This window comes from Paenibacillus rhizovicinus (assembly GCF_010365285.1).
Classification (GTDB): Bacteria; Bacillota; Bacilli; order Paenibacillales; family Paenibacillaceae; genus Paenibacillus_Z; species Paenibacillus_Z rhizovicinus.
Genome location: NZ_CP048286.1, coordinates 576,716 through 634,386, shown reverse-complemented (window position 1 = coordinate 634,386; position 57,671 = coordinate 576,716). Strand labels below are relative to the sequence as shown.

At 53.6% G+C, this 57,671-nt stretch carries 51 protein-coding genes (1 of these 51 cut by a window edge); 39 read left to right on the top strand and 12 right to left on the bottom strand.

Translation table 11 applies throughout. The features are described from left to right. Nucleotides 1-109 precede the first annotated feature (109 nt). A complete protein-coding gene (locus GZH47_RS02880; protein ID WP_162638447.1) occupies nt 110-2,029 on the top strand; it encodes a sensor histidine kinase in 1,920 nt (639 codons plus the stop codon). Between the two features lie 63 nt (nt 2,030-2,092). Here the strand turns inward: GZH47_RS02880 and GZH47_RS02875 are convergent, their stop codons facing one another. The 3 genes from GZH47_RS02875 to GZH47_RS02865 form a co-directional block, all read right to left on the bottom strand. Further along, complete coding sequence (locus GZH47_RS02875; protein ID WP_162638446.1) at nt 2,093-2,338, bottom strand: NHLP leader peptide family RiPP precursor; 246 nt, start codon at nt 2,336-2,338, stop codon at nt 2,093-2,095. A 640-nt stretch (nt 2,339-2,978) separates the two neighbouring features. Then, a complete protein-coding gene (locus GZH47_RS02870; protein ID WP_162638445.1) occupies nt 2,979-3,236 on the bottom strand; it encodes an NHLP leader peptide family RiPP precursor in 258 nt (85 codons plus the stop codon). Between the two features lie 90 nt (nt 3,237-3,326). After that, complete coding sequence (locus GZH47_RS02865) at nt 3,327-4,268, bottom strand: hypothetical protein (RefSeq protein WP_162638444.1); 942 nt, start codon at nt 4,266-4,268, stop codon at nt 3,327-3,329. Nucleotides 4,269-4,458: 190 nt separating this feature from the next. On the opposite strand from GZH47_RS02865, the gene GZH47_RS02860 reads away from it, so the two are divergent. The 6 genes from GZH47_RS02860 (at nt 4,459) to GZH47_RS02835 (ending at nt 9,889) form a co-directional block, all read left to right on the top strand. Beyond that, nucleotides 4,459-5,103, top strand: a complete 645-nt coding sequence (locus tag GZH47_RS02860) for a cysteine hydrolase family protein (protein ID WP_162638443.1) — start codon at nt 4,459-4,461, stop codon at nt 5,101-5,103. Nucleotides 5,104-5,166: 63 nt separating this feature from the next. Then, complete coding sequence (locus GZH47_RS02855; RefSeq protein ID WP_162638442.1) at nt 5,167-5,868, top strand: ABC transporter ATP-binding protein; 702 nt, start codon at nt 5,167-5,169, stop codon at nt 5,866-5,868. Nucleotides 5,869-5,880: 12 nt separating this feature from the next. Next, nucleotides 5,881-7,149, top strand: coding sequence for an ABC transporter permease (locus GZH47_RS02850; protein WP_162638441.1), 1,269 nt, complete (start codon nt 5,881-5,883; stop codon nt 7,147-7,149). A gap of 1 nt (nt 7,150) precedes the next feature. Next, nucleotides 7,151-7,882, top strand: coding sequence for an AAA family ATPase (locus GZH47_RS02845; protein WP_162638440.1), 732 nt, complete (start codon nt 7,151-7,153; stop codon nt 7,880-7,882). A gap of 39 nt (nt 7,883-7,921) precedes the next feature. After that, nucleotides 7,922-8,671, top strand: a complete 750-nt coding sequence (nfsA, locus tag GZH47_RS02840) for an oxygen-insensitive NADPH nitroreductase (protein WP_162638439.1) — start codon at nt 7,922-7,924, stop codon at nt 8,669-8,671. A 51-nt stretch (nt 8,672-8,722) separates the two neighbouring features. Continuing rightward, nucleotides 8,723-9,889: a glycoside hydrolase family 26 protein gene (locus GZH47_RS02835; protein ID WP_162638438.1), complete on the top strand. Its 1,167-nt coding sequence runs from the start codon at nt 8,723-8,725 to the stop codon at nt 9,887-9,889. Nucleotides 9,890-10,055: 166 nt separating this feature from the next. On the opposite strand, the gene GZH47_RS02830 is transcribed toward GZH47_RS02835, so the two are convergent. From GZH47_RS02830 to GZH47_RS02810, 5 genes are all read right to left on the bottom strand, one after another. Then, complete coding sequence (locus GZH47_RS02830) at nt 10,056-10,949, bottom strand: IS3 family transposase (RefSeq protein WP_162638437.1); 894 nt, start codon at nt 10,947-10,949, stop codon at nt 10,056-10,058. Then, nucleotides 10,889-11,218 carry a helix-turn-helix domain-containing protein gene (locus GZH47_RS02825; protein WP_162638436.1) on the bottom strand — a complete coding sequence of 110 codons (330 nt, stop codon included), beginning with the start codon at nt 11,216-11,218 and terminating at the stop codon, nt 10,889-10,891. The genes GZH47_RS02830 and GZH47_RS02825 overlap by 61 nt, the downstream gene beginning before the upstream one ends. Before the next feature lie 140 nt (nt 11,219-11,358). After that, nucleotides 11,359-12,021, bottom strand: coding sequence for a molybdate ABC transporter permease subunit (gene modB, locus GZH47_RS02820; protein ID WP_162645047.1), 663 nt, complete (start codon nt 12,019-12,021; stop codon nt 11,359-11,361). A 29-nt stretch (nt 12,022-12,050) separates the two neighbouring features. Further along, nucleotides 12,051-12,824, bottom strand: a complete 774-nt coding sequence (gene modA, locus GZH47_RS02815) for a molybdate ABC transporter substrate-binding protein (RefSeq protein ID WP_162638435.1) — start codon at nt 12,822-12,824, stop codon at nt 12,051-12,053. Between the two features lie 297 nt (nt 12,825-13,121). Beyond that, entirely contained in the window at nt 13,122-14,000 is an 879-nt protein-coding gene (locus tag GZH47_RS02810; protein WP_162638434.1) for a cation diffusion facilitator family transporter, read from the bottom strand. Between the two features lie 246 nt (nt 14,001-14,246). Between GZH47_RS02810 and GZH47_RS02805 the strand changes: the two genes are divergently transcribed. From GZH47_RS02805 to GZH47_RS02785, 5 genes are all read left to right on the top strand, one after another. Then, complete coding sequence (locus GZH47_RS02805; RefSeq protein WP_162638433.1) at nt 14,247-14,789, top strand: RNA polymerase sigma factor; 543 nt, start codon at nt 14,247-14,249, stop codon at nt 14,787-14,789. Further along, nucleotides 14,786-15,142: a hypothetical protein gene (locus GZH47_RS02800; RefSeq protein WP_162638432.1), complete on the top strand. Its 357-nt coding sequence runs from the start codon at nt 14,786-14,788 to the stop codon at nt 15,140-15,142. The genes GZH47_RS02805 and GZH47_RS02800 overlap by 4 nt, the downstream gene beginning before the upstream one ends. Further along, the gene (locus GZH47_RS02795) at nt 15,120-17,354 is read left to right on the top strand and encodes a hypothetical protein (RefSeq protein ID WP_162638431.1); all 2,235 of its coding nucleotides are present in this window, start codon (nt 15,120-15,122) and stop codon (nt 17,352-17,354) included. The genes GZH47_RS02800 and GZH47_RS02795 overlap by 23 nt, the downstream gene beginning before the upstream one ends. 184 nt (nt 17,355-17,538) lie before the next feature. Continuing rightward, nucleotides 17,539-18,795 (top strand): hypothetical protein, encoded by a 1,257-nt coding sequence (locus tag GZH47_RS02790; RefSeq protein WP_162638430.1) that lies wholly within the window; start codon nt 17,539-17,541, stop codon nt 18,793-18,795. Nucleotides 18,796-18,928: 133 nt separating this feature from the next. Next, entirely contained in the window at nt 18,929-19,681 is a 753-nt protein-coding gene (locus GZH47_RS02785) for a phytanoyl-CoA dioxygenase family protein (protein ID WP_162638429.1), read from the top strand. A gap of 144 nt (nt 19,682-19,825) precedes the next feature. On the opposite strand, the gene GZH47_RS02780 is transcribed toward GZH47_RS02785, so the two are convergent. Beyond that, nucleotides 19,826-20,743 carry a tyrosine-type recombinase/integrase gene (locus tag GZH47_RS02780; protein WP_162638428.1) on the bottom strand — a complete coding sequence of 306 codons (918 nt, stop codon included), beginning with the start codon at nt 20,741-20,743 and terminating at the stop codon, nt 19,826-19,828. Between the two features lie 177 nt (nt 20,744-20,920). Here GZH47_RS02780 and GZH47_RS02775 point away from each other — a divergent pair, with 177 nt between their 5' ends. From GZH47_RS02775 to GZH47_RS02765, 3 genes are all read left to right on the top strand, one after another. Beyond that, a complete protein-coding gene (locus GZH47_RS02775; RefSeq protein WP_162638427.1) occupies nt 20,921-21,124 on the top strand; it encodes a cold-shock protein in 204 nt (67 codons plus the stop codon). A gap of 102 nt (nt 21,125-21,226) precedes the next feature. Further along, nucleotides 21,227-21,526 carry an HU family DNA-binding protein gene (locus GZH47_RS02770; protein WP_162645046.1) on the top strand — a complete coding sequence of 100 codons (300 nt, stop codon included), beginning with the start codon at nt 21,227-21,229 and terminating at the stop codon, nt 21,524-21,526. Between the two features lie 90 nt (nt 21,527-21,616). Next, complete coding sequence (locus GZH47_RS02765) at nt 21,617-22,672, top strand: Delta(5) desaturase DesA (RefSeq protein ID WP_162638426.1); 1,056 nt, start codon at nt 21,617-21,619, stop codon at nt 22,670-22,672. Nucleotides 22,673-22,810: 138 nt separating this feature from the next. On the opposite strand, the gene GZH47_RS02760 is transcribed toward GZH47_RS02765, so the two are convergent. Next, nucleotides 22,811-24,838: a hypothetical protein gene (locus tag GZH47_RS02760; protein ID WP_162637931.1), complete on the bottom strand. Its 2,028-nt coding sequence runs from the start codon at nt 24,836-24,838 to the stop codon at nt 22,811-22,813. 383 nt (nt 24,839-25,221) lie between these two features. Between GZH47_RS02760 and selD the strand changes: the two genes are divergently transcribed. The 10 genes from selD (at nt 25,222) to GZH47_RS02710 (ending at nt 36,098) form a co-directional block, all read left to right on the top strand. Continuing rightward, on the top strand, nt 25,222-26,274 hold the full coding sequence (gene selD / locus GZH47_RS02755) for a selenide, water dikinase SelD (protein ID WP_162638425.1): 1,053 nt from the start codon (nt 25,222-25,224) through the stop codon (nt 26,272-26,274). A 30-nt stretch (nt 26,275-26,304) separates the two neighbouring features. Continuing rightward, a complete protein-coding gene (gene mnmH, locus GZH47_RS02750) occupies nt 26,305-27,351 on the top strand; it encodes a tRNA 2-selenouridine(34) synthase MnmH (RefSeq protein WP_162638424.1) in 1,047 nt (348 codons plus the stop codon). Nucleotides 27,352-27,539: 188 nt separating this feature from the next. After that, a complete protein-coding gene (locus GZH47_RS02745; RefSeq protein ID WP_225446344.1) occupies nt 27,540-29,120 on the top strand; it encodes a spore germination protein in 1,581 nt (526 codons plus the stop codon). 3 nt (nt 29,121-29,123) lie between these two features. Then, on the top strand, nt 29,124-30,326 hold the full coding sequence (locus tag GZH47_RS02740; RefSeq protein WP_162638423.1) for a Ger(x)C family spore germination protein: 1,203 nt from the start codon (nt 29,124-29,126) through the stop codon (nt 30,324-30,326). Beyond that, complete coding sequence (locus tag GZH47_RS02735; protein WP_162638422.1) at nt 30,323-30,544, top strand: hypothetical protein; 222 nt, start codon at nt 30,323-30,325, stop codon at nt 30,542-30,544. The genes GZH47_RS02740 and GZH47_RS02735 overlap by 4 nt, the downstream gene beginning before the upstream one ends. Nucleotides 30,545-30,565: 21 nt before the next feature. Further along, nucleotides 30,566-31,660 (top strand): GerAB/ArcD/ProY family transporter, encoded by a 1,095-nt coding sequence (locus GZH47_RS02730; RefSeq protein WP_162638421.1) that lies wholly within the window; start codon nt 30,566-30,568, stop codon nt 31,658-31,660. A gap of 118 nt (nt 31,661-31,778) precedes the next feature. Further along, nucleotides 31,779-33,245: a sensor histidine kinase gene (locus tag GZH47_RS02725; protein WP_162638420.1), complete on the top strand. Its 1,467-nt coding sequence runs from the start codon at nt 31,779-31,781 to the stop codon at nt 33,243-33,245. A gap of 9 nt (nt 33,246-33,254) precedes the next feature. Beyond that, nucleotides 33,255-33,941, top strand: a complete 687-nt coding sequence (locus GZH47_RS02720) for a response regulator transcription factor (RefSeq protein WP_162638419.1) — start codon at nt 33,255-33,257, stop codon at nt 33,939-33,941. A gap of 290 nt (nt 33,942-34,231) precedes the next feature. Then, nucleotides 34,232-34,864: a phosphatase PAP2 family protein gene (locus tag GZH47_RS02715; RefSeq protein WP_162638418.1), complete on the top strand. Its 633-nt coding sequence runs from the start codon at nt 34,232-34,234 to the stop codon at nt 34,862-34,864. Nucleotides 34,865-34,895: 31 nt separating this feature from the next. Next, a complete protein-coding gene (locus GZH47_RS02710) occupies nt 34,896-36,098 on the top strand; it encodes a glycosyltransferase family 4 protein (protein WP_162638417.1) in 1,203 nt (400 codons plus the stop codon). A 200-nt stretch (nt 36,099-36,298) separates the two neighbouring features. Here GZH47_RS02710 and GZH47_RS02705 read toward each other — a convergent pair whose 3' ends face one another. Further along, complete coding sequence (locus GZH47_RS02705; protein ID WP_162638416.1) at nt 36,299-37,312, bottom strand: lysylphosphatidylglycerol synthase transmembrane domain-containing protein; 1,014 nt, start codon at nt 37,310-37,312, stop codon at nt 36,299-36,301. 27 nt (nt 37,313-37,339) lie between these two features. Continuing rightward, a complete protein-coding gene (locus GZH47_RS02700) occupies nt 37,340-38,362 on the bottom strand; it encodes a glycosyltransferase family 4 protein (protein ID WP_162638415.1) in 1,023 nt (340 codons plus the stop codon). A 498-nt stretch (nt 38,363-38,860) separates the two neighbouring features. Here GZH47_RS02700 and GZH47_RS02695 point away from each other — a divergent pair, with 498 nt between their 5' ends. The 14 genes from GZH47_RS02695 to GZH47_RS02630 all read left to right on the top strand — a co-directional run. Next, on the top strand, nt 38,861-40,225 hold the full coding sequence (locus tag GZH47_RS02695) for an acyclic terpene utilization AtuA family protein (protein ID WP_162638414.1): 1,365 nt from the start codon (nt 38,861-38,863) through the stop codon (nt 40,223-40,225). A 3-nt stretch (nt 40,226-40,228) separates the two neighbouring features. Next, complete coding sequence (locus tag GZH47_RS02690; protein WP_162638413.1) at nt 40,229-40,558, top strand: AtuA-related protein; 330 nt, start codon at nt 40,229-40,231, stop codon at nt 40,556-40,558. A 35-nt stretch (nt 40,559-40,593) separates the two neighbouring features. Next, nucleotides 40,594-41,733 (top strand): acyl-CoA dehydrogenase family protein, encoded by a 1,140-nt coding sequence (locus tag GZH47_RS02685; protein WP_162638412.1) that lies wholly within the window; start codon nt 40,594-40,596, stop codon nt 41,731-41,733. A 30-nt stretch (nt 41,734-41,763) separates the two neighbouring features. Then, on the top strand, nt 41,764-43,308 hold the full coding sequence (locus GZH47_RS02680; protein WP_162645044.1) for an acyl-CoA carboxylase subunit beta: 1,545 nt from the start codon (nt 41,764-41,766) through the stop codon (nt 43,306-43,308). 152 nt (nt 43,309-43,460) lie between these two features. Beyond that, on the top strand, nt 43,461-44,249 hold the full coding sequence (locus GZH47_RS02675) for an enoyl-CoA hydratase-related protein (protein WP_162645043.1): 789 nt from the start codon (nt 43,461-43,463) through the stop codon (nt 44,247-44,249). Nucleotides 44,250-44,505: 256 nt separating this feature from the next. Beyond that, a complete protein-coding gene (locus GZH47_RS02670) occupies nt 44,506-45,408 on the top strand; it encodes a M15 family metallopeptidase (protein ID WP_162638411.1) in 903 nt (300 codons plus the stop codon). Nucleotides 45,409-45,468: 60 nt separating this feature from the next. Then, nucleotides 45,469-46,554 (top strand): sensor histidine kinase, encoded by a 1,086-nt coding sequence (locus tag GZH47_RS02665; RefSeq protein ID WP_162638410.1) that lies wholly within the window; start codon nt 45,469-45,471, stop codon nt 46,552-46,554. An 87-nt stretch (nt 46,555-46,641) separates the two neighbouring features. After that, nucleotides 46,642-47,556, top strand: coding sequence for a carbohydrate ABC transporter permease (locus GZH47_RS02660; RefSeq protein ID WP_192043576.1), 915 nt, complete (start codon nt 46,642-46,644; stop codon nt 47,554-47,556). Between the two features lie 19 nt (nt 47,557-47,575). Further along, the gene (locus tag GZH47_RS02655; protein ID WP_225446343.1) at nt 47,576-48,442 is read left to right on the top strand and encodes a carbohydrate ABC transporter permease; all 867 of its coding nucleotides are present in this window, start codon (nt 47,576-47,578) and stop codon (nt 48,440-48,442) included. Between the two features lie 16 nt (nt 48,443-48,458). Next, nucleotides 48,459-49,622: an efflux RND transporter periplasmic adaptor subunit gene (locus GZH47_RS02650; RefSeq protein WP_162638409.1), complete on the top strand. Its 1,164-nt coding sequence runs from the start codon at nt 48,459-48,461 to the stop codon at nt 49,620-49,622. Between the two features lie 40 nt (nt 49,623-49,662). After that, on the top strand, nt 49,663-50,964 hold the full coding sequence (locus GZH47_RS02645; RefSeq protein WP_162638408.1) for an ABC transporter substrate-binding protein: 1,302 nt from the start codon (nt 49,663-49,665) through the stop codon (nt 50,962-50,964). 124 nt (nt 50,965-51,088) lie between these two features. Next, entirely contained in the window at nt 51,089-51,925 is an 837-nt protein-coding gene (locus tag GZH47_RS02640) for a M15 family metallopeptidase (RefSeq protein ID WP_162638407.1), read from the top strand. A 264-nt stretch (nt 51,926-52,189) separates the two neighbouring features. After that, nucleotides 52,190-57,199, top strand: coding sequence for a sugar-binding protein (locus GZH47_RS02635; protein ID WP_162638406.1), 5,010 nt, complete (start codon nt 52,190-52,192; stop codon nt 57,197-57,199). Nucleotides 57,200-57,416: 217 nt separating this feature from the next. Then, nucleotides 57,417-57,671, top strand: partial view of an alpha/beta fold hydrolase gene (locus GZH47_RS02630; protein WP_162638405.1) — the 5' end (the start) only. Its footprint extends 495 nt past the window's final position; only the first 255 of its 750 coding nucleotides appear in the window; the start codon lies at nt 57,417-57,419; its stop codon lies off the right edge, out of view.

The window sequence follows — 57,671 nt, the reverse complement described above, 5'->3', positions numbered from 1 at the left end:
AGAAATCTTTAGATATTCTTTAACTTTCCCCTTGCAGGCAAATGGAGAATTTTGTCGAATAAAGGGAGAAACATCAGACTAAATAACTATAATCGGGGTGCAGGAGCAAATGAAGTTCAAATCCGTTCCAGTTGTCGTAATCTTGATGGCATGCGTGTTCGCATTTTTGCCGACGATCGCATTCGGAGCATCTTCGTCCTCTGGGCAGCAACAATTGGACAAGTGGGATTTTCGATGGGAGAAACCTGCTGAACTGACCAAGCTGCCGGAACAAGCATCCGCTGCGGGCGGCTGGCAGGGCGTCACCGACGACAAGCCGCTGTATGCGCCTTCGGAAGGTACGCATTCCGCATGGATACGCTTGAAGCTTCCGCGGCTATCGGACAATAGCGGGGCTTACCTTCCCAACGTTTTCGGCCAGGACGTCACCGTCTTTCTGGACGGTAAGGTGATCTTCCATTCCGAGCGGAACAATTCATTCGTCACGAATCGCATCGTGCTCGCTCTTGACACACTGGATTCGGGTAAGGACATGTACATTCACGTCGAAAGCAAAAGGGAGCGCCTGGGACTTGGAGACGGGTCTCGTTTCGGTGACTATCAAACGTTAATGAAGGCGTATGCCAAGCAAGATTTGCTCGACGTTATTATCGGCAGCGCCTATATCTGCGTAGCCGTCGTTATGCTCATCTGTGCAGCGTTTCTCGTACGCCAGCAGCTTAGGAGCTGGTTGGCGCTTTGTATCGTTATTTTATCCATCGGAGGCCTGATCATCGGGAACTCTCCGTTCCTGTACACGTTTTACGGCCAATACGGCACCGTGTATCAAACGTTGTTCGATCTTTCTTTGTCGGCGTTCCTGACGTCGCTGCTGTTCTTCTTCGAGCAGCTGTTCGGTTGCGGATATCGGCGTATCGTCACGCACTTCCGCCGGCTCTTGATCGGATACGTCCTTATCAGCACGGCGATGTTAATCGTCAACCTCACGACGGACAGGTCGATCGCGAATTTGTATTCGGAGATTTCCGTTAAGTATCTCGGACTCTTCATGATCATTCAATTTATCCTCATGTTCGGGATGCTGATCAGGCAGTTGTGGATCCGGAACATCGATTCCATTATTATCGCGACCGGTCTCGTTCTCTTTACGGCCGTGAGCATAACGGAGCTGCTGGTCTACTATTCCAGCGACCAAACCTATACGTTCTTCTGGTGGAAATGGGGCTTGTTCGCCTTCGTAATCTCGCTCATCGTCGTGCTTGGCCGGAGGTTCGCCGATCAGCACAAGCAGATCATCGCCTACTCGCGAGAACTCGAAATCTACTACACCGAATTGCAGCGTTCCGAGAAGCTGGAAATCATTAGCCAGCTTGCGGCCTCGGTCGCGCACGAAGTCCGCAATCCGCTGCAAGTGACGCGAGGCATGCTGCAAGTACTCGGGCAGAAGAACCAATCGAAGCCGGGAGAGGACGATTTCTATCAACTCGCGATCGACGAGCTGGACCGGGCCTCCGTCATCGTTACGGATTTTCTGGGCTTCGCCAAGCCGCAGATGGAGAACGTCGTCGAGTTGAACCTGGCGGAGGAATTCAAGCACGTGCAGGGCATTATCGTGCCGCTCGCGAATATGCAGGGCGGTAAGTTGGAAATTCAAATGCCCAAATCGCTATGTATAATGGGGAACTCCTCCAAATTGAAGCAAGCGATCATTAATCTCATTAAGAACAGCATTGAAGCACTTGAAGGATCGGGTGTCGTTCGCGTTTGGGCCTACGAGGAAAAGCAGGAAGTTGTGATCCATATCGCGGACAGCGGCGTCGGCATGGACGAGAACATGCTAGAGCGCCTGGGAGAACCATATCTGTCGAGTAAGTCGAAAGGTACGGGGCTCGGTCTCATGATTACGATCCGCATCATCGAAGCGATGAGAGGGTCAATTAATTTTACAAGCGAGAAGGGCGTAGGGACGGAAGCCACCATTCGCTTCCCGTCCGCGGGAACTTTTCAACAGACAAGTGTAGGCGCCTGAATGTAAAGCGAACAAAAAAGGAATCGTCGATAATGACGATTCCTTTTTGCATTTGATTATAAACTACCAGGTATCTCCGACATTCGACACTTCAGTCGCATATTCGGCCGGGTTCGGAGGAATGACGAGCGTTACCCGATTAGGCGCTTCCTCGGCAACGACGATCTCCAGGCTATCCGGGACGTCAACGTTGAAGTGTTCTTTGAGAGCAGCCTTAGGATCTGCGATGAGCGAAGCTTTAAATGCAGGATCGCTCCAAGCTTTAGCAATAATTTGTTCTTTGAGTGAAGAATTTGTCGATTGTCCCATAACGATGCAGGCCACCTTCTAGTCATATTTTCCCAAACGTCAATAGCTTACCACATGAATTGGTAGATTAGAAAGAAAAATTTGTCGAAAACCAGTACAATTTACCCTATTATAGATAATGAGTTGCTAGATAGGCGCCTTGAACCGGATCAAAAAAGGAACCGTCGGGAGCGACGATTCCTGTAGCAGGATAGCGTTCATTAGCACTGGTCATATTCGTTGCTATTTTTAGATAGTTCTAAAGGGGACTCCTCGCTATAAATCTCTCTATTTATATGAACATGTCATTAGCGACAGATACCATTAACCAACAAGATGGGACTAGGTCAGTCCTTGTCTAGACGAGGGAACTGATGGGACGTTGTTCCTCAGGAGCTCTTTTATGCCATATGAAAGACTAAGTGAGAATTCGTTGTTGCTTCACATTGGGTGTACTAAAGCTTAAAATCGGTGGCTGTATCGCTATATCCACTATTACAAAAATCACGGATACACACGGATACACATGAGAAATAAAAAAGATGACCCCTTTATAGTGCAGGGATCACCCTTTGTCTATTGCTTAACTCTATTTTAATATGTCCTTGACGTAGGAACCAGTTTAATTCTGACGATTCCCTTTTATTTGGTTATTAAAACCTTACCATGCTTCTTCGGTGACGATAAGATCTTGAGCATACTCGGAAGGGCTAGGCGGGATAACAAACATGAGTTGGTCTTTCTTTTCTTCAGCGACGATCAGTTTCATTTCTTCCGGCAAGTCAAGTTCGAAGTATTGCTTCAAAGCAGCTTTTGGATTGGAGACGAGTGCGGCTTTAAATGCAGGGTCGCTCCAAGCTTTTGCGATAATTTGTTCTCTTAACGAGACGGTTGTCGATTGTTCCAAAGTTGCTTTCATCCAAAAACCACCTTTTTGATTATTTTTCCAAGCAGGATCAGTCTACCACAAAATTTTACAATTTCATAGAAAATGATGTCGATTGATTAGCTATAAGGTAGAAATGGAAGAAATATTCGTATAAAGAAAGTGGTCGAATCCCCCTTGCATCAGCATTCGTTTGGTAACGTTCAACTTCTCTGCAGCCTCGGTAAGCTGATCGGCGAGATGGACTTGAAAGGCTGTTAAGTGGGGGAGCGGTAGACTAAGCTTGTCCATCGTACTGCTGTTTGCTGCAGCCAATTGTGCAAAACGGGTTAGGACGCCATCTAGAAAAATGGCGTTTTTCACGTCTTCCTTCGTTAGCGGCAATGCAAATTCGCCCTTTTCGGAGGTAATCATGCCTATCAGGCTGTTGGCACTGCCCAGGTCGAAATCTTCCTCCCAATCGGCCCAATCGTCGGAGAATTGGAGAGTGGCGAGGGCAAGGTCAACCGCATGCGAAACAGATTGCACCAACTCTTGATTTCCGGCCAGCAGCAGTGCTCCCGTGCTTGCGAGTTTGACCGGCGCGGCTTTGCGGGCGAGCTGGGCCGGATCCAGGCTGCCCATCGGATGCTCATAGGCTACGGCAAGCGACCAAGTCACTACATAGTCGTTGAAATAATTCCAAAAAGGAGAGTCGTGGTCGAATAAAGAGCGATATAGATCAAGCATGCTCAAGTGGAATAGATTGCCGAGAGCCAGCCGTTCCTTCCAATCTGACGGCGCGTCATCCATGAGATCGTCTTGTATAAAGAAGTACAGCATTACGAAAACGTTTGCAAGCGATATATCCCGGTATTGCTGAGAGGTCAGCTTCGTCACGGGTTCAATCCAAAAAGGAAGCAGATAACAAATGTGGTTCTTGGTACTGGATGGGCGGAGCGGGTTAAAGGCTTGCAGATAAGCCTGGCCTTTCTCGCCTAGCGGCGCTGGATAGGCGTCGATCAGCCGTTCCGCTTCGCTGAAGACGGCGGCGAGTTCTTCTTCGTAGTCGGTTCTCCATGTCATCGTGTCAAATCTCCTTTTTGGATAGCTAAGGTTGCATTACCAGTATAGGCCAAAGGTTTATGTCGAACAATGTTAAATCGCGCCGATCTTTGTCTTGCTCGGACTGATCGTAAATGTCGTTAACTGCGGGGTCAAGGACATTACCGGCGCAAAGTGGTATGATTTAGAAAACGCGCGGAGGTGACGGGTTATGAGCTATACGGAGCCGCATTGGCATCATTCCGTTTTGATTACGATCGATACGCAAAACGATTTCACGCTTCCCGGCGCGCCTGCCGAAATACCCGGAACGATGGACGTGATTCCGGCCATGGTTGAACTGCTGGAAGCCTATCGCGCGCAAGGGCTTCCTATCGTGCATGTCGTGCGCCTGTACGAAGAGAACGGCTCGAATGTCGACTTGTGCCGGAGGGCGCTCATCGAGAACGGAGCGCGCGTCGCTGCGCCGGAGAGCCCTGGTGCACAGCTCGTTGCGGAGCTGCTGCCTGCCGGAGCAGGTCCGATGCAAAGCGCCGCGCTGCTCCGCGGCGAGCTCCAGCCGGCCGGCGATCGGGAATGGATCGTGTATAAACCTCGTTGGGGCGCGTTCTACGAGACGGGGCTGGATGCCTTCCTGCGCGAACTGAACGTGGATACGGTCGTGTTCATCGGCTGCAATTTTCCGAACTGTCCGCGTACGTCTATATACGAAGCGAGCGAGCGGGACTATCGTGCCGTCATGGTGAAGGATGCGATGTCCCAAGTGTACGAGAAGGGGATTCAGGAATTGTCCGCGATCGGCGTGAACGTCCTTGCGAAGGACGAAGTATTAGCCATTCTGAACGATTTAAATTAGGGAATCGATTGGCGGCCGCATCGCGAAGCGCGGCAGCTGCCGACGATTGGGAGGAATTTGGACATGTCGGTGCTAGAGGTGGACATCCGGAAAGCCGGATATACGGCGGATGCGGACGTCATTAGGAATATCGCATTCTCGATTGAAGCAGGAGAGCTGGTCGGCTTGATCGGTCCGAACGGCGCGGGGAAGAGCACGACGATCAAATCGCTGCTCGGTCTCACGCGCTACGTCGACGGAAGCGTGCAATTCGGCGGCGAACAAGGCCGTTATGCGTACGTGCCGGAGCAGCCGGTGCTCTATGAATATATGACGCTGTGGGAACATCTGCAGCTCGCGGCAGCCGCGTACGAGCTGGACGAGGCGACGTTCCTGCAGCGGGCGGAGCTGATGCTGGAACGGTTTCGGCTATCGGACGAGCGGCATAAGCTGCCGACCGGCTTCTCGAAAGGGATGCAGCAGAAGATGATGCTCATCATCGGGTTCCTGCTCAAGCCGGACGTATACGTGGTGGATGAGCCGTTCGTCGGGCTCGATCCCCGGGCGACGAGGGATTTCCTCGAGCTGCTGCAGGATGAACGCGAACGGGGAGCGGGCGTGTTGATGTGCACGCACGTACTGGATACCGCCGAACGGATCTGCGAACGCATTATCCTTATCAACAGCGGGTCGATCGTGGCGCAGGGCACGCTCGGCCAGGTGCGGGAGCAGGCGGGCTGCGCGGTCGATGCGCCGCTGACCGAATGCTTCTATGCACTGACGTAAGGGGGAAGAGGGATGAATAAGCTTACCGGCCGTTGGCGCATCGGAACCTTGTTCCGGCGAAGGCTCGGCCGCTTCTGGATCGAGCAGTGGAGAGCATGGCGCACGGCGCTGGACTGGACGGTCTGGCTGTACTTCATTCTGCCGATGCTGTGGGTCGGCGGCGGCACGTATGTGGATCTGTGGCATGATCCGCCGCATTGGCTGACGCAGCTGCCGATGTGGACCGGGGAACGACTGCCGCTCTTCGTCGTCTTCATCGGCAGGCTGCGGACGTTCACGGAAGAAGCCGACGTACTGTTCTTGATTCAGAAGCGGTCCTGGGGCCGGGGACTCTTGGTGCGCGGAACGGCGTATACCGCACTGGTTCTGTTATTCATGACAACGCTCGTGTATGCGCTGTTGTTCCCGTTCTTCATCGCGGTCCATCATTTCCCGGCATCGCACATCGTTGTCATGATTCTATACACTTGGGTATGGGCGTGCATCGGCGCAGTATGGAGGAATTTGATCGAGGCCCGATTCTTGGGATTACTCAAGTGGGTCGTCAAGACGGCGGTCACGCTGCTGCTTGCGGCTGCGTACCTCGTGCCGATGATTGCGATCGGGACCTCTCCGCTGCAGCTTCTGGCACCGCTGCTCATCGGCGCGGCGGCATTAGGTTTGCTGCTGCGCATTAAACTGCGCGCAAGGGATACATTCGAATCCGATGCGCAGCAGGAGCAGCACGCGAGATTGGCCAGCACGCAATTGTTGCTGCGGAACGTCATCGAGCGGAGGCCGCGGGTCAAGCTCAGCCGTCCAGTGATGCTGCGCCGCTCGAACCGGATTTTCAAGCCGTTCAACGGCGAAACGATCCATGCCGAAATGATAGTGAAAGCATTCATTCGCCGGCTGCCGCTCATTCGCACCTGGCTGATCTTCGTATTCATTTCCACCGCTGCAGTCGCCTTGTCGCCCGCCGTGATCAAGCCCTTCGTCATGATAGCGCTCCTGCTGCTGCTGTCGACTTGGGTCATCTCTCACTGGCGCGGCATGATCGCCGAACCGTTCTTCGCTCAGTTTCAGTGGCAGGATGCCGTCTTGCGGAAATCGGCTGGCCGCGTACGATTCTGGCTCGTCTTACCAGCCGCGGCATGCTTCAGCATCGTCGGCGGCCTGCAGGTATACGGTCTGCCCGGGCTGATGGCGATCGCGCCCGGCATATTGATTTGGCTGCTGCTCAGCAACCTCATTACGTCGACCATGCTGCTGCGGACAGAGCGGAAAGGCGAAGGAGCCTAGCATGTACTTAAGAAGCGTCTCCATTGAGCGAGAAGAAGAGTTGGACAAACGGCAATATCCGTTCTCGATTCCGGTCATTCGTTCGTTAACGTCATTAAATTTCTCGTCGAACGTCACCTTCTTCGTCGGCGAAAACGGCTCCGGCAAGTCGACGCTGCTGGAAGCGATCGCTTACCGATGCGGATTTAATACAGCCGGGGGCGGGCGCAGCAACGCCTACGAGGTGGATGCATCGGGCTCCGCGCTGGGCAGTCATATCCGCTTATCCTGGCTGCCGAAGATCACGAACGGTTTCTTCCTGCGGGCGGAAACGTTCTACAGCTTCGCTTCCCATATCGATTCCATGCCGGAGTCGCTCCCTTATTACGGCGGCGTTTCGCTGCATAAGCAGTCCCATGGCGAGGCGTTTCTGTCGCTGTTCAAGCACCGTTTCGGCAAAAAGGCAATCTACCTGCTGGACGAGCCCGAGGCCGCGCTGTCGCCGGCCAGACAGCTGGCGCTCATGCGGATCATGCATGATTTGGAGCAGGAAGCCCAGTTCATCGTGGCGACGCACTCGCCGATTCTGCTTGGCTACCCGGATGCGCAAATATTCGATTTTGACTCGGCTCCCGTCAAGGAAATCCGATATGAGGATACGCTGCATTACATCGTGACGAGAAGGTTTCTGGACAATCGGGACCGGGTGTTGAAGGAACTGTTCGCTGACGACGATGACGAGGACGAGGACTGAATAGAAGGCAAATGTTAGCTTCACCAAGGAGGACTACCCATGAATGAAACGATAGCATTAATGAAAGCACACCGCTCGATCCGGAAATTTGCGCCAACCGCCGTGACCGACGAGCAGCTGAAACAGATCCTGACCGCGGCGCAGGCGGCATCTACTTCTTCCAACATTCAAGCTTACAGCGTAATCGGCGTTCGGAGCGAGGAGAAGCGAAACCGGCTGGCTGAGCTGACCGGCAATCAGAAGCATGTCGCGGAGGCGCCATTATTCCTCGTCTGGTGCGCGGATCTGAACCGGCTTCAGGCGGCAGTCAGACATCACAAGGAGCAGGCGGACTTCGAGCTGACGCATAATACCGAGGCATTCCTCATGGCGACAGTAGATACGGCGTTAGCTGCCCAAAATGCGGCCGTTGCCGCGGAATCGCTCGGTCTCGGCGTCGTCTATATCGGCGGAATTCGCAACCGGCCGCAGGAAGTGTCAGAGCTGCTAAAGCTTCCGAAGCTGGTTTATCCGGTGTTCGGGATGTGTGTCGGCATTCCGGATCAGCTGCCGGATTTGAGGCCAAGGCTGCCGGTGTCGGTCGTTTATCACGAGGAAGCCTATTCCGATGCAGGCTTCGCGGAAGGGATTGCCGCTTATGACGCGACCATCTCCCATTATTATGAAGTGCGTTCCGGCGGCGGGAAAACCTCCCGGTGGTCGCAGGAGATGACCGCGAGATTCCGTCAGGAGCTGCTGCGGCCGCATATGTACGACTTTTTGATCAGTCAGGGTTTCCAGCTGGACTGAAGCATTGCCGATGCGGTGATTGCGTAACGACGATTGTAGAGGAGATTGTTTATGACGTTAAATAACGACTTGTCCATAATGCCTGACCATGCTCGTCCGCCGATCTCGACCGAGGACTTCGACTTAAGCCCCGTCCGGCTTGTTGACGCAGCGGCGACGGACGAAACGGTTTCGCTGTTCGCTTTTCTCCGGGGTATCGCGGGCAGGTATATCATGTTCGGGCATCAGAACGACACGACGGAATCGGTCGTCACGAATGCGGCCGGCGGGTCGGATACGTTCGCGGCCGTTGGCGCGTACCCGGCGGTGTTCGGAATCGGCGTGCGGATGAATGCAAGCGAGCTGATCGCGATCGCCAAGGACATTCATGCGAAGAACGGCATCGTCACGCTGGAGGATCATATGCCGAATTTCACGAGCGGCGGCAGCTTTTACGATATGACGCCGTGCGTGGAGCATATATTGCCGGGCGGGAAAGACCATGCGAAATTCGTAGCCCGGCTCGACGCGACAGCCGACTTCGCGAACGGGTTCAAGGACGACTCGGGCAAACTCGTGCCGGTCATTTACCGGCCGTTTCACGAGAATTCCGGCAACTGGTTCTGGTGGGGCAGCACGACAAGCACCCGGGAACAATACATAGCGCTGTGGCATTTCACGGTGCGGTATCTGCGGGACGAGAGAGGCGTTCGCAACTTCCTGTACGCGTACTCTCCTAACGGTCACTTCAAGGATGAAGCCGATTATCTCGACCGTTATCCCGGCGACGACTTCGTCGATCTCATCGGCATGGACATCTACGACGACCGGCCGGAATACGGCAGCGGTTGGATGGAAGCGACTATGCTGGATGCGCGAATCCTCGTCGGCATCGCCGAATCCAGAGGCAAGGTCGCGGCGCTGACGGAAGCGGGGCTTCGCTGGAACGCCGAGGACGGGCTGAAGCCGAGCGGCAATACGGTGCCGGACTGGTTCAGCCTCCTGCATCGCACGTTGTCGGAGGATCCGGTCGCGAGCAAAATCGCTTATATGCTCACTTGGCGCAACGATAATCCGGGGGACGGACCGCCGCGGCATTTCTGGGTACCCTTCCGCGGGCATCCCGTGTACGGCGATCACGAGATGGTGGACGAGTTCGTGAAGTATTACAATCTCGACACGGTGCTGTTCGCGGACCGGCTGCGCGGCCAGTTCGATTTGAAAGTCCGGAAGGTATAATGGATGCGAATCGGTGCTAACGCCTTAGCAGGCAATGTTTTCTAATAGGATGCTGCTGCCCTTCGACTAACCTATTGACCTGGCCGCTTTAGCGTCTGTAACAAACTAAAAAACCTTCTTCAGGCCAACTGGTCAAGACCCCATTTAGTGGACATTGGAAAAAGCCCTAGGCAACAAGCTGACGCCGGTATTCGACCGGAGTCAGCTTGTTTAGTTTTCGTTGAGCCCTATCTTCATTGTAAAAGCGGATGTATTCCTCAATTCTTCTTTGTGCCTCATCGATGGATCGTATATCATAAGGGTAGAGTGCTTCTACTTTCAGATGAGAGAAGAAGCTCTCCATTGAGGCATTGTCATAACAATTGCCTCGGCGTGACATGCTGATTTGGGCGCCAACCTGTGGCAGCATGTCGTGGTAAGCATGGGACGTGTACTGGCTTCCTTGATCGCTGTGAACGATCAGCCCAGTCACGTCTTTATGTTTTTCAAACGCCTTCCTAAACGTCTCTAGCACAAGCGGATTGTCATTGTGACGACTGATGTGGTATCCGACGATTTCGTTGTTCCACAAATCCTTGATCGCCGATAAGTAAATTCTCTCATCGAATACGCGATATTGCGTCACATCTGTTACCCATTTTTGATTGGGTTTATCCGCCTTAAAGTTTCTTTGTAACATGTTTGCTGCTATTCTGCCATCTGAAACAGCTGCTTCGTAGCTTGTTCGATGTACATATTTACGACGTATAATCGCTTTTATGCCAAGCTCCTGCATCAAGCGTAATACTTTCTTATGGTTCACTATGAGGTCATATTGACGAGATAGCTCATCCTGTATGCGGCGGTACCCTACGGTCTTGTCGCGCTGTTCGTAGATGGCTTTGATTTTGTTCTTCAGATCTTCATCAGGATCGTGGTCTTTACGGTTTAGATAGGAGTAGTAACCACTTCGACTGATCCCCAGATATGCACACAATTCCTTGACAGTTCGTTTACTTTTCAACTCGTCGATGACGATGTGTTTGCTTTGCAGCCCTCCCGATTCAAGATTTGTAACCACTTTTTTAGCACCTCAACCTCCATGTAGAGCCGCTTGAGCTCACGTTCTTGCTTCGTTTCATCTCGATGTGGGTTACCTCGTCTGTCCTCGAATGCAGAGACTCCCTTTTCGCGATACTTCCTCATCCAACGCTTCACTCGATCCTTATCCTGAATTTCCAAATGTGCTGTAATCCGACTGTAACTCCAACGTTCCTCAACATGCAGTCGAATAGCCTCAACCTTAATCGATTCCGGATAATGATGAAATTTTTGTCCTTTAATCGCCATAAAAAAGCACCCCCTAGAATTTCATCGGATTAACCTAGGGGTTTTTCCAATGTCTATTCTAAGGGGTGCACTGCAAACCAGGCCGAAGAAGGTTTTTTGCCATTCGTTATGAGTACTGCGCGTCCAACGCAGTTCGATCATTAATCCCTGGACATCTGGTCAACGAGCAGCAGCATCAGGAAGGAGAGACCGATCATCGCGCCAGCCCATGCCCATGCCATCGTCATGCTCCCGCCGTCCGAAGCCACGTAAATCGCCGTCGGAATCGTTTGCGTTCGTCCGGGAATATTGCCCGCGACCATCAAGGTAGCCCCGAATTCGCCGAGCCCCCGGCAGAAGCCGAGAATATATCCGGTCGCGAGTGATCGCGCGGCCAGCGGAACCGTAACATAGCGGAACACCTGCCATTCGCCTGCTCCCATCGCTCTAGCGGCGTTCTCGAGATCGGCGTCCACGCCTTGCAGCCCTGTCTTGATCGTCCGGTAAGCGAGCGGGAAGGCCACCACAGCGGCCGCGATAACGGCGGATTCCCAAGTGAACAGAATCGGCCCGCCGAAGAGCGATTCATACGCTTTGCCGACCCAGCTGCGCCTTCCGAGAACGACGAGCAGCACGAATCCGACGACGGTCGGAGGCAGAACAAGCGGGAGGAGCAGGATGGTTTCGAGAATGCTTTTGCCGATGAACCGCGCTTTGGCCATGCGCCATGCAATCAACAGCGAGGCCGCGAAGACGAGGACGCTGGCAACGACGGAGATTTGTACGGATAATCCGATCGGGTCGAAGAACGTGTTCCAATCCATCATATGACTCCTTCTGTCAACGGCAATGATTAATTCTTGAATCCGAATTTCACGAACACGGCATTCGCTTCGTTCGTTTGCAAGTAGGCGTAGAAAGCTTTCGCTTCAGCGGCATGCTTCGTTTCTTTCACGACGCCTGCAGGGTAGAGAATCGGGCTGTGCACGTCATCGGTGATTTTCAGCGCGATCTTCACTTTGCTCGACGTAAGTGCATCCGTCTTGTAGACGAAGCCCGCATCGACGTTGCCGGTTTCCACGTAGGTCAGCACTTGGCGGACATCCTTCGCGTATACGAGCTTCGATTGGAGCGGATTCCAGACATTGCGCGTCGTCAACGTTTCTTTGGCATATTGTCCGGCAGGAACGGATTCCGGCTGACCGACCGCGATTTTCTTGATGGATTTGTTCGTCAATTCTTTGACCGTCGTAAATGTGAACTTGGAATTAGCAGGCACGACCATGACGAGAACGTTCTTGAGCAGCGTCGCATGATCGCCGATCAGCGATTCTTTCACGAGCGTATCCATTTGCTTCCGGCCGGCCGAGAAGAAGATATCCGCAGGAGCGCCTTGCTCGATTTGCTTCTGCAGCGTGCCCGAAGAGCCGTAATTGAAGACGAGATCGATATCCGGATGCTTCTTCTCGTAGGTTTTCTCGATGACGTCGAGGCTGTCCTTCAAGCTGGCCGCCGCGGATACGAGCAGTTCGGTCTTCTTGGCCGCGGCTGCGGACGGTTGGACCTGCAGTGTCAAAGCCGCGGTCAGAAGCGCAAGACTGAGTGCGTAAGCCGTCGTTTTTTTCATGGAAATGCCTCCTCGAATCGTTTGCCCTCTAATGTCAGTAATCGTAACATAACTCTATTTTATTTTGTAGTATTTTCATCTATTTAGATAGATTTAGATATAACCAGTATTTTCTTGCTATACAAAAAGACCCGCAAGCTGCCATTGGCTGCCTGCGGGTGCAAGGGCTGAAAGGATGAATGATAGATTGCAAAACGAGCGATAGACCGACAAACGAACCTGCAGCTGCAAAACGAACATGCGGATGGAAAAAGGAAGAACGCAAACGAATGAATGAAGCCCACAGTTCCTGACGGCCTAACGTGCCGCTTCGAAGGGTTCGATATGAATATGAACATGCGAAATCTGGTGCTGATCGTACATTTGCTTCTCGACCTGTTCCGTAATCTCGTGGCTCTCCGTTACGTTAAGCAGGTGGTGGACGCCGATCGTCACGTCGACCAGCTTATTGTTGCCATGGATGCGGGCTTTGATATCGATGATTTTCTCGACGCCGGGCACTTCCCGGATGGTCCGCTTGATCACTTGCAGCTCCTGGTCGTCGAAACCGTCCGTCAACGCATGCGTCGCATCGCGGAAGATGCCCCATGCCGTCTTCAATATCATCAATCCCACAAGAAGAGCGGTCAATGGGTCCAGCCAAGGCAGGCCGAATTGCGCTCCTACTATTCCGATGAACGCGCCGGCGCTGACCATGGCATCGGACCGGTTGTCCTGTGCCGCGGCGAGCATCGCTTGACTGTTGATTTGCTTCGCCAGCCGGGAGTTATACAAGTAGACCGCGTAGATCGCGACGGCAGATAGGATCGCCGCCCAAGCGGCAATGCTGCCTTGCGAAGTGACGTGCGGCGAGCGGAATGATCCGATCGCTTGGTAGAGTACTTGTAAGCCGACCGCGAACATAATGAAGGATGCGATCATCGCCGATACGGTCTCCGCCCTGAAATGGCCGTAACGGTGGTCCTTGTCCGGCGGCTTGCGCGATATGCGAAGCCCGATCAACACCGCGATCGAAGCGATAATATCCGTCGAATTGTTCAAGCCGTCCGCCGACAGCGCCTCCGAGTTCGTCCAATACCCGATCGTCAGCTTGAACGCCGATAGGATGAGATAGGCAGCGATGCTGATCCATGCGCCTTTCTCGCCTTTCTTAATGTCTTCATATGCGCTTTCCATGCCCAACCTCCAATAATGAAACATTCGCTTTGTCATAATACAGGACCGAAACCGTGTGGGTCTAGAGAAACAGTGTTGTCGATGTCCTCAAAAATAAGCAGGGTACAACAATGTTGCGCATGTCCAAAAATGTGAGGTTACGGCATCTTGCATGCAAGAATGGAAAACGATACTTTTTTTCGTTTCTCTTGCAACTTCTTGGAAACTTCATGCATCATCATGAAGTGGAGAGGTGGGAGAAGCTGGTTGGATGTCGTCGAGCGTTTATTGCACAAAGATGAAGATGCCCTGCGGCTGCTGATGGAAATGTACGGCGACCGGCTGCTCCGAACGGCGTATTTGCTGCTGAAGGACGTTCAAGCCGCGGAAGAAGCGGTGCAAGATACATTCATACAGGCTTTTCATAAAATCGGACAGCTGCAGGAGCCCGCCAAGCTGGGCGCATGGCTCCTGCGCATTACGCTGAATCGCTGCCGCATGAAACAGCGGACCCGGAGCTGGCGGCATATGCTGCCGGATTTGCGGGCGGAGAGGGAGACGGAGCTTGCCGAGCCGGGTCCGGAAGACGCGCTGCTGCTTGGGCTCCAGCAAACGCAGCTGCACGAGGCGATCGGCCGTTTGGATTACAAATATCGCGAGGTCATTACGTTGTACTATTACCAGGAGTTGTCGATCGCGGACATTACGGAGCAGCTGCAGGCGAACGAGAACACGATCAAAGCGCGTTTGGCGCGCGGACGCAAACAGTTGAAAATCATTTTGGAAGCCGACCAGGGGGGATGGACATGAACGAGCGCGAGCAGGGAGAACGAGCCGGCGTGAAGGCAGCGCTTGACAGGGAGCTGGGTCGGCTGCTTTTCTCCGGACAGGAAAAAGTGCTCGGGCAGACGCATCCCCGAGGCTTGCAGAGCAGGCTGCATGCCATCTGGAACAAGGAATTAGAGATTCCTCTCGTCCCGGCGGCGGCCATCATAGCGGTGCTTGCCGGAACGCTGGTCCTCGGACGTATGCGAAGCGACCCGATCGTCGACCGAACGGATTCGGCCGTGAACCGCGTGCTTGTCGTCGAAGGCAAGAACGTCTATTGGCAGGATGACTACGAGAGGGCGGTGGCCTCCATTGAAGCTGAAGATTCGCGTTAAGGTGAAGCATTTGGTGATGGGCTTAGTCTCTGCCTCCTTGTTGATCGGCTTCGGCTATAAAGCGATGCCGATCATGGCCGATCTTGCAGGCGTGGATCCGTCCGGCTGGGATGCGGATGCATCGAAATGGAAGCATATTCAAAAGGATGTGCTGAACGACGGCTCGGATACGCTCACACATGCGTTTCAAGTTTATGTCGGACCGGATAATACGTTCGGCACAGGCATTCCCGGTATAAAACCGAAAATGCCTTGGGATGCGAAGCTTCCCTTGCTGATCAGCTACGTGGAAGAAGGACCGGCAGCCGGCACGTATCTATCGCAAGCGGCCAAGCAGCTGGCGCTCTATTATTCGTTGACAGGCGAGAACGACAAAGCCATCCAAGTATTGGAAACGGCGGAGCGGCGTCTGGGGAAGAACGAGACCTATCAACTCGTGCAGCTGCAGGTGGAGCAGGCACAGCAGCTCTTCCAGCTGGGCGAGTATGAGCAGGCGGAAGGGCTTTTGGACGAGATTCAGAAGCAAATGCTTAAAGCGCGGTTGTACAGTGCCGATTTAGACGTGCGTATTGCTCAGCTGAAAGCGAAGATATTGATGAGGCAAGGCAAACTGAGCCAAGCGTTGGACGACGTGAATCGGCAAATCGCGTCATCTCATGACGGGCCTTCATCGCGGGATGCCAAGCAAGACGGAGGAAGTCGGTTGGAACAGCTGGAGGCGCTGCGCCGCGTGCTCCAAGAACGGTCGGAAGAGTTGAAAGGCGCTTCGCTTTCCGTCGTATCCGGAACGGTCATCCGCAGCGATGGCACGCCAATGGCGCATGCAGGCGTCTTTCTGCGCACGCAGGACGCGATCAACCACAGCTTGACCGAAACGGAGCCGTACCAGATGATGACGGACGATCAAGGCCGCTATTCGTTCGCGGACGTGCTGCCCGGAGCCTATCAGCTGGCGCTCGGGTTTGATTACGATCAGATCGATGGCTGGGTATGGCCGGTCAATTATGATGAGTGGATTGATGTTGCCGTTGGGAAAGACGTGACCTACCCGGTCGTGCTGCAACCGCTGATGAGCGTCACGGCACCCGTGAATAATGCCGTATTGACCGGCGACGGCGTAACGTTCAGCTGGCAGCCCGTCGAAGGGGCAGCCTACTACAAGCTGTTAGGAACGATCGATATGAAGGATATGCACGGAACGAGCTCCATTGGCGTTACCATTCACGACCGCATTCCGGGCCATGCAGTCCATGTTCCGATGGATACGCTGTATAATGTGACATCCGGCTTCGCCTACAATACGATTGATGACAAGCTTGTTCCGGATCCGTTCACCTTGCTCGCCTTCGCGTATCCCGGCAAACGGTTCGCTTGGAACGTAGAGGCCTATGACAGCAAGGGGAACAAGCTGACGCAAAGCAACGGGTACCGGTTAACGAAGAATACGATGGGCGACCTTCCGTTCTTCAGTTTGAAAGCAAGGACGTTGACGCAAGCAGACCAGCTATTGCTTGACAACCGCGTGGATGATGCCATGGCCGCGTATAAGTCAGCCTGGGAATCGGATCATACGGATGCGTATAGCTTAGGGAAGATTATCAAGCTCTACGGCGTACTCGACGAAGACGACAGGTCGAATACAACGAGCAAGCAGGAATTGCTTCCCTATGAACTGCACATGGCGGAGCTTAATCCGCGACTAAGCGATTGTTATTGGCTGATGGAGTATTATCGGGATCTTCGGGATTGGGATAGAGTCAGACAGTATTACGAACTCGGTCTGGGGCTGGATCAATACGACAGCGTCGCCTATATCAAATCGGAGTACGCTTCGGCCTTATTGTCGCAAGGGAAGATCGACGAGGCGCTTGAGCTGCTGGCGGAGGTCGTTCCCCAAGATAACAACCACGAGGAGATTGGACCGTATCTTGCCGCGGATATATATGTATCGGGTTCTCTCGCGCATGCCATGACGATCGCGGAACTGTACCCGGAGCGGGAAATTGGCGAGTCCAAGGTCACGGATTGGTTGAAACTGCTACAGATGATGAAAGCGGAAAGTATCGAAAAGTCCGCTTATATGAAGGAGCTCAAACAAGCGTTGTTATGGCAATGCACCGGCAGGCAAGATGAACTTGACCAATGGGATAAGTCGGCCGACTATCGGGCAATGGGTCATTTCCTGTCGGCGTTAGCGAACAAAATCGATTAAGACCGCGCGGCGAATAGCCGGCAAAAAGAAGCAGCGTCGAAGCGAGACGCTGCTTCTTTTGCTTGTCGAATGGCGGCTGCTAGAGGATTATCGATATAGATAGATACGAAAATCACCTGTATAATGTCATCTGTAACATTGCGCGTTTCTAGCACTCATTTCTGTCATGCTTTGAGGTGAAATAATGTCACGCCATATATGGAAATCCGCCGCTTCGGAAGCAGCCGACAGCGGACGCGATGTGATCAGTCTATTGGTTTCTTCTATTGACAGCTCCGAGGAGCCGGTTAAGCTGGACGGTCAGGAACTGGCTGAAGCGATACGAAACGCCTTGTTTCCGCTTGACAGCCGCTGGTCCGCCAATATGCGCCGGGCAAGCGCGTCGATTCGGAAGGACAACAACTTTGACGTGGCGCTCAGGAGCGATGACGGAATCCGTTTGGTTTCATCCGGGACGGCGGACCTGTTCGGACTTACGCCGGCGACGAAAGCAGCGCAAAAGCTGTTCGAATTCATGCAGTCCACTCGTGACATCGACAGTCTGCGAGCGAGCTCACAACATCTTCATGCCCCGGCTGTTCTAGCTTATGGCAAACTGCTGCGCGCATTGTTAAACTTGCGCGCAGCGATTATTATCGAGCTGGCTGCGCCCGCAGGCCCGTGCCGCGAAACGGAGCTTAGCGTTCAGCAGCTGCAGGATGCCGTGTCCTACATCGAGGAGACGGAGATATCGTCCATCTTCTTGCGAGTCAGGGGCAGCCTGCAAGCGTTCAATCCCGCAGGCAAGCTCTTCCTGCTGGAAGGGGAAGACGGCCGGCGGTTTACCGGCCGTATAACGAAAGAAATCGCGCAGCATTATACCAAAGCTGCTCCGATCACGAAGCTCCCTATCCTCTCGGAAGCGCTTATCGAGCGACGAACGGCCTATCAGGCTAGCATCGATGCAGCATCGACCGTCGACATTCTGACGGAACTGGACACCGATCCCGGCGAGAATCGGGAAGAATTAGAAGCGAGGTTCCAGAAGGTATATAACCGGTTGAAAACAGCCCTGGCGCATGAAGACGATTATTTGCAAACCATCCCCGTGTCCGCAGCCGACTATTCGGAACTGACAGAGCTGACGGACCGTTTGCTTGCCAGCAACCCGAGCAAAGGCGCACGCCGGACAATGGATTCTTCTGACTTGACCGACCTGCACATGCTGCTGGCAGAGAGCAAGCCTATCGGCAGATTAGCGTTGTCGGACGAAGGTGATTTCGAAGATACGGACGATATCGACGCGGATCACTACGTCCACGATCCGTCAGCGCGCGCCGCGAAGAGCAAGGCCGCCGCGGAGAGGAGCAGGCTCGCGTCCGCTGCCTTTGCCGACAGCGTCAAACTAGCCGGCAGGCTGCTGAAAGTGATCGATGCCCTGCATGACGATACGCCTATATAGTCTTAAACGCTCATAAGAAAGCTGCCGACTACCATTCGACAGCTTTTTTTAATGAAAGGGCAGGATAATGTGGCAGAAGGTGGAATCTATCAATGGTATGTCATCTTCTATTCCAGTCTGGAGGAACCCATTCATGAAGTTAACTTACGAGCAGAAAGCGTCCATGCTGAAGAACGGGTACATTCATGTTCCCGGCGTCATTCCGAAGCTGATGGTCGACCATGCGATTCGGAATATCAATCATTCGGTCGGCCAAGGGATGGATCCCGCCCAAATGCCGATTTACCGCGCGCAGTCATTTTGTCCGGAGCTGCAAGGGCTTCCGCCGATTACCGGACTGTTCAATGATACGCCGGTCAAATCGCTGGTGGAGGACTTGATCGGCGAAGGCAACGTGCAGCCCGCGAAGTACGGACAAGTCGCGCTGCGGTTTCCTTCGCTGCAGGATCCTCCAGGCGTTGCCCGGCCGCATCTGGACGGGATGTATTCGCCGACCAACGGCGTGAAGGAAGGGACGATCGGCAACTTTACGATGCTGGTCGGCGTGCTGCTGAGCCCGGTTAGGGAGAAGCATGCGGGCAATTTCACTGTATGGCCGGGCACGCATACGCAGTACGAAACGTATTTCCGGGAACACGGACCGGAAGCGCTCCTGAACGGGATGCCGCCTGTCGATATGCCCGAACCTATTCAAACGCTGGGGGAACCAGGCGATGTATTCCTCGTTCATTACCAGCTCGCGCACAGCGTAGCCCAGAACGCATCGCCGTTCCCTCGTTACGCGATCTTCTTCCGCGTCTCGCACCCTGAACATAAACAAGACTGGAAAGCTCCGATGAAGGATATTTGGATGCATTGGCCGGGCATTCGTTCGATAATCGAATAGAACGGCAATGGTGAGTGACGATCGACTCGTGAGAGAATGAAAAAGCATAGCCATGCATGAAAAAATCCGCTGCAAGAGCGGATTTTTCATGTCTTATGGGCATATAACCGTGTCATGGAATCGGCAAGGTAGGGAATAATGACTTTACCACGGCAATTGTGCTTCTTCATTGACTTGAAGCTCGACACGGGTCCCCTTGAAGTAGATCATCGCGGAGTCCAAATGGTCATGACCCATCATTCGGGCCAAAGCGTGATGCGGCGTATGTACGGCCATGGCGTATCCGAAGCGATGCCGCAAATCATGGGCGCTCAAGCCTTCCAGATGCGCCGCTTTCACGTATTTATGGACCAAATGCCGCAAAGCCCGTTCCGTTAAACGAGCACCGGTTTTTTCCGAAGGGAACAGATAGTCGCTCTCCGAAGGAAGGACTGCAAGATATTCGTTCAATGCCAGTCTGCACGTTTCGTTCAACGGCACATGCCGCTGCTTGTTCCGTTTGCCGGATCGAACCGTGAGCCGGCCGTGCGATGGAACGAGTTCGATATCGCCAGGTGCGAGATCGCAGATTTCCATCGTTCGCAAGCCGGTATTCAGCATGACGATCAGAATCGTACGATCCCGGAGCGATCCGCCGTTGCCGGCCGCGGCGATCAATGCAGCTTCTTCCTCGGCCTTCATCTGCCGGGGAGCCGCCTTTTCCTCGGGAACCAGTTTGACCGACTTCGAAGGGTCGCGGGTAATGCTCGCTTCAGCCGCAGCCCAACCGAAGAATCGTTTCAAGGCGATCAAACGCCTATTTATAGTAGAAGGTTTCAAAGCCATCGCTTGCTGCGCGGTTTCCCGATATTGCATGAGCGTCGGCTCCGATACGTCCTCCATGTTGAAGGACATGTCTTCTTCTTGATGAACGGCCTGTTCAAACCAGGCGATGAAATGTCTCAAGTCGCTTCCGTATTCCTTTAATGTCCTGGGAGTGAGAGCTTCACGGATCGCGAGCGCATCGATGAATGCTTGAATCGTCTGTTCGCCGCGCGCGGAAATTTCGGCAGTTGGCCGCATTCGCTTACCCTCCTCGTCTTGACTTACATTAGCGGACATGTTATTCTAATTGTACCCGATACATTAGCGGACATCAAGCAATCGTCTGAACATGCCTAATGAGCGCTATTCTAGCAATAGCGGTCTTGGAAGATTAGGCTTAATGAATAGGAAATATGTTTTTTACGGAGGATTACCATGCAAACAGGTACAGTGAAATGGTTTAACGCAGAGAAAGGCTTTGGTTTCATCGAAATCGAAGCAGGCAATGATGTATTCGTTCACTTCAGCGCGATCGAAGGCGAAGGCTACAAATCGTTGGACGAAGGTCAACGCGTTCAATTCAACGTCGTTCAAGGCCAACGCGGTCCACAAGCCGAGAACGTAACGAAAGTATACTAATCTTTTCTAATCAAGCTGCCCTACAATTGTTAGGGCGGCTTTTTTTATTGTGATCTTTTTCCATACGTCGTGAAACGATTCTAACAAAGCGAGGTATTGATGATGAATAAAGAACAATTGGTGGAAGAAGTAGCGAAAAGCGGCGGTTTTTCGAAAAAGAACGCCGAAAAAGCGGTAACGTGCGTGCTTGATTCCATCCTGCAAGCCTTAAAGGATGGCCGAGAGGTGCAGCTTGTCGGTTTCGGGAAATTCGAAGTTCGCTATCGCGACGCGCGCATGGGAAGAAGCCGCGCAACTGGAGAAGAAGTCGAGCTCCCGGCAGGCAAGGTACCCGTATTCACGGCCGGAATCGCTATGAAACAAGCTTTGAACGCGCCTAAGCATCGTTCGACGCGAGGTTAACCTTCGCATTAGCCGAGCAAGGCGGAGCATGCGCTCATTTCCCAGACAGTGAATGGTGAATGATAAGTTGGACACAAAAAGGGGAATATAATGCAATCACAACATGATTATGCCCGCTTGAAGAAGGATCTGGCTTCGCTAGGCAAATCCGACTTGAGGAAGAGCGTCTGGCAATTGGTCAATAGCATCGTACCGTTTATTCTGCTTTGGGGGCTTGCTTACGTGAGTCTGTCGTTCTCGTGGTGGATTACGCTGGCGCTCGCGATTCCGGCTGCGGGATTCATGATCCGGATTTTCATCATTTTCCATGATTGTTGTCATCAATCGTTCTTTGCCAGCAAGAAGGCGAACGGAATCATAGGGACGATCACGGGTATTCTTACATTCTTTCCTTACGATCAGTGGAAGAACGAGCATGCCATTCATCACGCCACGAGCGGGAATTTATCCCGTCGCGGCATCGGCGATATTTGGACGTTGACTACGGATGAATATGCGGCTTTCACGCCTTGGAAGCGTTTAAGCTATCGGTTGTACCGCAATCCGATCGTGATGTTCGGACTCGGACCGATTTTCTTGTTCCTGATCGGGTACCGGATGAACCGGAAGGATGCCAGACGCAAAGAACGGCTGAACACGCATGTGACGAATGCAGCGTTGGTCATTCTGACCGGATTGCTCTGTTTGTTGCTGGGATGGAAGGAAGTATTGCTCGTGCACGGCCCCATTCTCTACTTGGCCGGCGCAGCGGGAATATGGCTCTTCTACGTGCAGCATCAATTCGAAGATACCTACAACGAGCGGGCGGATGAGTGGGATTTCGTAAGCGCGGCCATGCACGGCAGCTCTTACTATAAGCTGCCCCGAATGCTGCAATGGATGACCGGAAATATCGGTTTCCATCATATTCATCATCTCGTTCCCCAAGCGACCAATTATCATTTGCAGCACATTCACGAGAGCAGCGCCGATTTGCAGAACGTTCCGGCGATTGGCATTCGCTTAAGCTTGCAAGCCCTTCGGTTTAAGCTTTGGGACGAACGTACCAAGCAATTCGTCGGGTTTAGGAAATTGAAATTCCGCCCGCCGATCGTAACGCCTGGCCTGCAAGCTTATCGGATTACAAGAACAACATCGGCCAAATAAGAGAAGCCCGCGATATTCGCGGGCTTCTCTTATTTGGTGAATCGATCGGGCAGGCCGTCGATCGGTGAGCGATAAGTTGAGGAGGGTCAAGAATCGTTGGCGAGGCGATCCTTGGAATGGCCGTCCCGTTTCAATGCTTCAATGCTGCCGCAAATCGCTCAGGAACAGCTTAATGAACAAGATGAGATCTTGACTTGAAACGGCGCCATCTCCATTGAAGTCCGCCTTCGGGTCGAAATGGAGCTGGCCTTCCCGCGTCCCGAAAGCGCGCAGAAACGCAATCCCATCTTGCAGATTGATCAATCCGTTGCCATCAATGTCCGCTTTGAGGGAGGTGTCCGGATCAGGGTTCGTGCCGGGATCCGTACCGGGATCCGTACCAGGATCCGTACCGGGATCCGTGCCAGGATCCGTACCAGGATCCGTACCGGGATCCGTGCCGGGATCCGTGCCAGGATCCGTTCCGGGATCAGGATTCGGATTGACGGCCGTCCCCGTCACCTCGTACCAGACGGTACCGAGGTAAAGCTGCCAGCCGTTTCGCCAGAAGGCAGCCGCTTTATCGCTAACGACCCGCTCGGCGGCTTGTCTGCCATCCTCATTCATCCGAGTAAGCATGATGCCGCCGTCGTACGTATAAGCAGCCTCCCCGGCAGGGGAGATCGCAAGCAGCCGGCTGTCGCTCGAGCTCGTAGGCGTCAAACGTTCTTCATCGCCGGAAGGGGAACGAAGCCGCAGCTGTTTCTGCCCTTCGGCCGTTACGACGGTATAGGCAACCCAATTACCTGCGGTCAGATAATCGCCTGGAATCACGGTTGCGCCGGCAAGAGCCGTCTCGATGCCTGCCTGATTGACGACGAGTTCAGCCGCATTCGTCTGATGATTCGTTCGTGAATAGACGAGCGTGCCGCCGTCCATGACCGGCGAAGCGTAAGCGAATCCCGTGTCTTGCGTGATCGAAGTGACTTCGCCATGGGCATAGCGGTACAGTTGACCGGCTTTCGCGAAAACAACCGTTCCCTTGTCGTCCAGCGCATAATCGAACCGGTCGGTGAATCCGACGGACTGCTTGATGCCTGTCTGCGTATCCTCGATAAACAGCTCCCGAAGTCCCGTGCCCGGCTCGTGATAGACGGCATACCGGCCTTTCACGCGCATTCCCGAAACATCCAGCTTCTGCAATTCGCCGTTCTGCCAGTCGAAATTCACGTACGTGCCAAGCGGGTCCAATCCTTTCTTGTAATAACCGTTCGCCAGTCCGATGGCAGTCGCGTCGAATGCGCCGCCCATGGCACCGTTTGGCGTCAGGAATACGGACAGCTGCGTTATCTCCGGCACGAGCAGGGGAAGCGTCTCCGTTGCATTCGTATCCCGATGATGAATGCGCAGACGATGGTCGTAGGCATTCCAGATCAGCGTGCGATCCGCATCGGAATCGAGAACAAGACCTTGTTCATGGGCTTGCACGGTCAGCTTGTCTCCGGCTTCTACATAGATGGGGAAGGACTGGTTAAGCGTCAGACCGTTCGCATCCGTGGCGCTCAGCTGTGCCGTAGCCTGCGTTCCGAGCCATTTTGCCGCGGAAATCGTTTGGTCCAACAAAGTCGTACCTTGCGCGAGCAATACATTGTTGATGCTCAGTTTCAAGGAGGAGCAGCCGCTAGGATCATCGTCCGAGCATTGGATATGAACCGCCATGTTCGGATCGGCTACGTCATAGGGCAGCGGGGCATCCAGTTCCAATTTCGGCGCATTGTTATGTTTGAGCGCGAGGACGAGCGGGGCGCTCGCAGCGCCGTCCACGTCTACCGCGGACAGCTTGAGGGAGAAGGCCCCCCATGGAAGCGAAGCGACGTCCATCCAGCCCCGATACTCGCAGGAGGTACTGCATGCCGCGGTCTGTTTCGTTAAGGCGATCGCCGGCAAATCCGCTGCTTCAGCTGTCACTTGCCTGATCGGAACGGCAGAATTGACGGTCAAGGTAACGAGAAAGCTGTCCGGTACGAGCGCATTCGCTCCCGGAGACGCGCCTGCCAGCTTAGGAACCGAGGCCGCCGCAGCCGGTCGTGCAGCCATCGCGGACAGCCCCAGCAGGAGCAATGCGATTATGATGCATACTTTCTTGCGCATGCTTGCCATTCTTGCCTGCATGTCCAATATGCCCACGTGATTAAACCTCCTCTTTTTCCTTAAAATGTAAATACTAATCATTGCATGCAATAAAAAGCGATAAAAATATCCAAACGTTTCCTTTTTGCGCGCAAGTTTATTATGCCTTTCGCATTTCCGGGCGTATATAGGGACATGACCCTATTCTGAGAACCAATTCCCGATGAGGTGCCGGCACTTAAGCGGGACTTCGATCTTCGGTTCCAGCGACAAATTTCTACATGAGGGCGTTAGCGGGCGCTTGCCGAACGAACGCTTTCTCCGCCTGTTTCTGAAAGGAATACATTTGATTCGGACCGTGAATTCCTGTAGGATTATGCCATAGTTAAGCTAGCAACGAATGCAATTCATAGATGCTTCGGAGAGGATTGGATGAACGAATGAGTGCTGAAACAGGAGTCAAATTAACTTCGCTATCGAGCAAAGGCGGCTGCGGCTGCAAAATTGGGCCGGCGGACCTGGAACAGGTCATCCGCAACCTGCCCCCCGCGGAGCAAAATCCCAATTTGCTCGTCGGCCTGGATACGAGCGACGATGCGGGCGTTTACCGGCTGAACGACGAGTTGGCCATCGTGCAAACGGTGGATTTCTTCACGCCGATCGTGGACGACCCTTACGCCTTCGGACAGATCGCCGCCGCGAACGCGATCAGCGACATTTATGCCATGGGCGGCACGCCTTTGACCGGCTTGAACATCGTGGCTTTCCCGATCGCGACGCTGGACAAGGCGATTTTGTCCGACATAATGAGAGGCGCTGCCGATAAAGCGAGAGAAGCCGGCGTAACGCTGCTTGGCGGCCATTCGATCGACGACAAAGAGCCGAAATTCGGCATGGCCGTGACGGGAACCATTCATCCGGATCGGATTCGGACGAACGCGGGAGCGAAGCCAGGAGACCGGTTAATCCTGACGAAGCCGATCGGCGTCGGCATCATGACGACCTCGATCAAACAAGACCGGCTGTCGCCCGAAGAAACAGCGCGCGTGACCAAAGTCATGGCGACCTTGAATAAAACAGCGGCCGAAATCATGAATGACTACGACGTGCATGCGTGCACGGACGTCACGGGCTTCGGCTTGCTCGGCCATGCACTGGAGATGGCGAAAGGCAGCCAAGCGGAAATCACGATCCATCGCTCTGCGGTTCCCGTTCTGCCTAGGACGAGGGAATTAGCCGAGCTTGGCTGCGTGCCTGGAGGAACCAAGAACAATTTCAAACATATCAGCGATCATGTGACGTTCCCGGAAGCGATGGATCAGATCGATCAATGGATCTTGTGCGATGCCGTCACTTCGGGTGGACTCTTGATTGCCGTTGCTGAGGCGCATGCCGATGCGTTATATGCGGAGCTCGTCAAGGCGGGCGTAGAAGCAGGGATTATCGGCGAAGTATCCGCAAGCAGCAAGGGGCATATCACCGTACGGCCATAAGCAGAACGGACATCAGCGAGGAGCAAACGTATGTTTCAAGAAATCGCAATGGATAAATGGCGGATGCTGAAGGAGCGCGGCGCGGTAACGACCGTCGACGTCAGATCGCCTTCGGAATATCGGCTGGCCACGATTCCGGGCAGCCTGAACATTCCGTTGTTCGATGACGCCGAACGGGCCGAGGTAGGGACGTTATACAAGCAAGTCAGCGTAGAGGCAGCTAAGTCGCGTGGATTGGAAATCGTGTCGGCCAAGCTTCCGGCCTTCATCAAGCAATTCGCCGAAATTCCCGGCAAGAAGGCCGTGTTCTGCTGGCGGGGCGGCATGAGGAGCAAAACGACGGCAACCGTGCTTGCGCTGATGGGGGTCGATGCCGATCGCATAACGGGCGGTTACCGCGCCTATCGGCAATGGGTCGTCAGCCAGCTCGATACCATGGAATACTTGCCTGGCGCAGTCGTGCTCCACGGGAATACGGGAACCGGGAAGACGGCCATCTTGCGCAAACTGCGCGCGGCAGGCTACCCTGTGCTCGATCTTGAAGGAATGGCCGGCCATCGCGGGTCGATATTCGGCGAGATCGGTCTGCATGCCAATAATCAGAAAATGTTCGATGCCTTGCTGCTGGAAGCGCTGAGCGCCTATGAGCACGAGCCTCTTATTGCCTTCGAAGCCGAAAGCAGAAGGATCGGGAAAGTCATGCTCCCCGATCTGGTCATGGGCAAGAAGGAGACCGGCACGGCGATTCTCATTGAACTTCCGATAAACGAACGCGTGCGGCAAATCGTGGAGGACTACAAGCCATGGGATCATCCGGACGCATGCAAGCGCGCGTTTCAGCTCATTAAATCCAAGCTGCATTCGCCAATCGCGAACGAGATCCAGGCCTGTCTGGACAAAGAATCGTACGAAGCGGCGATCGAGCTGCTCTTGATTCATTATTACGATCCGAAATATCAGTATAGCGCGCTGCAGTATGACGGTGAGCCGAACTATGTCATCCAAGCGAAGAACGCGGAAGAGGCTTATCGGGAAGTCGAACGGATCTTGAAGCAGCTGAGAAGCGGCTCCATTTAGGCTGGCTGTCAGATGAGCGCGACCACGAGCTATGAGCACGAACTACGATCATAAGCAGCCAGGAGATGACTCCCGTATATACGGGGGTCATCTTTGTTTTACCGTTATCAGCTGCAATTTCCAAACATATACATATTCCCCGCATCGAGGCGGCACACTAGCAAGAAAGAAGTTGGGGAGGACTGGCCGTGTCCAGAATAAAGTGGCTCCGTAAAATCATTCCCCTGCAAGCCCCTGTGCTTAACTACAAATCGCAGCCAAGCGAAGAGAAGATGGAGACTGCCTTCGACATTGCTTCTCGCATCGCTTATTTACGCCAGCGGTTCTCGAATAGTTCGGATGTCATTTACCATAAACTGACGACGCCGTCCGGTCTAGACTTAACGCTCGTTTACATTCAAGGCATGATCGAGCAGCCCGCGGTGGACGAGCATGTGCTTAAAGCGCTGGCTGGCATAGCCCCGTCAATGAAGAATGAAGAGCTCTATGCGATGCTGTTCGACAGCAAGCAGTTGCCTGTTGCGAAGCAGACGGTTTGCAATTCGCTGCAAGAAGCGGAGAGCAGCATTCTGGAAGGAAATCCCGTCCTGCTGGCCGACGGCGAGCAGCGAATGCTCACCCTCGCATTGAGCGCGACCAAGCAGCGTTCGATCAGCGAACCGCCGAATGAATCGGTCATTCGAGGTCCGCGCGAAGCGTTTATCGAGGACCTCGAAACGAACATCACCTTGATTCGAAAACGGCTGAAAACCCATCGTTTTACGGTGGAAACGATGCATTTCGGCAAGGAAACGAAAACTAGCATAGCGCTAATCTATCTGACTGGCATCTGCAAGCAAGAATTGATTGACGAAGCAAAGAAACGGTTGTCGTCGATCGAGATCGACGGCGTGCTCGGTTCCAGTTACATCGAAGAATTCATCGAGGATAATCCGTATTCGCCATTTCCGCAAATGCAATATACCGAGCGTCCGGACGTGGCTGCGGCCGCGCTGCTGGAAGGGAGATTCACGCTGATCGTCGATGGCACGCCGATCGTCATTCTTGCGCCGGTGACGTTATTCATGCTCATGCAATCCGCTGAAGATTATTATCAGCGGTATATCGCGGCAACTTGGATTCGGTTCATTCGCTACATCTTCCTGCTGATCTCGATTTCGCTGCCATCCTTCTATATCGCGATCACGACGTTTCATCCCGACATTATTCCGGAGCGGCTCTTGGTGACCGTCGCGGCCGCAAGGGAAAACGTCCCTTTCCCCGCCTTGCTGGAGGCTTTCGTTATGGAGCTGTCCTTCGAAGCCTTGCGGGAAGCATCGCTGCGCATACCGAAGGTCATCGGACAAGCCGTCTCGATTATTGGGGCGCTGATCATCGGAACCGCCGCGGTGCAAGCAGGCATCGTATCTGCCAGCATGGTCATCATTGTCTCGATGACGGGCATCGCTTCTTTCATTATTCCGCATTACGATCTGGGGCTTGCTTTCCGCCTGATCCGATTTCCGCTCATGCTGCTGGCCGGGCTATTCGGCTTGTTCGGCATCGCCTGCGGCATGATTCTGCTGTACTTTCACCTCATCGAGCTGCGCTCGTTCGGTCTTCCTTATCTGGAGCCGCTCACGCCGCGCAACAAAAGCGATCTGAAAGACGTATTCGTCCGCACGCCATGGTGGGCGATGCGTTCCAATCCGTCTTTCTCGGGCGCCTATAAGAACGGGAAGCGCTCCGGCGGACGGAATTGGGACGTGAAAGACGAAGAGGAGGAATGAAGCGTGATAGGTTCGGCACTTCGCAAATGGAGCTGCATGTTTCTCGTCCTCAGCATGGCCGCGGCGCTCGGCGGATGCTGGTCAAGCGTCGAGCTCAACGAAAGGGCCTTCGCCCGAATCATGATGCTGGACGAGTCCAAGAACGGAATTGAGCTTACGCTCGGCTTTCCGCTGCCGAACCGCTTAAACGGAGGCGTTACGAGCGGGGCGACTACGTCGACCCAGCCGTCGTTCGCGCTCGTCACGAAGACCGGCCGCGACGTGGGCGAAGCGTTCCGGCTCATTCAAGGCGATTTGTCGCGTCAAATCACATTCGGTCAATTGCGGAATATTCTGATCAGCCAAGCATTTGCACAGGACGGGATATATCCGATCGTCGATTTCCTGCTGCGCGATACGAGCATTCACATTAACGCGAACGTGTACGTGACCGAAGGAAACGCAAAGCAAGTCGGCAATATTCCGTTAACCTTCGAACGGTTTTTGACCGATATTTTGACGTCCTATGCGAAACAGCAAACGACGTTGGCAGTGACCGCGAAGGACGTGCTGGTGACCGCGATGACAGGCGGGGACTTCGTCCTGCCCATGCTGGTATTCGGCGTGATGGGCGCGGAGTCGGAGAAGGGAGGCAATAAGTGGATGGGAACAGACGGAGCTGCCGTATTCCATCAAGGCAAGCTCGTAGCGCAGCTCGATTCCAAGGAACTAAGGGCAGCGCAGTGGATCAGGAATGAAATGAAGGAAGGCGTCATGCGGTTCGCGTCCCCATCGGACGGCAAGATGATCAGCTTGCTGATGTACGGCCATAAAACGATAATTCGGCCGGTTCTGAAAGGGGATCGGATCCGGTTCGACATCACCTGCAATGGTTCGGCGAAGATCATCGCAAGCGAATCCACGCTGGACGTAACCGACCGGAAGAACATCGCTGCGCTGGAGCAGCGGATTAACGAGTCATTGAAGACTCGCATTCTCCAAACGATCGCGCATCTGCAATCGCAGCGTTCGGACGCGTTCCTTCTCGGTCAGCGCATCCGGTGGCAATCGCCGCGCAAGTGGAACAAGATCAAAGGCAACTGGAGCGATATCTATCAGAATCAAATTGCCGTCGATGCGAAAGTTTCGATCGCGATCAAATGGTTCGGCGGCGCGCAGAAACCAGTCTGGAATATCGATTTATTCAAGGAGGAGGGGAGCGGATGATCGCCGCTACCGTCGTATTCGGTTGCATCGCTTATTTCGAATGGCACTATCTCCGCCGTCACGATCGGAGCAAGCGCACCGTTCGTATCGTCTTCGGCATGCTTTCGCTGCTGTGGCTAATCACGTTCACGGTCGCCATGTTTCGGGAACGCATCTCGGTAGGCTCCTTGTTCGCAAGCCTGTTCGAACCGTTGCAGCGGCTGTTATTCATGATTTGACGAAGGAGGGAGAACGGGAGATTGAAAAGCATTACGCAGTTTCAGATGTATACGATGTTCACGCAGTTTCTCTTCTCGACGGCGATCGGGTTCTTCATCGGTCCGATCGTCCGGATGGCCGGGTTCATGTCCTGGATCAGCGTCATTCTCGGCTGCGCGATCGGTTTGCTGTTCGGGTACTTCTCCTATCGGCTGGCGCTGCGCAGACCCAATGAGTTTCTCGGCATCTACGGCAAAGATATTTTGGGCAAATGGCCGCATTATATCATTGTCGGCTTTGCCATCCTCGTAAATTTATACTTCGCTGCTTTTATTCTTCGCCAGCTGACCGATTTCATCATTCAGATTTACCTGCCGGGAACGCCAAGCTGGGCGGTTGCGTCCTTATTCGGCATTTGCGTCGCGCGCGGCACGCGTTCGGGAGCGGTCATCTTCTTTCGCAGCGCGCAGGGGTTGTTCCTCTTCAGCGTCATTTCCGTCTTCACGTTTCCGCTGTTCACCGCGGCCCACGTCGATTCGGACAAGCTAATCGCATTAGTGACGGATTACCAGCCGCACGGGATATGGGAAGGGTCCATACTCGCTGGCGCGCTCTTCGGCGAAATGGCGTTCCTTATCTATTTGATGCCATTCTTCGATAATAAGGAGAAGACGTTCCGAACACTCATTTGGTCGGGTTTGACTGCCGTAATCGTAACGATCGTGAATATGATCGCAACTCTGCTCTTATTCGGTTCCGATCTGACGTCTAATCTAACGTACCCGACGCTTGAAATGATCCGATTCATGAGGGCGGGTTCCTTCTTGGATAATCTCGATCCGATGCTGATCGTATTCTGGTTGTTCAGCATGCTGCTGAAGATCGGGCTATTCCTGCTCGTCGGCACGATGCTGATCGCGCATCTATTCGGACTGAAGGACCATAAGCCCTTTTCCTACGGCATGGCAGGCGCCATGGTCTTCCTCTCCGTCTTCATGTTCAGTACGATGGCCGATATCGAGCGCATTACGAATTACAGCGAATCCTCCATTCTTATCCTGAAGTCGTCGCTGCCCGCGCTGTATTGCCTCGTGGATTGGCTGCGCAACAGGAAGGGGAAGTTAAGAGAATTTTAAGGACTGGTTCACCCTTTATTTAGAAAGTTCGCTTATACTGTTGAAGCAGACTATCGGAATTACGTACCCGGGGTCGCACGCCACGTCAAGAAGCGTTATCGCGGAGGAGAGTTCCCGCATGTCCATTCGATTCAAACTGCTGTTGTCTTATGCGGCAATGCTTGTCATTCCGCTTGTTTCTATCCTGCTTATCTCTTTGCTCATGGTCGTTTTCTTCCGAGGGGATTTGCAAAATATCAAAGGCCTCTATGAAACGACCGAAGAACGGTTCGATCACGAGGACGTGGAGCATATCGCCAAAGAAATCAAACGGTCGGTGCAGCGCGAGCCCGATCTGCTGATGGATCGAACGTATCTCGACGAAATGACGACGGAATTGCAGCACAAAGACTCCGGCTTGGCCGTCCGGGTTAACGGCTCGCTCATCTATCTGTCGCCTTCGATTCAACAGGTGTCGGCGTTGACCTCGGGACTGCCGCCGTTCAAGCGTGTCGACAGCTTCTATCAATATCCGGCGCGGAAGATCGGGAATGCGAATTACTTGTTCTTGCAGTTCGATTTCGGCTATCGGAATAAAGAACAGGCCACCGTGTTCGTCATTTCGAAGATTGATCCCTTTACTTATTTTATCCGCAAATATTTCCCGACCTTGTTCGTATCGCTGCTGCTCATATTGGTATTGACGCATATCTTGCTGACGACCTTCATGTCCAAACGGATCATACGCCCGCTGCAAGCGCTCCGGAATGCGGCTCGCGAGATCAAGGAAGGCAACTTGGACTTCCACCTTCAGGTCGCCGGGAAGGATGAAATCGGTCAGCTCGGCGTCGCATTCGAAGAGATGCGCTCCCGCTTGCAGCAATCGATCCGCGTGCAAATGCAATACGAAGACAATCGCAAAGAGCTTATCGCGCATATCTCGCACGATCTGCGGACGCCGCTGACGGCCATCCGAGGCTATATCGACGGCATTATCGAAGGCGTTGCGGATACGCCGGAGAAGAACTTGAAGTACATGCACACGATCGCCAACAAAGCGGATGAACTGGATCATTTGATCAATGAGCTCTTCTTGTATTCCAAACTGGATTTGAACCGGCTTCCCTTTCAATTCGAATCGGTGCCGCTCGCGCCGTTCCTGGGCGATTGGTCGGAAGAGCTGCAATTCGAGCTCGAGAAGAAGCACATCGCTATCCGCGCCGATGTCAGGCTCGAACCCCGCATCAACGTTTCCATGGACCGGGACCACTTCAAACGCGTGCTCAACAACATCGTCCAGAACAGCGTCCGATACATGGATAAACCGGAGCAGATGATCGCGATAAAAGCATATCGCGAAGGCGATGCCGCCATCGTTGAAATCTCGGATAACGGCATCGGCATCGAACCGGGAGCGCTCGAGCATATTTTCGAACGATTCTATCGGGTTGACGAATCGCGAAGCGCCAATACGGGCGGAACCGGACTCGGTCTCGCCATTGCCAAGCAGATCATGGAAGGGCATGGCGGCATCATTACCGCATGGAGCGAACCGGATGCAGGAACGACGATTAAACTTACGATCCCCATTATGCCAAGGGAATGATGTTGCGCGATGAAAACGATATTACTGATCGAAGACGATGTGACCATCTCGGAGCTTCAGCGAGACTACTTGGAAATTAGCGGATTTAAAGTCGATATGGCCCCGGACGGTGAAACGGGCCTCAATATGAGCTTATCCGGCATGTACGACTTGATCGTGCTGGATGTCATGCTGCCGCGCATGAACGGCTTCGAAGTCTGCAAGGGGATTCGGGAGACGAAAGACATACCGATCCTGATGGTGACTTCCCGCCGTGAAGACATCGACGTTATACGGGGCTTGGGATTGGGAGCGGACGATTATATTACGAAGCCGTTCAAGCCGGCTGAGCTTGTTGCGAGGGTCAAGGCCCATATCGCGCGTTACGACCGGTTGATCGGGAAGAAGGACGCGAAGAACGACATCCAAATTCGCGGCTTGTTCATCGATCCCGATACGCGCAAGGTGCTCGTCAACGAGAAAGAGACGGTGCTGACGACCAAAGAATTCGATCTGCTGTACTTCCTTGCCAGCCATCCCGGCCGCGTATTCAGCAAGGACCATCTGTTCGAGCGTATTTGGGGCATCGACGCGATGGGGGATTTGCAAACCGTTACGGTGCATATTCGGAAAATACGCGAGAAGATCGAGACGGATGCCGCCAATCCGGCGTATATCGAGACGGTCTGGGGCACGGGATACCGGTTCAAAGAATAATGGCAGCAGCGGAAAGCCTGATGACGATCAGGCTTTTTTGACATGTCTCCTGGCGCTATGAAAACCGTTTCCGACCCTAGCGCAGCAATCTTATTTATAAATTAATCGATTGTTTATACATTTTTAATATCTCGGCAGTAGAGTTATCACATCAAGGCGATTGCCAGGCTGCTTTTAGTCGAATACGGCACCCAGACGGGTGCCCTTTTACGTTATTCCCGTATGAATCGGCGATTGGAGGCACTAACCCCTTTGCATCCATCATACATGTTATAGAAGGGGGGATTTACTTGAAACTGCTGAGGAAGCAAGCACCGCTTCTATGGCTCCTGTCCATTCCGTTGATCAGCCTGTTATATGCCTTGCAGGATCATAAGAAACCGGTCGAGCATGTGCTGTCGACGCATTTCGATCGCATTACGCCGTTCGTGCCGGTGTTCTCCGTCTTTTATTTCTTCTGGTATCCGTTTCTGTTGCTCGTTCTCGCTCTGGTGTTCTGGAAGAGCAGTACGGCTTATTACCGGTCGCTCGCAGCCGTATGCATCGGCATTCTGTTGGCGAATATCGTTTTCCTGGTTTATCCGACGCATGTTCCGCGGCCGACGCTCGGCAAAGGCTGGAATTATTTTGTCCCGATCACCTATAAGCTGGACGAACCGTATAACGGCTTTCCCAGCATTCATGTGATTACGAGCTATGTATTGCTGCGTGCCGCGGGAATATTGTCCAAGCGTGTCCGGTTTGCGGTCGCCGCCATGGCCTGGTTGATCATCTTGTCGACCATGTTCATCAAGCAGCATGTGATCGCGGACGTCGTATCCGGAATTGCGATCGGGGAATTCGTCTTCCGATTGACCGGCAAGTTCGCGCGCGCCAAGGAACGGGAACGGCCGCTATCCCGGGAAACCAACACAAACGCATGATTAATTCGACAGTTTGCAGGAGGATCGAATCATGAAAATATTAATTACAACGGATACTTATTCTCCTGTCATTAACGGCGTCGTCACTTCGGTCAACCATTTATACAACGAATTGAAACAGGCCGGACATGATGTCCGTATCTTGACTTTATCGCCTACCGGGCGGGACATGACCGTTGGCGACATCTACTATGTCAAGTCGATTCGAACCGGCATCTATCCGGATGCCAGGGTCAAAATTCCGTTCTTCAATAAGCTTCTGCGCGAAGTCATCGCGTGGGAACCGGACGTGATTCATTCGCAAACCGAATTTTCGATGATGCTGGCTTCCCGGTCCATCGCGAATAAATTGAATATCCCGCATGTGCATACGTATCATACGATGTACGAGAATTACTTGGATTATGTGTGGTTCGGCATCATCTCGAAGAACGTTTCGGCCATCATCACGAGGAAGCTGCTGAATCCGCTGGACGGCATCATTACGGCAACGAACAAGACAAGGAAGACCTTGATCGGCTATGGCGTCAGCAAACCGATTCACGTCATTCCGACCGGAATCGCCTTACGCGAATTCCAACAGACCATGTCGCCGGAAGAATGCAGGCAAATCAAGGCGGACCTCGGCATCGGGGAGCAAGACCGCCTCATCGCCTTCGTCGGGCGGATCGCGGAAGAGAAGAACATCAGCGAGCTGCTGACACTGCTACCGGAGGTCATACGGAAGCATGAGAGCGTCAAACTGCTGATCGTCGGCGGAGGACCGTACGCAGCGATCCTGGAAGAGCAGATCCGGGAGCTCGGACTTGAGAAGCACGTGATCATGACGGGGATGGTTCCTCCGGCGGATGTGTACAAGTACTACAAAACAGCGGAAATTTTCGTGAATGCCTCCACCAGCGAGACGCAGGGGCTAACGTATATCGAGGCATTGAGCAGCGGCTGTCCCGTCGTGTGCAAGTACGATCCGTGCATCGACGGCGTCATTGAACAGGGCTTTAATGGTTATGCTTATCGAAAGCCAAGCGAATTCGCCCCGTATATTCATGCGATTCTATCCGACGTCGAACTGCGGGAACGGATGAGCGATAACGCGCTATCCAAGGCGAATGAGTACTCCAGCAGCGTGTTCGCGAATCATGTGCTGGATACGTACACCAGCGTGCTGCGCGCCAGTAGGGAAGCCCGCGTTCCGTTCGCGCAGCGCTTGAAGTTTATCGTTAGAAGGAGATAAGTTCGGGGCGTCGCGGCCGAGGACGATTAACCCATGGATGTAAGTTCGAAGAAGAGGTTCATTCCCGGCTGCAGCCGATTTCGAGCGAGGAAACCCACGTGTTTAGGACTTTAGGACACGTCGGGTTTCTTTTTTTGTTTTATTAAGGCGGTCGTGGTGCACGCGAGCGTTGTACTGCAGCGTTTTCTTACTTGACTTGCTCAGCGGCTCTTATTGGCATTCGGCAATACGAGCGTGAAGAGGCTGCTCACGGCAATCGAAACATAATAGGATAGTGCCCGCCATACGAATAACGCCGGCAGAATGGAATTCGAGGCAAAGAACAAACTGTAGATGAAATAAAATCCGCCCTCGGCACCGCCTGCCGCTCCCGGGAGGGGAATGACGGCCATGAAGTTGAACAGGAAGATCTGGGCGTTGATCAAGGTCCATAGATCCGCCGCGTGCAAGCCGAAGCTTCTATAAATGCAATACGGGATGCTGAAATAAGCCGCATACTGCAGAAACGTGAACAGCGATGCCAATAAGCACATTTTGATCCGTTTCGAGAGAAAGGAAGCATTCTCATGGAAATGCGCAAGCTCCAGCTCCATGTTCCGGAGTACGGCATCCGCATTTTTCACGAGACGGGTCCGCTGCAAGCCTTTCATAACGATCGTGAGCAACCGTTTGGAAAGCTGCTGATGGGTCGAGAACAGGATGGTCACCATCAGAACGGCGAGATGGACGGTGAATCCTATCCCGCATAGATACGAGAAGTAATGAACCTTCTCATTGAAATAACGGAACATGCAGAGGAATGAAATGATCAAGATAACGATATTGACGATTTGATGGATCATAAACTTGATCATCAGGATGGATCCGGCTTCGCCCGCCGGAATGCCGTTCTTCGTCATCGCATACAGCTGGGCAGGGTGACTGCCGGCCGAGAAGGGCGAGATCGCGCCGAAAAACTGGCCGATCATCTGGAACTTAAACGATCGCAGCAGCACCTGCTCGATACGATGCTTGCTGTTGATGATCGTATACAAAGCGAGCATTTCGAACATCCAGCTGAGAAACAAGATGCCGACGGCCAGCAGCAGCCAAGAAGGATGCAAGGCTGTAATTGCTCGCAGCATCGAGCCTAATCCTTGGGTAAACAGAAAGAAAGTCATAAACACGCCGAACGTAATCGTCACGATAATGAGATTGAATCGTTTATTGATCATGCGGGCAACTCCTGTACACGGTCGTAGCTAGGATCCCATGCTGTCATAGAATTGCTTCCATAACCCCAGGACGCGCTGCTCGGAATAATATTCATGGCAATGCCAGGCGTTGTCGCTCCAGGTCTCGTAAACCTCGCCTTTGTCCTGCAGCGACTCGATCATGCGAACGTAGTCCTCGATGGTGCCGCCTTTCAGATAGCAGTCGAACAAGATGGCCGGATATAGATCCAGATCCCGTAAGAGGACGGGAATTCGCAGCGCCAGCGCTTCGAGAATGGACATCGGAAACAGCTCGCTGAACGAAGGCAGAAACATCATATCGCTGATATTGTATAAGTCGTTCATCTCGTCCCGGCCGATGATGCCGGTGAACGTCACGTTCCCGGGCGGTTGCTCGACGATTTTCTTCAGCTCTTTATACCCATCCGTGAGCGCCCCGAACGAGAATCCGCCAGCCCAAATAAACCGAATATGGGGAAGACGCTTCGCAACCTCGATAAAATCCAGAATGCCTTTCCTCGTTTGCACTTGTCCGACGCCAAGCACGACGAATGCCTTGTCCGGTACGGCATGCTTGATTTTCAAAGCAGCGATCTGCTCGCCCGAGTAACGGTAGAAACGCTCCTCCGACACGAAGTTCGGGATGTAGGTTACTTTCCGGTCGTCGATCCCGTATTTCTTCAGCACATCGATAAAATAAGGATTCACGACGACGATGCGGTCGACCGATTTATAGAAACGGATCATGTAGGCATAGAATAGTTTCTTGATAACCGGGGGAAGCTTCAAGCTTTCTTCTATCGTTTCGGGCACGAAATGAACGTATGCGACCGTCGTCGCGCCGAATATTTTGGCAGAGAGCAAACTGAGATAGAACTTAAAGTCGATCGTATGGTAGTGATTGATCGCGCCTGGCAGCCACCGGTTCTTCTTGACTCGGTACGTATCCGCCAGCCCGGTTTCGACGAGCTTCACTTGCTCGATATAAGCGGATAAGACCCCTTGTCCTTTCACCTTGTGGGCGGAGGACAGCATATTGATGACCGGCATAGCGGATTCTCCTTTGCATGCAGCATAACGTTCCTGCAGACATCATACACAAAATCACCGTTCATGCACATATGCATAATTCCCAGTTTATGGGCATTGCAGCCCTGCCGTAAAACCTCTTAACGGCGAACATCAAGCCAGTCCTGGGATTGGCTGATTTGGCTCGTCCGGAGGAAACAAAACTTTAATCCCCGTTAAGAAAATGTTAAGAATCGTTTTAGGACGGGTTGAGGATGAGCTACTACATTGGCATTAGTCGCGTTCCGCGGCGGATCGCCTGCGAAGCGGACGGAATTCGATGCTGAATTGGCAAGCGAAATGTAAGCGGGACAAGCTTGTCGGCCATAGTCGGACGGACCGGCGAGGCCTGTCAGCCATCTATTTTACGAGGTTAACCGAATAGCCCCTTCTGCCGCGCCATACAATGGTACTATAACGCGACATGTTCCGTAGGCATTGCGAACCCTCACGATACCCGTTTATCGGAAGGAGGATCGAATGAAAACGATACGCATTGGAGCAGGGCAAGGCTTTTATGGCGATTCGATCATGCCTGCCGTTGAAACGGCCAAACGAGGCAATGTGCAGTATCTCTGTTTCGATAGCCTGGCGGAATTGACGCTGGCGATCCTGCAGAAAGACAGGCGGAGAGATCCAGCCAAAGGGTATGCGTCCGACATTGCAAGGCAGATGAAGGAGCTGCTTCCGATCGCCCATGCGAACGGCATTCGAATCATAACCAATGCCGGCGGCATGAATCCGGCCGGAGCGCTGCGGGAAGTGAAGCGGGTCGCGCAGGAGCTGGGGCTGCGGGGACTGAAGCTCGCTGTCGTCACGGGCGACGACGTGAAATCGGAGCTCGATGCGTTCCGCGATCAAGGCGCCGCGCTGGCCCATCTTGAAGATGGCAGCGATATCGCAAGCATCCGGGAGCGGATTGTTTTCGCCAACGCCTATCTAGGCTCCAAACCGCTCGTCGAAGCGCTTCGTCTAGGCGCGGATGTCGTCATTACGGGCCGCGTGACGGATTCGGCGTTGTTTCTGGCTCCCTATATTTACGAGTTCGATATCGGTCCGAAGGATTGGCATCGACTTGCGCAGGGCGTGCTGATGGGCCATCTGCTGGAATGCTCCGGGCAGGCGGCGGGCGGCAATTTCAGCGGGGATTGGCAGTCGGTCGCGGAGCTGGAGAACATCGGGTTTCCGATTGCCGAGATTCAAGAAGACGGTGCATTCACCTTGACGAAGACGGAAGAAACCGGCGGACTCGTATCCGTCGATACGGTGCGCGAGCAGCTGCTCTACGAGATTCATGATCCGTTCGCGTACGTGACGCCGGATGTCGTGTTGAACGTCACGGAGGTTCAGCTGGAAGAGCTGGGCACCAACCGGGTAAGAGTAACCGGAGCACGCGGAACGAAACGTCCGGATACGTTCAAAATCGTCATGGGGTATTCCGACGGCTGGCTCGGGCAGGCGATCTGGGGGTATTCGTGGCCGGACGCGCTGGCGAAAGCGCGGACCGCCGACCGTATTATTCGAAAGCAGATCGAGCAGGCCGGGCTGCAGTTCGATGAAATCCGCACGGATTTCATCGGCTACAACTCTCTGCATGGCGCATTAGCGGCGCAGCCGACGGAAGAGCCCAATGAAATCTATGTGCGGCTGGCCGCGCGTACGAATAGCAGGGAGGACGCCGCCAAGCTCGGACGGCTCGTTCCGCCGCTGATGCTGAGCGGTCCGCCGGCGATGGGGGCATTCCTCGGGATGATGAAGCCGCGCGAGCTGCTCGGCATGTGGTCCTGTCTCGTTCCGCGCGAGCTCGTCGAGCGCGGCGTCCAAGTTACCTTGACGGAGGTGTAAGCGATGGCACGCGTACAGCTTCGGCAGATCGCCATGGCCCGGTCCGGCGATAAGGGCAACACCGTGAATATTGCGCTGTTTGCGCCAAGCGACGACGTATACGAGGACTTGGCGAGAGAAGTGACGCCCGAGCGGGTAAAGGCGCATTTTCACGGCCTCATTGAAGGAGAAGTCGTGCGTTATCTGCTGCCGCGGCTCCGCGCGATGAATTTCGTCTGCAGGGAGGCTCTTGGCGGAGGGGGTTCCGCGACGCTCCGCATGGATAACTTGGGCAAATGCTATGCGTCCAATCTCATGCGGCTGGAGATCGAAATCGGCGACGATTCCGGGTAACTCGCCATGTCTGGACAAAAGAGGGGCGATCGCGGATGAATTTCGAATTAACGGCGGAGCAGGCGATGATCCAGGCGCTGCTTCATGATTTTGCCGATCAGGAGGTAGCGCCGGGAGCGGTCGAGCGGGACCGGACCCGTACGTTTCCTAGCGATATTATCGAGAAGCTCGCTGCGCTCGGCTTGATGGGGCTGCCCTTCCCCGAGGAATATGGGGGAGCGGGCGCGGATACGATCAGCTTCGCGATTGCGGTCGAAGAGCTGAGCCGGGTATGCGCCTCGACCGGGATTACGTATTCCGCGCATGTGTCGCTTGGCGGCGCGCCGCTTGCGCTGTTCGGCACGGAAGAGCAGAAGCGGCGCTATCTAACCCCGCTCTGCAAGGGCGAGTACTTGGGCGCTTTCGGCTTGACGGAGCCGGATGCCGGTTCGGATGCAGGCGGAACGCGGACGACGGCGGTGCAGGAAGGCGGTCGCTGGGTCATCAGCGGGGCCAAATGCTTCATCACGAACGCGAGCTATGCCCGCAATCTCGCGCTCACCGCCGTTACGGACCGGACGCAAGGCACGGGCGGCATCAGCGCTTTTATCGTACCGACGGACGCGCAGGGGTTCACGGTTCGGAACCCTTACGAGAAAATGGGACTTCACGCCTCGAATACGACCGAGCTCGTGCTCGATGCGGTCGCCGTCCCGCAGGAAAATCTGCTGGGCGTCGAGGGGAATGGCTTCAAGCAGTTTCTGGCCGTGCTGGACGGCGGCCGGATCGGCATCGCGGCGATGGCTGTCGGCATCGCGCAAGGCGCCTATGACAAGTCGCTTCGCTATGCGAAGCAGCGCAAGCAGTTCGGACGGACGCTCTCCTCGATGCAGGCGATCCAGTTCAAGCTTGCGGATATGGCGATGAACATCGAAGTGGCCCGCAACATGGTATTTAAGGCCGCATGGCTGAAAGACCAAGGGCGATCCTTCAAGAAAGAAGCGGCGATCGCCAAGCTGTTCGCTTCGGAGATGTGCATGAACGCGTGCAGCCAAGCGGTCCAGATTCACGGCGGCTACGGGTATATGAAGGAGTTCGAGGTCGAACGGTTCATGCGCGACGCGAAGCTGCTCGAGATCGGCGAAGGCACCTCGGAGATTCAGCGGATGGTCATTGCGGCCCAGATCGGATGTTAAGCGATGCCTGACAAAGGGGAGTTCCGGCCGATGGAGAACGGACGCGAAGCCGGGAATGACCGGCTGCAGGAAGAGATCAAGGGGATCAAGCAGGGCGGCGCCGCCAAATATCACGCGAAGAATGCGGAGCAGGGCAAGCTGTTCGTTCGCGACCGGCTGAAGCTGCTGCTCGATCCGGATTTTGAAATCGAGGATGCTTTGTTCGCGAATTGCATGGAAGAAGGGCTGCCCGCCGACGGCGTCGTCACGGTGATCGGCCGGATTCACGGCAGGACTGTAGGCGTCATCGCCAACGATTCCACCGTCAAAGCCGGCTCATGGGGCGCCCGTACCGTCGAGAAAATCATCCGCATGCAGGAATCCGCCGATAAACTGCGTATCCCGCTGCTGTACCTCGTCGACTCGGCGGGGGCGCGGATTACGGATCAGGCGCTCATGTATCCCGGACGCCGCGGAGCGGGGCGAATCTTCTACAACGAAGTGAAGCTGTCGGGCAAAGTGCCGCAGATCTGCATCCTGTTCGGTCCGTCGGCGGCGGGCGGCGCGTACATTCCGGCCTTTTGCGATATCGTCGTCATGGTGGAGGGCCATGCATCGATGTACCTCGGCTCCCCGCGCATCGTGGAGATGGTAACGGGCGAGAAGGCCACGCTGGAAGCGCTCGGCGGAGCCAAAATGCATTGTTCCGTCTCCGGCTGCGGGGACGTGCTGGCGAAGAGCGAGGAAGAAGCGATTGCGCTCGCCCGGGCATACCTCTCCTATTTCCCCTCGAATTTCACCGAGAAGCCGCCCGTCCGGGAAGCCCGGGCGCCTGCGGACGCCGACCGTTCGCTGAGCGAATTGATTCCGAACGATCAATATACGCCGTTCGATATGTACGGCTTCATAGACGGACTGATCGACGAGCACTCCTTCTTCGAAATCAAGCGGCTCTTCGCCAAAGAAATCATTACCGGACTGGCGAGGCTCGCCGGCAAGCCGGTCGGAATCATCGCCAACCAGCCGAAGACGAAAGGCGGCATCCTGTTCCACGATTCCGCCGATAAAGCGGCCAAATTCATTCACTTATGCGACGCTTTTCACATTCCGCTGCTGTTCCTGGCGGACGTCCCGGGGTTCATGGTCGGCACGGCGGTCGAGCAGGCGGGCATCATCCGGCATGGCGCCAAAATGATCGCGGCCGTGTCCGAAGCGACGGTGCCCAAGATTAGCGTCATCGTCCGCAAAGCCTACGGAGCCGGACTCTACGCAATGGCCGGACCGGCGTTCGAGCCGGACTGCTGCCTCGCGCTGCCATCGGCGCAAATCGCCGTCATGGGGCCCGAAGCGGCAGTGAACGCGGTATACGCGAACAAGATCGCCGAGCTGCCGGAAGCGGAGCGCGCCCAGTATATCGAAGGCAAACGGGAGGAGTACCGCAGAGATATCGACTTGTACCAGCTCGCGGCGGACATGGTCATCGACGGAATCGTTCCCGCGCATGGCTTGCGCAAGGAATTGATCAAACGGTTTGAGGCGTATGCGTCGAAAAGCATCGTTTTCACGGAACGGAAGCATCCGGTATATCCGGTTTGAGGCGAGGCGGGCAGGTGGCAGGCAGGCAGGCAGGTGGAATGCGAACCGACAATAAAGCCGCGGCTTAAGATGAGTGAACGCCGATGACGGATTAGCGGCAGGCGAGGCGGGAACGCTCGTGACGGAGCGGCGGCAATCGTGGGGTGAACGCCGTGGCGGAGAAGCTGGTGCAGTGGAAGCGGCAGGGCCATATCGGAAGGATACGTCTGAGCCGTCCGGAGAGCATGAATGCGCTCAATGGGGCCATGCTTGACGAGCTGAGGGCCATTATCGATGAAACCAGGAATAACACGCGCGGCATCCGCGTGGTTATCATCGAAGGCGAGGGGCGAGCGTTCAGCGCAGGCGCGGATTTGAAGGAACGGCTGGCGAACGGCGAGCTGAATCAAATCCGTCAGAGCCTGTCGCGAATCAAAGCCGTGTTCGCCGCGCTCGAACGGCTGCCCCAGCCGACGATCGCGGCAATTAACGGGTATGCGTTCGGCGGGGGCCTTGAGCTCGCGCTGGCCTGCGATTTTCGCTATGCCGTCAGGGGGGCCATGCTCGGCCTGACGGAAGCGGGCCTGGGCATTATTCCCGGTGCTGGCGGAACGCAGCGCCTGCCGCGATTAATCGGCCCGGCTCGGGCGAAGGAGCTCATCTTGACGGCGCGGCGTATCACCGCGGATCAAGCGTTGGAATGGGGCATCGTCAATGGCGTCGCGGACGACTTGGGTCATCTGTCGGACATGTGCACGATGCTGGCGGATGAAATATTGGCGAATGCGCCGCTTGCCGTATACCAGGCGAAAGCCGCGATCCATGCCGGCATGGATGCCGATCTGACGACGGCGCTGACGATCGAAACAGAGGCCTACGAATTACTGCTGCCGACGAAGGATCGGCTGGAGGCGCTGGAAGCGTTTCGCGAGAAGCGGCCGCCTCGGTTCAAAGGGGAGTAGGAGGGCAGTGTCTCTCGCTGCCGTTCGCCCTTGCATTCATGCCGCCGCGGCGGCATTTTCAAAAGAGTTACCATCAAGCCGGGAGCGTCCAACTGGACATCCCGGCTTTTCGTTCGCCGCATCATAGTTTAGGCATCCTCGAAGGGCGAAGCGGCACCTCTTTCTTATATTAAGAAATATTTTAATTCTCTCCCCACTCTTTTTAATTAGTTTTCCTTATCCTTGAGCGACTGAGACTGATAAGGAGAAATGATAAATGAAAAAGTGGGTTTTTGGGTTTGTTGTCGTACTGTTACTGATCGGTTATGGAGCTGCGCAGCATAAACCGAAAGTCGTTATTGCAGAGTTGCCGAAAGTCGTTATCGAAGAACCGTCGAAAGTGAATCATCCCGTTCAAGGGGGGACGCCTCAAAAGAACGGACATACGATTGCCGTAACAAAAGCCCAGATTTACAAAGGCGATTTATTATTGGTAAATAAGGAGCATCCCATACCTTCAGGGGGAGAAGAGTCCGAAGAGGCCAGCCTGTCTCGGCATGGAGAACTGGTGCAAGGATTCGCGTTGCTGGATAATTCCATTCGGTTGTCGCCGAGCTTGGTCAAGAAATTCGCTACCATGATTGGAGCCGCGGCGAACGATGGGGTGAACCACTTTATCATCAGCAGCGGGTATCGGGACGAAGAAAAACAAGATGAGCTTTATCAACAAATGGGACCTGATTATGCGTTGCCTGCGGGCTACAGCGAACATAATTTGGGTTTATCGCTCGATATAGGATCTTCGATAGCTGAAATGAATCGGGCGCCAGAAGGAAAATGGCTGAAAAATAACGCATGGAGCTACGGGTTTATCTTGCGTTATCCCGTGGATAAAACGGCAATCACAGGGATTCAATTCGAGCCTTGGCATTTTCGTTATGTGGGATTGCCGCACAGCTTGATTATGCAAGCGAAAAATATGGTCTTGGAAGAATACTTGGATTACTTGAAAAAGAAGAAGACCATTACGGCGACTGTAAATCATCAAACCTATGAGATTCATTACTATCCCGTCAGCAATAACACGACGATCACGGTGCCAGAGAATGGCCGCTACGAGATCTCGGGCAACAATACGGACGGCGTCATTGTGACCGTGCTTCGCGATCAGGACGCATGAATCGCATAGAGAAGAATGGGAATGAACCAATAAGAATGGGCGGAGCGGGGGATACATGCAATGGCTAAAACGTTCCGAAGCTTTCGGTTCAAGATGATCAAGTTTTCCGGGTTGAGCTTATTGTTCTCTGGAACGATAACGTATTTGATCTACAAATCCCTATCGCTTTATTATCATACAACGAAACTTGAAGATCCTTCGACAAGAATCCGCTATTTCATCCGGGATATCGGTGACGTCAATTTTTTTCTCATTATTTTCATCCCGCTCTCGATCTTATTTTTCTTCCTGCTCACGAAGCGTTACGTTCAATATTTCGATGCGATTTCCTTGGGGATCAATCAACTTGCAAACGGCGAATTCGATAAGCGCGTCGAGATCGCTTCCCAAGATGAATTCGAAGACATTGCGAGAGACATCAATCTGGCAAGCGAAAAATTGCGGCTAGCTTTGGAGAGAGGGGATTTCGCGGAGAACAGCAAGGAACAATTGGTATTGAACTTGGCGCATGATTTGCGTACGCCGCTGACCTCCGTCTTAGGCTATTTGGATTTCATTCTTAAAGGCGATCAACTGACTGCGGAACAAATTAATCACTTCGCGATGATTGCATTCACGAAGTCCCAACGGTTGGAGAAACTGATCGACGAGCTGTTCGAGATCACTAGATTGAACTATGGCAAACTTGCCATCGTAGTTAATTCGATCGACTTAAGCGAGCTTCTCGAGCAGCTGAACGAGGAATTGTACCCCGTTTTCGAGAAAAACAACTTAACGGCCCGATTGAACTTGGCGCCGCATATGATGATTTCCGGAGACGGGGAGGCATTGGCGCGCGTATTCGAAAATCTGCTGTCGAATGCCGTCCGCTATGGAAGCGACGGCAGGTTTATCGATGTTCATGGCGCTATTGAAGGCGATCATGCGGTAATCGAAATCATTAATTATGGAGATCGCATTCCTTCGGAAGAGCTTCCTCATATATTCGATGTCTTTTATTCCGGAGATCGGGCTCGGGCTTACCGGGAGGGCGGTACCGGTCTTGGCCTGTTCATCGCGCAAAATATCGTGGCGCAGCATCAAGGTGAAATTACAGCTCAAAGCAATTCGGTTCGCACGCTCTTTGAAATCAAGCTGCCTATATAAGTCATTTAAGGAATCTTTTAAAATAACCCCACTTCTGATTTTATTTTTCTAACCTATTCTTTATGGAGTGGGGGGAGGAAAAAGTAAATGAAGAAGCGGGGTTTTTGGCATGGTTACCTAAAGGCGACAACGATAAAAAAATGGATCCGGCAGGATGCTTCGGCGGCATTGATGTTTCTTGCTCCGAGCGCTTGCGGATTCGCGCTGTTTTACCTGATACCGTTTGCCATGTCGGTGTTCGATTCCTTTATGGACAATACGGTAGACAACCATTTCACCGGATTGAATAATTACCGCGAGCTGCTTGCAAGCGATTCTTTCCGGAAGGCGGCATCCAATACGTTTTATTTCAGCGCGGTTAGCGTTCCGCTTATTCTCGTGTTGTCGCTGGGCATAGCGGTGATCTTGAACAAAAATATGTACTTGCGAAAATGGCTGCGGACGGCCTATGTGCTGCCGCTTGTCGTTCCGGTCGCCTCGGTTGTTCTCGTATGGCAAATCCTTTTCGACTGGAACGGCTCCATGAACGCCTGGCTGAGCGGCGGCTTCGGCTTCGATCGCGTGGATTGGATGAAAACCGATGCGGCCCGATATGTCATTCTCGTCGTTTATTTATGGAAGAACATCGGATACAACGTCATTTTATTATTGGCGGGGCTGCAGCAAATCCCGAAGGATTATTATGAAACCGCCCAAATAGAGGGGGCAGGAAGATTACGGCAGTTTGGCGGTATTACACTCATCTATCTCACCTCTACGATGTTTTTTGTGGTCATCATGTCGATTATTAATTCGTTTAAAGTATTTCGGGAGACGTATTTGATCGCGGGCGATTATCCGCATGACAGCATCTACGGCATGCAGCACTATATGAACAACATGTTCTCATCGTTGGATATTCAGAAGCTAACGGCTGCGGCGACCTTAATGGCCGGATGCATTCTGCTGATCGTCTTGGCATTGTTTACGCTCGAACGCCAATATCGGCGATTCATGGAATAGGAGGAGGAAGGTCGAGCAGATGGCTGCCGTTATGAAAAAAAGCGCGTTAACGGTCGTTATGTGCGCTATAGCAATCCTGTTATTATTCCCCATTGTGATCACGTTCACGAATTCGCTCATGACAGACCAGGAAATCGGGATGAATTACGGACAGATCGGACAAATGAATCAAGCGGTCGCGGGGAGAGAGCATGCTTTCGTGAATTTGAAGCTGTTGCCGGATCAAGTGACCCTGATGCAGTATGGCAAGGTGTTAGTGGACAGCCCCAGATATTTGGCGATGTTCTGGAATTCCGTATTCCTAGTGGCGCCTATTATTGCGGGACAAGTCCTTGTAGCAGCGCTCGCTGCATACGCGTTATCCAAGCTGAAGTTTCGCGGGCGAGAATTCTTGTTTCTGGTCTATGTCTTGACGATGCTCATGCCCTTCCAAGTGACGCTGGTTCCGAATTATATCATCGCCGATAAGCTTGGTTTGCTGGGTAGTGCGAATGCCATTATTTTACCTGGCATATTCGCGGCATTCGGCGTGTTTATGCTCAGGCAGTTCATGCTGGAAATTCCATATGCCTATATCGAAGCGGCTAAGATGGACGGAGCCGGACATGTACGGATTTTTTGCAAGATTATCATTCCGATGGTCAAACCGGGCCTGGCAGCGCTTGTTATCCTATTGTTCGTCGATTATTGGAACATGGTCGAGCAGCCGCTTGTATTTCTGGACGATCCGTTCAAGCAGCCGCTCTCGGTTTTCTTATCACGCATTGACGGCGAGGGGATTGCATCCGCCGCATCGATGATCTACATGGCCCCGGCGGTGCTGCTGTTTCTTTTTGCGGAAACGTATTTCATTAAAGGCGTTCAATTGTCGGGCATCAAAGGATAGGAGGATTAGACGGGGGATGGAATCTGAGAACGTGCCTGCAGAACGCAGGCGCAAGCGAATCATTCAAATCGCATTCTTTCTGTTCATGGGCGTGCTGCTGTTTTTTACCTTGTTCAGCAACACGCTGCAGTCGCTCACGTTACCGAAAGTGAGGACGGAAAAGCCGAGTAAAGGGAGTCTTGTCGTTACGCTGGCAGGAAGCGGTATGCTGCAGCCGGCCGTCGAAGCGAAACTATCGAATACAGCTGGCTGGAAGGCGGATAAGATTCTCGTCAAAGAAGGAGATCGCGTGAAGAAGGGGCAGAAGCTCATCCTTTACGACAGCAGAACTGCAGAAAGCGAACTGAAAGACGAGGTCACCGTCCTGAACAAACAAAACATCGGACTGCGGAACATTCAGGATCAGTACATCCTTTCGATGCATGAAGGAGACGAACTCCAGATTCGGAAATTAAAGCGCGACATCGAAACGAGTCAGCTTGATCTGGGCACGCAGGAACGTAAAATTGCCGAGCTGAGAGACCGGCTTGTCAGCCAACAGGAAATAAACGCGCCATTTGACGGCATTATAACCCGCTTGAATGCCGTTGAAGGATTGGTATCGGCAGGACAACCGGATCTTCTGATTACGAATAGCATCCGGGGGTATCGCTTGGATATATCCGCCGATTCGGCGCTTGTAGCCGAGATGGGCATTTCAATCGGAGCAAAGATTGAGGTTGAAGTCGATACGGGCCAAGATCATCAAACCCGCATCGTTCAAGGCACGATTGATGAAATCGCGAATACGGACCCGAGGCCCGGTAGCCCGACGGGCGACGAAGAAACGGATCAGGCACTCTCGATTCCGCAGAAGACGCTTCGTATCCAGATCATGGACTCCGGGTTGAAAGGAGGCGAGCAGGCAAAGATCAAACTCGAGAACCGCTCGCGCCAAGAGGGATTGCTCGTGTCCAATGAGGCTATTCATCACGATCGCGACGGCGCGTTCGTCTATCGAATCGAAGAACAGAGAGGGGCGTTAGGCAATGTATACATTGCCCGTAAAATCCAAATTCAAGCTAGCGAAGCGAGCGGCAAGGAAACCATGATTCAATCGGACAGTCTCTATGAGGATGATTTGATTATTCTCGAAAGCAGTGAGCCTTTACAAGACGGAAACCGCGTTCGTTTGCAATAGTGACGCATATAGACGATGAAATTCAGGAGGAATTCAATCCATGAAAAAGTGTTTGTATCTCTTATTTATTACTATGCTGTCGTTATCAGTGACCGCATGCAGTTCTGGAGACGGCAATGAATCGGCAAGCACGGTCAAGCCCGACACAATAGAAGGGAAAACAATCGTTACTTTGGCGTTGCAGCTATGGCCTTCACAATCGGACGCATTTTATAAAACGATCGAAAAAAAGGTTGAAGAAAAGTATCCTGACATCGATCTGCAGCTTCAGATTTCAGATGATTCCGAAAAATACCAGAAGACGATGAATGCGGCTTTGTTATCGGGCAAAGGTGCCGATATCTTCGAAATTGGCAACTTGCCTATCCAAGATTATGCGAACAAAAAGCTTATCCTGAACATGGACGAGCTCATCGAGCAAGACAAAACGATCAATGAAAGCGATTTGCAAACGAACGTGTTGAATGCGTTGAAGTTGAACGGCGGTTCCTACGCCATGCCCTTAGGATTCACCCTGCGGGCATTCATCGGGGATGGAGACATTCTGAAGAACGCGCATGTCGACGATAAGAATTGGACTTGGAAGGAATTCGAGGAGATTTCGAAGAAGTTGGGAGACAGCGGCCCGCAGCGGCGCTACGCGTTAGCGAATGATCCCCCAGAGCTTATATTTCAAGAGATGATTGTTGATAAATACGCGGATTTTGTTGATGCTAAGGCAAAAAAAGCTAAATTCGATTCGCCCGAATTTTTGGAAACGATGCAACGAATCAAAAAAATGTTCGATGATAACGTGATGACATCGGGACCTGCGGACATAGGCAAGCAATTGTTTTATTCGACTGTCTTGCAATCGCCGGCTGAACTAATTAATGGTCCTCATCTTCTCTTCGCCAATCCGAAATTGCTGCAAAAGCCGGAACAAAAAGGCGGAACGAGGATCGTTGTATCGTCCCAATTCGCCATAAATGCCAAATCTCCGGCTAAAGCGGAGGCTTGGAAAGTCATTGCCTACTTATTATCCGAAGAAGGGCAATCGCTGCAAGGGAGAGAAGGGTTTTCGCTGCTTAAATCCGTGAATGAGAAGCAGTTGAACGACATTCAAGAACAAGTGAAAAGCGGGACTTATAAGCTTCCAAACGGGAAAGTGCCGAAGGTATCGGATGAAGAGTTCACTCAGTTCAAACAACTTATTGATACAGCAGATAACTATTCGGATGCAGACGGTCAAGTGATTTTCATTGTCGGAGACGAGGTCAGATCATTCTTCGGCGGACAAAAGTCTGCGGAAGAGGTAGCCAAGCTGATCCAGAACAAGGTGACGACTTTATTAAACGAATAACAGAGGACTGAATGCAGCCCGCATCGTGGGCTGCTTTCTCTTTTTCGAACGGATCAAATACAACTGAAACGCGAAGCAGGCGTCGTCTTACATGTTGAACGCAAGGCGGCGATGCAAAGGAGGCATGAATGCTTTGAAAAAAACGGTACTTATTCTTATCGTCTTGATCTTCGTTTCTCTAGGTGCGGGCATCCTATCGACTCAAACCCCGCTCTTCCAAGCTGCCATCGGCAATTGTGCCAAAGCGGATTCAGACGCGGGGAGCACGCCGATTACACAACCGAATGCGGGCAGTCAAACAACCATGTCCAAGACGGAGATGCAGCAGTTCTTGTACGACAATGCCGCATCAAGAACTATCAGCAAGAAAGACGGCATTGACTACGTTACGAATTCAACCAGCACGCTCGTGCTCGTAAACAAGCAGCGTGAATTGGATTCCAGCTATGTGCCGCCCGATCTCGTCAAGGCACCGGTAGAGTTCTCCTTCTGCGGCAGCAGTCCGAAGCAGGAAATGCGCAAAGTCGCCGCGGACGCGCTCGGCCAGCTGTTCGCCAGCGCCAAACAGGAGGGCATCGAGCTAAAAGCAGTGTCCGGCTACCGCTCGTACCAGTCGCAGCGGGCGATTTTTAACGCCTATGCTCGTACGCACGGGGAGGAAGAAGCCAATACGTTTAGCGCCCATCCGGGCCAAAGCGAGCATCAAACGGGCCTTGCTATGGACGTCTCCAGCGCCAGCGTCCATTACCGGCTCGAAGATCGTTACGGAGATACCAAGGAAGGTAAATGGCTGAAGGCGCACGCCGCAGAGTTCGGCTTTATCGTGCGGTACGAAAAGGGAAAGGAAACAGAAACCGGCTACATGTACGAGCCATGGCATGTCCGCTACGTTGGCGTCGATCCAGCCAAGGAGATTCAGAAGTCGGGAATTACGCTCGAGGTGTATTTAGCGCGCTTCTGAACATAAAGATGATTCCCATCCGTCATGGTCGCCGCCAGCGCCCGAATCCGGCTAATGCTGAAAATTACCATAGAAACCTGAAGATTACCCCATGTAATTACTTACATAGGGAGTGGTACGCTGTTACTTGCGAGGGGTTTCCATATTTCTACAATTCCGCGAGAGGAGGACCTAGAGTCGCTGTACGTGTACAAGCCTGACAACCGGATCGTATTCGAGTGAGAAGCATGCATTACTATGCGAACACAAGTGGGAGGACGTTCTATGAGGAAGGTTAAGAAAGGGTTTGCCGCGCTATTGAGCTTGACGCTCATTGCGGGAACTTTCGCAGCGGTCGCCGGGAACGAACGCGCCTACGCGGCAGCGGGGTCCAATGCGGGCCCCGTTGACATTACCTTGGGATCCGCCTATGTGGAGAACGGGATCTCCGCCTGGGCAGGGGACGGCGGAAGCGTCAACAAGGTCACTTACGACGGTCAAGAAGGCTGGGAGACGAACCCGGCAAGCGGGAATCATTATATTTATTTGAATGTGTCGGATGACTTTATTAACGGCGGCACCAACCACGTCAATGTTTCCTTCGAGTATTACGACAGCGGATTGATCGGCGAAGGCTTCGGCTTCTCGTATAACTCAACCGGTACGGCTTGGGACTATAACGTACCGAAGACGATCCTGACAGGCAGCAATACGTGGAAGACCGTGACCTACACGTTAAGCGATGCGCAATTCGCGAACATGGAGAACGGCGCGGACATTCGCCTCGACACCAATGTGCCGATCGCCATCCATAAAGTCACGGTCGAAACGGCGGCGGAGCCTTCGGAACCGACTGCGATCAGCGTCGATCCCGCGGAAGTCACCATGAATGCGCAAAGCGTCCAGCAAGTGTCCGCGACCGTCCGCGATCAGAATAACAGCGTCATGAACAAGCGAAACGTCAATTGGACTAGCAGTACCCCGGCAGTTGCGACTGTTGATGGCAGCGGCACGATCACGGCAGTCTCCACAGGATCGACGACCGTTACTGCGTCTTATAACGGATTGTCCGCCGCGATTCCGGTCACGATTAATAACGGCCCGATCAGCGCAGTACTTGGCGCTACCAATATCAATCGCGGTATCTCGGTGTGGCCAGGAGACGGCCCCGGCGCGACGGCTGTCACGTACGACGGCATCAGCGGATTGCAGACGAATCCGGCCACGGGAGCATTTGGCATCTACGGCAATGTAAGCGATAAGTACATCTACGACGGCAAGCATAAAGTCACCGTCACGATTAATTATTACGATGCATTATTGGACGGCAAGCAGAGCTTCAGCTTGCTCTACGACTCCGTGCTCTATAATTGGTCCGGCGGTCCGAACACGACGACGTACTTGACGGGTACGAACACGTGGAAATCCGTAACGTATACGTTGGACGACGTTAAATTCGCAGGTCGGGAAAACAACGGCGCCGACTTCAGAATCAACACGAGCGCGCCGATTGCTTTTCACAGCATCACGATGGAGAAATTCCCGATCTTGACGATCGAAGGCAGCAGCGCGAAGACCGGCAACATCTTCAAGTCCGATGAATCGCCGACGATCAATCTCTCCTTCGGCAATCAGTTCGATACGAGCGAAGACTTGAACGTCGACTACTCCGTGCTCGACTATTCCAGCAGCATCGTCAAGAGCGGTCAATTCGACGTCAATCTGGAGCCGAATGAGCCCGGATTCATCAAACCGTTGTCTTTCGGCACGCTGCCCAAGGGAACGTATACCTTATCCGTCCATGCCGGGACGCCTGACGGCTCGACGCAATTGAACGAGAGCTACTATTTCAGCGTGATCGCGGATCTTACCGGGAAGTCAGTCGCTCCGTTCCTCGGCATGAACAGTCATTACAGCATCAGCTGGAGCAACGTTGACCTTGGCTTGCCGCTCATCGTGCAATCCGGCGCGACCAACATCAGGGATGCGCATGCCGACGTGTCCGATAAAGCGGCGGCTTACGGCATCAACATGCTGACAGGCCTCAGCCTCTCCGGCTTCTCCCAAGCGGCCGCAGGGTCGGAGCAGTATTATGCGGATTTCAGCAGCTACGCCAAGACGTATGCGACTTCGATGATCGGCAAAGCCGAGTACATGGAAGTCGGCAACGAATACAACTCCGGCGGATCGGCAGCGGAATACTTCAAGTTTCTGAAGCTTGCCTATGCAGCCGTGAAGAGCGTTGCGCCGGACATGAAGGTCGTCGCAGGCGTGGCCTTCCAATACGACGCCAACTGGCTGAAACAACTCATTGACCTCGGCGCATGCGATTACGCGGACGCGATTTCCTTCCACGTGTACAGCAATAACAATCCCGAGAACGAAGGACTCGTCGGCAATTTCCAAGACCTGCGCGATTATATTCAAGGCAAGGGCATTACGAAGAATATCGACCTGTTGTTGACGGAAACCGGCTATGCCACGCAAGAGACCGGTTACGGCGGCCTTCCGGAGAGCACGTCGGCGGCTTACGCGGCGCAATTGTACGTGACCACGCTGGCAAACAACGATTTGATCAAGAAAATTTACTGGTACGACTTCATGAATGACGGCACGGATCCGACGTTCTATGAAACGAACGGCGGTATCGTGCGCTCCGATCTAACGGCCAAGCCGTCCTTCGTCGCTTTTAACGCGGCATCGGACCTGTTGGCCGGCGCCGCTTTCGTCGAATCGTATAATACGCTCGACAGCAATATCCGCATCTATAAGTTCCATCAGGCAGCAGCGAACAAAGATATTCTCGTACTGTGGGCGAACAAGAACAGCCAAGCGATTAATTTGAACCTGGGCGGAAGCCCGCTAAGCGTCGCTGACTTGTTCGGCAATCAACAGCAGTACGACACGATCGGCGGCGCCGTTACGTTAACGGCATCCGAGCAGCCGATCTATATCGAAGGCAGCTTCGCGCAGGCGCCTACGCTCGGATCAACGCCGGCTTTCTCGGCAGATACGCCGAAGATCAGCGTAGCGCCTGGAGATGCGGCATCCATCCATATTACGAGAACTGCCGGTGCCGAGAATCTCTCCGGCACGTACGCGGTGGAACTGCCGGCAGGCTGGGAATTGACCTCGGGCGGACAGTTCGGCGCCGGCCAAACGACGGATACGCTGACGTTCACCGCGCCGGAAACGACGGATCATGCCACGGGCGAAATCCGGATCTATCCGACAAGCGAATCCGGCAATCTGTATGCCAAACTGAAAGTCGAGACGCAAATGTCCGAGCCGTCGAAAGTCGAGATGTCTCCGCAAGTCAACGATGCAGGGACGGGATACGACCTTTCGGTCAAAATCACGAACCTCAGCAATAAAGGCACATTGAGCGGAGGAACGGTTACGATCCTGCAGCCGGAGTCGATGGCAGGCAGCGCGGCGTTCGATACGATTGCGCCGAATTCGGTCGGCGAAGTGAGATTCGATGCGCCTACGCTCGACATTTACGCGCCTACGAACGTGAAGCTGCGAATCGACCGTAATGACGGCAGCTCGCAAGTGATCGAACGGAATTTGACTTCGCTGACCTCGGTGAAGGCGGAAGCCCCGATCGACATTGACGGCGTCATCGATGCCGGCGAGTGGAATCATGCGCAATCCTTCCAGCTGAACGATGCGTCGCAGGTCAAGCTGATGACCGACTGGGGTGGAACGGATGACTTGAGCGCGACCGCTTACACCAAATGGGATGCGAATTACTTGTATCTGGCCGTAAGCGTCACGGATAATACGGACTACAATCCGTATGCGCCTGGCCTTAGCTGGCAGGGCGACGGCATTCAATTTACGATCGATCCTGGACGGGCGCAAGGTCCCGGCACGATCAAGAGCAGCGAGAACGGCTTCGCGCTCAATACCGACACCGGCGTCATCATGAAGAGCGGCGGTTACGGAGCCGGCAATCTGGAAAATTCGCTCGCCGAAATCAAACGGGATGGCAACCGGACCAACTATGAATTGGCGATCAAATGGACCGATATCCTGCCGGCAGGAATGACGGCCGCATCCGGAACGAACGTCGGCTTCTCCTTCCTTGTCAACGACAACGACGGCGCAGGCAGAAGAGGCTGGATGGAGTACATGAGCGGCATCGGCTTCTCGAAAGATCCGAATTTATACGGGGATTTGATTCTGACGGACAGGACGTCGCTCGGGGAAGATACCCCGCCTTCGCAGCCTCCGGTAACGAACGCCGCTGCAGTGCCGGCGCAGCCGGACGGCCAGAACGGCTGGTACGTGCATCCGGTAATGCTCAATTTAACGCCGGATTCGGATGCTGCGAAGACCGAATACAGCCTCGACGGCGGATCGACTTGGCTGCCGTATGCAGCGCCGGTTACGTTCGACCAAGACGGGTCGTACACCGTAACCTACCGCTCGACGAATGCAGCGGGTCAAACGGAGGAACCGAAGACGCTCGCATTCAAGCTGGATCAAACGGCTCCCGCCGGGGCGATTCAGTACAGCAGCACGGATTCGACTTCGGGACCGGTAGTCGCTGCGCTCACGGCGAACGAACCTGTAACCGTCACGAATAATGGCGGATCCGACAAGTACTCGTTCTCGTCCAATGGCAGCTTTACGTTCGAATTCATCGATGCAGCAGGCAATGCCGGGACGGCAGTGGCAGAGGTAAATAACATCGTAACCAAGAGCAAGGCCGCCCCGGGCGAACCTGTTTTATCGAATGACAACGGCTATGATACCGGACTGCTGGACGGCGATTACAAGGTGACGATGAATGTCTGGTACGGCAACAATGGCAATACGTATAAGCTGTACGAGAATGATGTCTTGATCGATACGCAGACGCTGACGGACAATTCGCCGCAAGCCCAATCCGCGGCAACCTCCATCAGCGGCCGCAAGAACGGCACGTATACGTATTATGTCGAGCTGAGCAATTCGTTCGGCACGACGCGAAGCAAAGCGATGACCGTCACCGTGAAGGATGCGGCACCGGGCAAACCGGTCCTGTCCAACGATAACTGGGATGGCGACGGCAGCTTCAACGTCAGCATGAATATGTATTGGGGTACGAACGGCTCCGCGTACCGGCTGTACGAGAATGATGTGCTGATCGATGAACAATCGCTTGCCGCGCATACCCCGCAAGCTCAATCCGCGGTAACGGCCATCTCCGGCAGAGCGGTTGGCGTCTACACGTATCGCTGCGAACTTGTGAACGACGCAGGAGCTGCTTCCAGCGTGACGATGCAGGTAACGGTGAAGAAGTAGTTGCAGACTCGATGTACTTCGTATCGTACAGAATGATAGTACAGAATGACGAGACTGTAGTCTTCCGTCCAGTCAATAAGTCAGCGAGGCTGCCGATCATTCCGTCGGCAGTCTTTTTTTAGGTCGTATTGCAATCGATCAGCGCGTCGAGGGGAGGATTTGTATAGTCGCGGTCGAATATTCTGAATACCATTCCCTTAAGAGGAGCTGGCGCAAGGTGCCTTATCTTCCATGCAACGGCATCGATCTCTATTACGAACAGCTTGGCATCGGAAGTCCGGTCTTGTTCTTGCATAGCGGATTTTCGCGCGGCCTGCTGGCATTTGCCAGTCAAATTCTCGATTTTCAAACAAGCTATGCCTGTTATTATCCGGATTTCAGGGGACATGGGCGAACACGGAGCGACAGCCTCGAATGGAGTACGCCGCAGCATGCTGAAGATATGATTGCTTTCCTGGATCAGCTGGACATT

What these genes read in the sequence shown, in the direction of transcription:
- GZH47_RS02880 (WP_162638447.1), top strand. Translation starts at nt 110, where the DNA reads ATGAAGTTCAAATCCGTTCCAGTTGTCGTAATCTTGATGGCATGCGTG.
- GZH47_RS02875 (WP_162638446.1), bottom strand. Translation starts at nt 2,338, where the DNA reads ATGGGACAATCGACAAATTCTTCACTCAAAGAACAAATTATTGCTAAA.
- GZH47_RS02870 (WP_162638445.1), bottom strand. Translation starts at nt 3,236, where the DNA reads ATGAAAGCAACTTTGGAACAATCGACAACCGTCTCGTTAAGAGAACAA.
- GZH47_RS02865 (WP_162638444.1), bottom strand. Translation starts at nt 4,268, where the DNA reads ATGACATGGAGAACCGACTACGAAGAAGAACTCGCCGCCGTCTTCAGC.
- GZH47_RS02860 (WP_162638443.1), top strand. Translation starts at nt 4,459, where the DNA reads ATGAGCTATACGGAGCCGCATTGGCATCATTCCGTTTTGATTACGATC.
- GZH47_RS02855 (WP_162638442.1), top strand. Translation starts at nt 5,167, where the DNA reads ATGTCGGTGCTAGAGGTGGACATCCGGAAAGCCGGATATACGGCGGAT.
- GZH47_RS02850 (WP_162638441.1), top strand. Translation starts at nt 5,881, where the DNA reads ATGAATAAGCTTACCGGCCGTTGGCGCATCGGAACCTTGTTCCGGCGA.
- GZH47_RS02845 (WP_162638440.1), top strand. Translation starts at nt 7,151, where the DNA reads ATGTACTTAAGAAGCGTCTCCATTGAGCGAGAAGAAGAGTTGGACAAA.
- nfsA (WP_162638439.1), top strand. Translation starts at nt 7,922, where the DNA reads ATGAATGAAACGATAGCATTAATGAAAGCACACCGCTCGATCCGGAAA.
- GZH47_RS02835 (WP_162638438.1), top strand. Translation starts at nt 8,723, where the DNA reads ATGACGTTAAATAACGACTTGTCCATAATGCCTGACCATGCTCGTCCG.
- GZH47_RS02825 (WP_162638436.1), bottom strand. Translation starts at nt 11,218, where the DNA reads ATGGCGATTAAAGGACAAAAATTTCATCATTATCCGGAATCGATTAAG.
- modB (WP_162645047.1), bottom strand. Translation starts at nt 12,021, where the DNA reads ATGGATTGGAACACGTTCTTCGACCCGATCGGATTATCCGTACAAATC.
- modA (WP_162638435.1), bottom strand. Translation starts at nt 12,824, where the DNA reads ATGAAAAAAACGACGGCTTACGCACTCAGTCTTGCGCTTCTGACCGCG.
- GZH47_RS02810 (WP_162638434.1), bottom strand. Translation starts at nt 14,000, where the DNA reads ATGGAAAGCGCATATGAAGACATTAAGAAAGGCGAGAAAGGCGCATGG.
- GZH47_RS02800 (WP_162638432.1), top strand. Translation starts at nt 14,786, where the DNA reads ATGAACGAGCGCGAGCAGGGAGAACGAGCCGGCGTGAAGGCAGCGCTT.
- GZH47_RS02790 (WP_162638430.1), top strand. Translation starts at nt 17,539, where the DNA reads ATGTCACGCCATATATGGAAATCCGCCGCTTCGGAAGCAGCCGACAGC.
- GZH47_RS02785 (WP_162638429.1), top strand. Translation starts at nt 18,929, where the DNA reads ATGAAGTTAACTTACGAGCAGAAAGCGTCCATGCTGAAGAACGGGTAC.
- GZH47_RS02780 (WP_162638428.1), bottom strand. Translation starts at nt 20,743, where the DNA reads ATGCGGCCAACTGCCGAAATTTCCGCGCGCGGCGAACAGACGATTCAA.
- GZH47_RS02775 (WP_162638427.1), top strand. Translation starts at nt 20,921, where the DNA reads ATGCAAACAGGTACAGTGAAATGGTTTAACGCAGAGAAAGGCTTTGGT.
- GZH47_RS02770 (WP_162645046.1), top strand. Translation starts at nt 21,227, where the DNA reads ATGAATAAAGAACAATTGGTGGAAGAAGTAGCGAAAAGCGGCGGTTTT.
- GZH47_RS02765 (WP_162638426.1), top strand. Translation starts at nt 21,617, where the DNA reads ATGCAATCACAACATGATTATGCCCGCTTGAAGAAGGATCTGGCTTCG.
- selD (WP_162638425.1), top strand. Translation starts at nt 25,222, where the DNA reads ATGAGTGCTGAAACAGGAGTCAAATTAACTTCGCTATCGAGCAAAGGC.
- mnmH (WP_162638424.1), top strand. Translation starts at nt 26,305, where the DNA reads ATGTTTCAAGAAATCGCAATGGATAAATGGCGGATGCTGAAGGAGCGC.
- GZH47_RS02735 (WP_162638422.1), top strand. Translation starts at nt 30,323, where the DNA reads ATGATCGCCGCTACCGTCGTATTCGGTTGCATCGCTTATTTCGAATGG.
- GZH47_RS02725 (WP_162638420.1), top strand. Translation starts at nt 31,779, where the DNA reads ATGTCCATTCGATTCAAACTGCTGTTGTCTTATGCGGCAATGCTTGTC.
- GZH47_RS02720 (WP_162638419.1), top strand. Translation starts at nt 33,255, where the DNA reads ATGAAAACGATATTACTGATCGAAGACGATGTGACCATCTCGGAGCTT.
- GZH47_RS02710 (WP_162638417.1), top strand. Translation starts at nt 34,896, where the DNA reads ATGAAAATATTAATTACAACGGATACTTATTCTCCTGTCATTAACGGC.
- GZH47_RS02705 (WP_162638416.1), bottom strand. Translation starts at nt 37,312, where the DNA reads ATGATCAATAAACGATTCAATCTCATTATCGTGACGATTACGTTCGGC.
- GZH47_RS02700 (WP_162638415.1), bottom strand. Translation starts at nt 38,362, where the DNA reads ATGCCGGTCATCAATATGCTGTCCTCCGCCCACAAGGTGAAAGGACAA.
- GZH47_RS02695 (WP_162638414.1), top strand. Translation starts at nt 38,861, where the DNA reads ATGAAAACGATACGCATTGGAGCAGGGCAAGGCTTTTATGGCGATTCG.
- GZH47_RS02690 (WP_162638413.1), top strand. Translation starts at nt 40,229, where the DNA reads ATGGCACGCGTACAGCTTCGGCAGATCGCCATGGCCCGGTCCGGCGAT.
- GZH47_RS02685 (WP_162638412.1), top strand. Translation starts at nt 40,594, where the DNA reads ATGAATTTCGAATTAACGGCGGAGCAGGCGATGATCCAGGCGCTGCTT.
- GZH47_RS02680 (WP_162645044.1), top strand. Translation starts at nt 41,764, where the DNA reads ATGGAGAACGGACGCGAAGCCGGGAATGACCGGCTGCAGGAAGAGATC.
- GZH47_RS02670 (WP_162638411.1), top strand. Translation starts at nt 44,506, where the DNA reads ATGAAAAAGTGGGTTTTTGGGTTTGTTGTCGTACTGTTACTGATCGGT.
- GZH47_RS02665 (WP_162638410.1), top strand. Translation starts at nt 45,469, where the DNA reads ATGGCTAAAACGTTCCGAAGCTTTCGGTTCAAGATGATCAAGTTTTCC.
- GZH47_RS02660 (WP_192043576.1), top strand. Translation starts at nt 46,642, where the DNA reads ATGAAGAAGCGGGGTTTTTGGCATGGTTACCTAAAGGCGACAACGATA.
- GZH47_RS02655 (WP_225446343.1), top strand. Translation starts at nt 47,576, where the DNA reads ATGGCTGCCGTTATGAAAAAAAGCGCGTTAACGGTCGTTATGTGCGCT.
- GZH47_RS02650 (WP_162638409.1), top strand. Translation starts at nt 48,459, where the DNA reads ATGGAATCTGAGAACGTGCCTGCAGAACGCAGGCGCAAGCGAATCATT.
- GZH47_RS02645 (WP_162638408.1), top strand. Translation starts at nt 49,663, where the DNA reads ATGAAAAAGTGTTTGTATCTCTTATTTATTACTATGCTGTCGTTATCA.
- GZH47_RS02640 (WP_162638407.1), top strand. Translation starts at nt 51,089, where the DNA reads ATGAATGCTTTGAAAAAAACGGTACTTATTCTTATCGTCTTGATCTTC.
- GZH47_RS02635 (WP_162638406.1), top strand. Translation starts at nt 52,190, where the DNA reads ATGAGGAAGGTTAAGAAAGGGTTTGCCGCGCTATTGAGCTTGACGCTC.